At 40.3% G+C, this 57,671-nt stretch carries 63 protein-coding genes (2 of these 63 running past the window's edge); 30 read left to right on the top strand and 33 right to left on the bottom strand.

Annotated elements, in window-relative coordinates; translation table 11 throughout:
* The 3 genes in view from ACC612_RS02635 to ACC612_RS02625 are tightly spaced (at most 20 nt apart) and all read left to right on the top strand, a layout consistent with a single transcriptional unit that may run on beyond the window.
* Window positions 1-459: the 3' portion of a hypothetical protein gene (locus ACC612_RS02635; protein ID WP_371852917.1), read on the top strand. It extends 51 nt beyond the left edge of the window; 459 of the gene's 510 nt are visible here — the last part of the coding sequence; the start codon falls outside the window, past its left edge; its stop codon occupies window positions 457-459.
* A gap of 20 nt (window positions 460-479) precedes the next feature.
* On the top strand, window positions 480-1,094 hold the full coding sequence (hxlB, locus tag ACC612_RS02630; RefSeq protein WP_371852916.1) for a 6-phospho-3-hexuloisomerase: 615 nt from the start codon (window positions 480-482) through the stop codon (window positions 1,092-1,094).
* A 13-nt stretch (window positions 1,095-1,107) separates the two neighbouring features.
* Window positions 1,108-2,223: a pyridoxal phosphate-dependent aminotransferase gene (locus ACC612_RS02625; protein ID WP_371852915.1), complete on the top strand. Its 1,116-nt coding sequence runs from the start codon at window positions 1,108-1,110 to the stop codon at window positions 2,221-2,223.
* A 1-nt stretch (window position 2,224) separates the two neighbouring features.
* Here ACC612_RS02625 and ACC612_RS02620 read toward each other — a convergent pair whose 3' ends face one another.
* Window positions 2,225-3,202, bottom strand: coding sequence for an NOG1 family protein (locus ACC612_RS02620; RefSeq protein WP_371852946.1), 978 nt, complete (start codon window positions 3,200-3,202; stop codon window positions 2,225-2,227).
* A 145-nt stretch (window positions 3,203-3,347) separates the two neighbouring features.
* Between ACC612_RS02620 and ACC612_RS02615 the strand changes: the two genes are divergently transcribed.
* Window positions 3,348-4,226, top strand: coding sequence for a CBS domain-containing protein (locus tag ACC612_RS02615; RefSeq protein WP_371852914.1), 879 nt, complete (start codon window positions 3,348-3,350; stop codon window positions 4,224-4,226).
* 26 nt (window positions 4,227-4,252) lie between these two features.
* Here the strand turns inward: ACC612_RS02615 and hisE are convergent, their stop codons facing one another.
* From hisE to ACC612_RS02595, 4 genes are all read right to left on the bottom strand, one after another.
* Window positions 4,253-4,552, bottom strand: a complete 300-nt coding sequence (hisE, locus tag ACC612_RS02610) for a phosphoribosyl-ATP diphosphatase (protein WP_371852913.1) — start codon at window positions 4,550-4,552, stop codon at window positions 4,253-4,255.
* A 196-nt stretch (window positions 4,553-4,748) separates the two neighbouring features.
* Window positions 4,749-6,035, bottom strand: coding sequence for a 3-isopropylmalate dehydratase large subunit (locus tag ACC612_RS02605; protein ID WP_371852912.1), 1,287 nt, complete (start codon window positions 6,033-6,035; stop codon window positions 4,749-4,751).
* Window positions 6,036-6,085: 50 nt separating this feature from the next.
* The gene (locus ACC612_RS02600; RefSeq protein ID WP_371852911.1) at window positions 6,086-6,808 is read right to left on the bottom strand and encodes a YkgJ family cysteine cluster protein; all 723 of its coding nucleotides are present in this window, start codon (window positions 6,806-6,808) and stop codon (window positions 6,086-6,088) included.
* A gap of 471 nt (window positions 6,809-7,279) precedes the next feature.
* Complete coding sequence (locus ACC612_RS02595) at window positions 7,280-8,722, bottom strand: DHH family phosphoesterase (RefSeq protein ID WP_371852910.1); 1,443 nt, start codon at window positions 8,720-8,722, stop codon at window positions 7,280-7,282.
* A 145-nt stretch (window positions 8,723-8,867) separates the two neighbouring features.
* Here ACC612_RS02595 and ACC612_RS02590 point away from each other — a divergent pair, with 145 nt between their 5' ends.
* The 7 genes from ACC612_RS02590 (at window position 8,868) to ACC612_RS02560 (ending at window position 13,846) form a co-directional block, all read left to right on the top strand.
* Window positions 8,868-10,340 (top strand): NAD(P)H-hydrate dehydratase, encoded by a 1,473-nt coding sequence (locus ACC612_RS02590; RefSeq protein WP_371852908.1) that lies wholly within the window; start codon window positions 8,868-8,870, stop codon window positions 10,338-10,340.
* A gap of 5 nt (window positions 10,341-10,345) precedes the next feature.
* Entirely contained in the window at window positions 10,346-10,531 is a 186-nt protein-coding gene (locus tag ACC612_RS02585) for a hypothetical protein (protein WP_371852907.1), read from the top strand.
* Window positions 10,532-10,547: 16 nt separating this feature from the next.
* Window positions 10,548-11,027 carry a cyclic pyranopterin monophosphate synthase MoaC gene (gene moaC, locus ACC612_RS02580; RefSeq protein ID WP_371852906.1) on the top strand — a complete coding sequence of 160 codons (480 nt, stop codon included), beginning with the start codon at window positions 10,548-10,550 and terminating at the stop codon, window positions 11,025-11,027.
* Between the two features lie 70 nt (window positions 11,028-11,097).
* Window positions 11,098-11,946 (top strand): ribose-phosphate diphosphokinase, encoded by an 849-nt coding sequence (locus ACC612_RS02575; protein WP_371852905.1) that lies wholly within the window; start codon window positions 11,098-11,100, stop codon window positions 11,944-11,946.
* 26 nt (window positions 11,947-11,972) lie between these two features.
* Window positions 11,973-12,365 (top strand): hypothetical protein, encoded by a 393-nt coding sequence (locus ACC612_RS02570; protein WP_371852904.1) that lies wholly within the window; start codon window positions 11,973-11,975, stop codon window positions 12,363-12,365.
* A gap of 67 nt (window positions 12,366-12,432) precedes the next feature.
* Window positions 12,433-13,074 carry an endonuclease III domain-containing protein gene (locus tag ACC612_RS02565; protein ID WP_371852903.1) on the top strand — a complete coding sequence of 214 codons (642 nt, stop codon included), beginning with the start codon at window positions 12,433-12,435 and terminating at the stop codon, window positions 13,072-13,074.
* Window positions 13,067-13,846 carry a TPD domain-containing protein gene (locus ACC612_RS02560; RefSeq protein ID WP_371852902.1) on the top strand — a complete coding sequence of 260 codons (780 nt, stop codon included), beginning with the start codon at window positions 13,067-13,069 and terminating at the stop codon, window positions 13,844-13,846. The genes ACC612_RS02565 and ACC612_RS02560 overlap by 8 nt, the downstream gene beginning before the upstream one ends.
* On the opposite strand, the gene ACC612_RS02555 is transcribed toward ACC612_RS02560, so the two are convergent.
* Window positions 13,812-14,069, bottom strand: a complete 258-nt coding sequence (locus tag ACC612_RS02555; RefSeq protein WP_371852901.1) for a hypothetical protein — start codon at window positions 14,067-14,069, stop codon at window positions 13,812-13,814. The genes ACC612_RS02560 and ACC612_RS02555 overlap by 35 nt on opposite strands.
* A gap of 118 nt (window positions 14,070-14,187) precedes the next feature.
* On the bottom strand, window positions 14,188-15,222 hold the full coding sequence (mtaA, locus tag ACC612_RS02550; RefSeq protein ID WP_371852900.1) for a methylcobamide:CoM methyltransferase MtaA: 1,035 nt from the start codon (window positions 15,220-15,222) through the stop codon (window positions 14,188-14,190).
* Between the two features lie 195 nt (window positions 15,223-15,417).
* Between mtaA and lysS the strand changes: the two genes are divergently transcribed.
* On the top strand, window positions 15,418-17,010 hold the full coding sequence (gene lysS / locus ACC612_RS02545; protein WP_371852899.1) for a lysine--tRNA ligase: 1,593 nt from the start codon (window positions 15,418-15,420) through the stop codon (window positions 17,008-17,010).
* Between the two features lie 2 nt (window positions 17,011-17,012).
* A complete protein-coding gene (locus ACC612_RS02540; protein ID WP_371852898.1) occupies window positions 17,013-17,666 on the top strand; it encodes a class I SAM-dependent methyltransferase in 654 nt (217 codons plus the stop codon).
* Here the strand turns inward: ACC612_RS02540 and ACC612_RS02535 are convergent.
* The 5 genes from ACC612_RS02535 to ACC612_RS02515 form a co-directional block, all read right to left on the bottom strand.
* Entirely contained in the window at window positions 17,640-17,885 is a 246-nt protein-coding gene (locus tag ACC612_RS02535) for a pro-sigmaK processing inhibitor BofA family protein (RefSeq protein ID WP_371852897.1), read from the bottom strand. The genes ACC612_RS02540 and ACC612_RS02535 overlap by 27 nt on opposite strands.
* 32 nt (window positions 17,886-17,917) lie before the next feature.
* On the bottom strand, window positions 17,918-18,352 hold the full coding sequence (locus ACC612_RS02530) for a nucleoside 2-deoxyribosyltransferase (RefSeq protein ID WP_371852896.1): 435 nt from the start codon (window positions 18,350-18,352) through the stop codon (window positions 17,918-17,920).
* Window positions 18,349-20,796 (bottom strand): DUF3656 domain-containing protein, encoded by a 2,448-nt coding sequence (locus ACC612_RS02525; protein ID WP_371852895.1) that lies wholly within the window; start codon window positions 20,794-20,796, stop codon window positions 18,349-18,351. Before ACC612_RS02525 ends, ACC612_RS02530 begins: the two co-directional genes overlap by 4 nt.
* A 91-nt stretch (window positions 20,797-20,887) precedes the next feature.
* The gene (locus tag ACC612_RS02520) at window positions 20,888-21,184 is read right to left on the bottom strand and encodes a hypothetical protein (protein WP_371852894.1); all 297 of its coding nucleotides are present in this window, start codon (window positions 21,182-21,184) and stop codon (window positions 20,888-20,890) included.
* On the bottom strand, window positions 21,181-22,149 hold the full coding sequence (locus ACC612_RS02515) for a PGF-CTERM sorting domain-containing protein (RefSeq protein ID WP_371852893.1): 969 nt from the start codon (window positions 22,147-22,149) through the stop codon (window positions 21,181-21,183). Before ACC612_RS02515 ends, ACC612_RS02520 begins: the two co-directional genes overlap by 4 nt.
* A gap of 269 nt (window positions 22,150-22,418) precedes the next feature.
* Here ACC612_RS02515 and ACC612_RS02510 point away from each other — a divergent pair, with 269 nt between their 5' ends.
* Entirely contained in the window at window positions 22,419-23,315 is an 897-nt protein-coding gene (locus ACC612_RS02510; protein WP_371852892.1) for a cation diffusion facilitator family transporter, read from the top strand.
* 17 nt (window positions 23,316-23,332) lie between these two features.
* Here the strand turns inward: ACC612_RS02510 and ACC612_RS02505 are convergent, their stop codons facing one another.
* The 11 genes from ACC612_RS02505 to ACC612_RS02455 form a co-directional block, all read right to left on the bottom strand.
* The gene (locus ACC612_RS02505) at window positions 23,333-23,620 is read right to left on the bottom strand and encodes a MazG nucleotide pyrophosphohydrolase domain-containing protein (protein ID WP_371852891.1); all 288 of its coding nucleotides are present in this window, start codon (window positions 23,618-23,620) and stop codon (window positions 23,333-23,335) included.
* A gap of 16 nt (window positions 23,621-23,636) precedes the next feature.
* On the bottom strand, window positions 23,637-24,458 hold the full coding sequence (gene hisF / locus ACC612_RS02500; protein WP_371852890.1) for an imidazole glycerol phosphate synthase subunit HisF: 822 nt from the start codon (window positions 24,456-24,458) through the stop codon (window positions 23,637-23,639).
* A gap of 44 nt (window positions 24,459-24,502) precedes the next feature.
* Window positions 24,503-25,216: a DUF1614 domain-containing protein gene (locus ACC612_RS02495; RefSeq protein WP_371852889.1), complete on the bottom strand. Its 714-nt coding sequence runs from the start codon at window positions 25,214-25,216 to the stop codon at window positions 24,503-24,505.
* A gap of 47 nt (window positions 25,217-25,263) precedes the next feature.
* Window positions 25,264-25,719 carry a bifunctional nuclease family protein gene (locus ACC612_RS02490; RefSeq protein ID WP_371852888.1) on the bottom strand — a complete coding sequence of 152 codons (456 nt, stop codon included), beginning with the start codon at window positions 25,717-25,719 and terminating at the stop codon, window positions 25,264-25,266.
* A 48-nt stretch (window positions 25,720-25,767) separates the two neighbouring features.
* Window positions 25,768-26,424: a protein-L-isoaspartate O-methyltransferase gene (locus ACC612_RS02485; protein WP_371852887.1), complete on the bottom strand. Its 657-nt coding sequence runs from the start codon at window positions 26,422-26,424 to the stop codon at window positions 25,768-25,770.
* The gene (locus ACC612_RS02480; protein WP_371852886.1) at window positions 26,391-27,041 is read right to left on the bottom strand and encodes an HVO_0476 family zinc finger protein; all 651 of its coding nucleotides are present in this window, start codon (window positions 27,039-27,041) and stop codon (window positions 26,391-26,393) included. Before ACC612_RS02480 ends, ACC612_RS02485 begins: the two co-directional genes overlap by 34 nt.
* A 144-nt stretch (window positions 27,042-27,185) precedes the next feature.
* Window positions 27,186-28,055 carry an agmatinase gene (speB, locus tag ACC612_RS02475; RefSeq protein ID WP_371852885.1) on the bottom strand — a complete coding sequence of 290 codons (870 nt, stop codon included), beginning with the start codon at window positions 28,053-28,055 and terminating at the stop codon, window positions 27,186-27,188.
* 47 nt (window positions 28,056-28,102) lie between these two features.
* Window positions 28,103-28,486, bottom strand: coding sequence for a translation initiation factor IF-5A (locus ACC612_RS02470; RefSeq protein WP_371852884.1), 384 nt, complete (start codon window positions 28,484-28,486; stop codon window positions 28,103-28,105).
* A gap of 182 nt (window positions 28,487-28,668) precedes the next feature.
* Window positions 28,669-30,372 (bottom strand): aldehyde ferredoxin oxidoreductase family protein, encoded by a 1,704-nt coding sequence (locus ACC612_RS02465; RefSeq protein ID WP_371852883.1) that lies wholly within the window; start codon window positions 30,370-30,372, stop codon window positions 28,669-28,671.
* A 12-nt stretch (window positions 30,373-30,384) separates the two neighbouring features.
* A complete protein-coding gene (locus ACC612_RS02460; protein WP_371852882.1) occupies window positions 30,385-30,747 on the bottom strand; it encodes a methylated-DNA--[protein]-cysteine S-methyltransferase in 363 nt (120 codons plus the stop codon).
* Window positions 30,734-31,423 carry a matrixin family metalloprotease gene (locus ACC612_RS02455; protein WP_371852881.1) on the bottom strand — a complete coding sequence of 230 codons (690 nt, stop codon included), beginning with the start codon at window positions 31,421-31,423 and terminating at the stop codon, window positions 30,734-30,736. Before ACC612_RS02455 ends, ACC612_RS02460 begins: the two co-directional genes overlap by 14 nt.
* Before the next feature lie 138 nt (window positions 31,424-31,561).
* Between ACC612_RS02455 and ACC612_RS02450 the strand changes: the two genes are divergently transcribed.
* The 9 genes from ACC612_RS02450 to ACC612_RS02410 all read left to right on the top strand — a co-directional run bounded on the left by ACC612_RS02450 (window position 31,562) and on the right by ACC612_RS02410 (window position 39,952).
* Window positions 31,562-32,407 carry an HAD family hydrolase gene (locus tag ACC612_RS02450; RefSeq protein WP_371852880.1) on the top strand — a complete coding sequence of 282 codons (846 nt, stop codon included), beginning with the start codon at window positions 31,562-31,564 and terminating at the stop codon, window positions 32,405-32,407.
* A gap of 203 nt (window positions 32,408-32,610) precedes the next feature.
* Entirely contained in the window at window positions 32,611-34,227 is a 1,617-nt protein-coding gene (gene atwA, locus ACC612_RS02445) for a methyl coenzyme M reductase system, component A2 (protein WP_371852879.1), read from the top strand.
* A gap of 33 nt (window positions 34,228-34,260) precedes the next feature.
* Entirely contained in the window at window positions 34,261-35,799 is a 1,539-nt protein-coding gene (locus ACC612_RS02440) for a methanogenesis marker 3 protein (protein WP_371852945.1), read from the top strand.
* A 5-nt stretch (window positions 35,800-35,804) separates the two neighbouring features.
* Window positions 35,805-36,236, top strand: coding sequence for a methanogenesis marker 6 protein (locus ACC612_RS02435; protein WP_371852878.1), 432 nt, complete (start codon window positions 35,805-35,807; stop codon window positions 36,234-36,236).
* 9 nt (window positions 36,237-36,245) lie between these two features.
* Complete coding sequence (locus tag ACC612_RS02430) at window positions 36,246-36,698, top strand: methanogenesis marker 5 protein (protein WP_371852877.1); 453 nt, start codon at window positions 36,246-36,248, stop codon at window positions 36,696-36,698.
* The gene (locus ACC612_RS02425) at window positions 36,695-37,936 is read left to right on the top strand and encodes a methanogenesis marker 15 protein (protein ID WP_371852876.1); all 1,242 of its coding nucleotides are present in this window, start codon (window positions 36,695-36,697) and stop codon (window positions 37,934-37,936) included. Before ACC612_RS02430 ends, ACC612_RS02425 begins: the two co-directional genes overlap by 4 nt.
* 5 nt (window positions 37,937-37,941) lie before the next feature.
* The gene (locus ACC612_RS02420) at window positions 37,942-38,556 is read left to right on the top strand and encodes a methanogenesis marker 17 protein (protein WP_371852875.1); all 615 of its coding nucleotides are present in this window, start codon (window positions 37,942-37,944) and stop codon (window positions 38,554-38,556) included.
* A complete protein-coding gene (locus ACC612_RS02415) occupies window positions 38,540-39,475 on the top strand; it encodes a methanogenesis marker 7 protein (RefSeq protein ID WP_371852874.1) in 936 nt (311 codons plus the stop codon). The genes ACC612_RS02420 and ACC612_RS02415 overlap by 17 nt, the downstream gene beginning before the upstream one ends.
* Before the next feature lie 15 nt (window positions 39,476-39,490).
* A complete protein-coding gene (locus ACC612_RS02410; protein WP_371852873.1) occupies window positions 39,491-39,952 on the top strand; it encodes a carboxymuconolactone decarboxylase family protein in 462 nt (153 codons plus the stop codon).
* A 17-nt stretch (window positions 39,953-39,969) separates the two neighbouring features.
* On the opposite strand, the gene ACC612_RS02405 is transcribed toward ACC612_RS02410, so the two are convergent.
* The 5 genes from ACC612_RS02405 to ACC612_RS02385 all read right to left on the bottom strand — a co-directional run bounded on the left by ACC612_RS02405 (window position 39,970) and on the right by ACC612_RS02385 (window position 44,199).
* Window positions 39,970-40,887: a presenilin family intramembrane aspartyl protease PSH gene (locus ACC612_RS02405; protein WP_371852872.1), complete on the bottom strand. Its 918-nt coding sequence runs from the start codon at window positions 40,885-40,887 to the stop codon at window positions 39,970-39,972.
* A 112-nt stretch (window positions 40,888-40,999) separates the two neighbouring features.
* Window positions 41,000-41,302, bottom strand: coding sequence for a YunC family protein (locus ACC612_RS02400; RefSeq protein ID WP_371852871.1), 303 nt, complete (start codon window positions 41,300-41,302; stop codon window positions 41,000-41,002).
* A gap of 24 nt (window positions 41,303-41,326) precedes the next feature.
* The gene (locus ACC612_RS02395) at window positions 41,327-42,088 is read right to left on the bottom strand and encodes a hypothetical protein (protein WP_371852870.1); all 762 of its coding nucleotides are present in this window, start codon (window positions 42,086-42,088) and stop codon (window positions 41,327-41,329) included.
* Window positions 42,089-42,099: 11 nt separating this feature from the next.
* The gene (gene map / locus ACC612_RS02390) at window positions 42,100-42,990 is read right to left on the bottom strand and encodes a type II methionyl aminopeptidase (RefSeq protein ID WP_371852869.1); all 891 of its coding nucleotides are present in this window, start codon (window positions 42,988-42,990) and stop codon (window positions 42,100-42,102) included.
* 33 nt (window positions 42,991-43,023) lie between these two features.
* Window positions 43,024-44,199, bottom strand: coding sequence for a M24 family metallopeptidase (locus ACC612_RS02385; RefSeq protein WP_371852868.1), 1,176 nt, complete (start codon window positions 44,197-44,199; stop codon window positions 43,024-43,026).
* Window positions 44,200-44,360: 161 nt separating this feature from the next.
* On the opposite strand from ACC612_RS02385, the gene ACC612_RS02380 reads away from it, so the two are divergent.
* Entirely contained in the window at window positions 44,361-44,750 is a 390-nt protein-coding gene (locus ACC612_RS02380; protein ID WP_371852867.1) for a DUF5658 family protein, read from the top strand.
* Here ACC612_RS02380 and ACC612_RS02375 read toward each other — a convergent pair.
* A complete protein-coding gene (locus tag ACC612_RS02375; protein WP_371852866.1) occupies window positions 44,730-45,497 on the bottom strand; it encodes a hypothetical protein in 768 nt (255 codons plus the stop codon). The two genes, ACC612_RS02380 and ACC612_RS02375, sit on opposite strands and share 21 nt — an antisense overlap.
* Before the next feature lie 359 nt (window positions 45,498-45,856).
* On the opposite strand from ACC612_RS02375, the gene ACC612_RS02370 reads away from it, so the two are divergent.
* The 3 genes from ACC612_RS02370 to fen all read left to right on the top strand — a co-directional run bounded on the left by ACC612_RS02370 (window position 45,857) and on the right by fen (window position 47,649).
* Window positions 45,857-46,183 carry a hypothetical protein gene (locus tag ACC612_RS02370; protein ID WP_371852865.1) on the top strand — a complete coding sequence of 109 codons (327 nt, stop codon included), beginning with the start codon at window positions 45,857-45,859 and terminating at the stop codon, window positions 46,181-46,183.
* Between the two features lie 122 nt (window positions 46,184-46,305).
* Entirely contained in the window at window positions 46,306-46,617 is a 312-nt protein-coding gene (locus tag ACC612_RS02365; RefSeq protein ID WP_371852864.1) for a hypothetical protein, read from the top strand.
* A 15-nt stretch (window positions 46,618-46,632) separates the two neighbouring features.
* Entirely contained in the window at window positions 46,633-47,649 is a 1,017-nt protein-coding gene (fen, locus tag ACC612_RS02360) for a flap endonuclease-1 (protein WP_371852863.1), read from the top strand.
* A 2-nt stretch (window positions 47,650-47,651) separates the two neighbouring features.
* Here the strand turns inward: fen and gpmI are convergent, their stop codons facing one another.
* Entirely contained in the window at window positions 47,652-49,193 is a 1,542-nt protein-coding gene (gene gpmI / locus ACC612_RS02355) for a 2,3-bisphosphoglycerate-independent phosphoglycerate mutase (protein WP_371852862.1), read from the bottom strand.
* Window positions 49,194-49,620: 427 nt separating this feature from the next.
* Between gpmI and ACC612_RS02350 the strand changes: the two genes are divergently transcribed.
* Window positions 49,621-50,535: a UbiA family prenyltransferase gene (locus tag ACC612_RS02350; RefSeq protein ID WP_371852861.1), complete on the top strand. Its 915-nt coding sequence runs from the start codon at window positions 49,621-49,623 to the stop codon at window positions 50,533-50,535.
* A gap of 8 nt (window positions 50,536-50,543) precedes the next feature.
* On the opposite strand, the gene ACC612_RS02345 is transcribed toward ACC612_RS02350, so the two are convergent.
* From ACC612_RS02345 to ACC612_RS02335, 3 genes are all read right to left on the bottom strand, one after another.
* Window positions 50,544-51,326, bottom strand: a complete 783-nt coding sequence (locus ACC612_RS02345) for a helix-turn-helix transcriptional regulator (RefSeq protein WP_371852860.1) — start codon at window positions 51,324-51,326, stop codon at window positions 50,544-50,546.
* Window positions 51,327-51,501: 175 nt separating this feature from the next.
* Window positions 51,502-53,118: a bifunctional phosphoribosylaminoimidazolecarboxamide formyltransferase/IMP cyclohydrolase gene (purH, locus tag ACC612_RS02340; protein WP_371852859.1), complete on the bottom strand. Its 1,617-nt coding sequence runs from the start codon at window positions 53,116-53,118 to the stop codon at window positions 51,502-51,504.
* An 81-nt stretch (window positions 53,119-53,199) separates the two neighbouring features.
* Window positions 53,200-55,101 (bottom strand): phosphoadenosine phosphosulfate reductase family protein, encoded by a 1,902-nt coding sequence (locus ACC612_RS02335; RefSeq protein WP_371852858.1) that lies wholly within the window; start codon window positions 55,099-55,101, stop codon window positions 53,200-53,202.
* Between the two features lie 135 nt (window positions 55,102-55,236).
* On the opposite strand from ACC612_RS02335, the gene ACC612_RS02330 reads away from it, so the two are divergent.
* Together ACC612_RS02330 and ACC612_RS02325 are read left to right on the top strand one after the other, a co-directional pair.
* Window positions 55,237-56,277, top strand: coding sequence for a THUMP domain-containing protein (locus tag ACC612_RS02330; protein WP_371852857.1), 1,041 nt, complete (start codon window positions 55,237-55,239; stop codon window positions 56,275-56,277).
* A 210-nt stretch (window positions 56,278-56,487) separates the two neighbouring features.
* A protein-coding gene (locus ACC612_RS02325) for a tetratricopeptide repeat protein (RefSeq protein ID WP_371852856.1) crosses the window boundary here: on the top strand, window positions 56,488-57,671 show its 5' portion. It continues 331 nt past the right edge of the window; 1,184 of the gene's 1,515 nt are visible here — the first part of the coding sequence; the start codon lies at window positions 56,488-56,490; its stop codon lies off the right edge, out of view.

Raw genomic sequence — 57,671 nt, 5'->3', positions numbered from 1 at the left:
TCTACCATAGAAATGGGAAGAGATGATGTTAATGTGGTGTGCAGTTATGGGAAAATTTCGATATGGTTTGGCCGGACCGTTCCGGCCACAGTTATATGGAAAGTCCTCATTTGTGTATCAAATGTTGATACGTTAGCTGTTCATGAAAAAGAGATAATTTGCAATTTTGAGGACATTACTACTTATGAAAGCTATGGATATGTGTTAATTTCTTATGCCAAATTTGAAAGTGGATACAGGGCAACTTTTAATATTCCGTTTGTTAGTAACAAAGCTCTAATATACCTAGCAGATTCCATATTTAAGGAACTTAAAGAAACAAACGTGCTTATTGACGTATATTGGACGGGCGATTATTCTGATATCATGAAACTGTATCAGGAAATGAATACTATCGATGAATGGAAACTGAAAAATATAACCTATAAGGATGAGAGCAGGAGTACATCAAATTTCTAAGCGCAAGGGCAAGTGAGAAAATGATACAGAAGAAATTAGAAGTTACTGAGTGCAAGTATTTGATTTCATCAATGGAACTTATGGCAAACCACCTTCAGAAAGTAGTTAACGAGCTTGATAGAAAAAGCATCAAGCAAATGCTCGAACATATCATAAATGCGAGAGCAATATTTGTTATGGGTGCCGGAAGATCAGGCCTTGTTGGAAGGGCTTTTGCAATGAGACTTATGCATCTAGGATTTACAGCTTATGTAGTAGGAGAATCTACAACTCCTGCTGTAACTAAAGAAGATGTTGTCATTGCAATATCTGGTTCCGGCCAGACACGATCAATAGCTAATCTGGCAAAGATCACAAAAGAAATTGGCGCTAAACTTATTACTATCACTTCTAATGATGAGTCAACACTGGGATTAATATCCGATACAGTAGTGAAAATAGCAGGAAGAACAAAAGAAGATGCTGGTGGATATGCTGAAAGACACCTCAGAGGAGAATATACATATCTAACTCCGCTTGGAACATCTTTTGAAACATCTGCTACTGTTCTCCTCGACGGAGTAATAGCAGAGCTAATTTACATCACTGGTGCCTCCGAAGAAGACCTAAAGTCAAGACACAATAAACTGGAATGAAGGAAGGAAAATCATGCCTGGATCGAAGTTTGCAGACAGGGTCCTTAATATGAATATTTCCGGGATCCGGAAGATGTTTGAAGCTGCGGGCTCAGATGCCATTAATCTCGGACTGGGACAGCCCGACTTTGATACACCTCAACATATTAAGCAGGCTGCTATTGATGCAATCAATGGGGGATTCACTGCGTATACAGCTGGTCCGGGCATCGTAGAACTCCGCGAGCAATTGAGCAGAAAATTTAAAGAAGAGAATTCTTTTGATGTTGACCCTTCAGAAATAATCGTTACTTCTGGGGCATCAGAAGCTCTTGAGCTTGCTATAGCTTCCCTTGTTAATCCTGGAGATGAAGTAATGATAGCAAATCCGGGATTTGTATCATATAACGCTCTGGTAAATATGATGGGAGGAAAAGTGGCAGGTGTCCCCCTGAATGAAGAACTTACTATTAGTCCGGAATCTGTAATGGAAAGGATTAATCCAAAAACAAAGGCAATGATAATTAATTCTCCCGCAAATCCTACTGGTGCTGTCCAGAGTAAAAAAGATATAAGAGCCTTTGCAGAAATAGCAGATGACAATGACATCACTATAATTTCTGATGAAGTATATGAGCATTTCATCTACGAAGGCGAACACATCAGCCCTGCTCAGTTTACAGATAATGTTATCACAATTAATGCTGTGTCTAAGACATATGCTATGACTGGATGGAGAATAGGATACGTAGCTGCCAAGAATGAATACATTGAACAGATGCTGAAAGTTCATCAGTATGTACAGGCATGTGCCAATTCAATTGCCCAAAAAGCAGCTTGTGCAGCTATATCCGGACCTCAGGATTCAGTATCCTTTATGAGAGAGGAATTCCTGAAGCGTAGGAATGTACTGATATCAGGACTCAGATCAATGGGACTTAAATGTGTTGTCCCAAAAGGAGCATTTTATGCATTCCCTGAAGTGGAAGATTGCAACACTATGGCTTCTAAGCTCATAGCCAATGGAGTAGTAGTGGTACCAGGAACGGCTTTTGGAGAAAATGGAGATGAACATATTAGAATATCTTACGCTTCATCCATGCCAAATATTCTTAAAGCGCTGGAAATTATGGAAAAAGTGCTTACATGAATTAAAGCACTGATTCATCAACTTTTTTTTCATTTATCATCATCACAAGAGATGCTATTACTTCTTCTATGCCTTCGCCGGTAGCTGTAGACATTGACATCTCTGTAAAGTCAAGGTTCTGAAAATGAGGAAGATCCGATTTGTTGGAAACAACAAGTATTGGTAGATCGAACTGAGTCCTAACTTCTTGTAACAAATTTTCTTGTTCCTCAATTGTATAACCACAATTTTCGCTTGCATCAATGAGGAAAAGCACCACTGCATCCAAGTGTTTCAAAGCAGTAATCGCTTGCAGCTCAATATCATTTCTCTTAGACATCGGCCTATCAAGAAGACCTGGAGTATCAATAACCTGATACCTTACATTACCTATTGAAAAATGCCCAATAGAAATACCTTTAGTTGTAAAGGGATAAGGCGCAACTTCTGGAGTTGCCTTAGTTGCGGCCGTTACAAAACTTGACTTGCCTGTGTTTGGGTAACCTGCCACAACAATTGTTGGCTCGTCGTGAACAGCAGGCAGTTTGCGCAAAATATTACGAGCCTCGTTTAAGAGTAAAAGATCTTTATTTATAGAATCCATCAGTGAACCCATACGGCCAAAACATTGTTTACGCAAGTTTTCCGGGGTTGGACTGCCACGCATCCGGCCTACATATTCCCTTGCAAGATCATGTATTTTTTCACTTGTCCAGGCTACTCTGGATAAAGAGGTACGTATTTTATCCACACCTACAAGTATATCTGCTAGTTCATAGTAAAAACCAGACAACTCATCAAAATTTGGAAATTTTTTGCTGATATTAGCCAGATTATCTGATAATATATTAGCTGATGTTAGCAACATAGATTCTTGGGATTCAAGGAAACTAGCCCTGCCGCTTGATTTTTTACCCGTTGCTGCCCTTACACCTCTTCTAAAAGCTTTATCTATTAGCTCATCAGAAGTATGTATAGTAGGAATTTTCTCAAATATCATTGTTTCTTTACCTGTATGACGTTCAAGGTCTATGACGTATATAATTGTTCTGTAAAATAGAGTATTTACCAATAAGAAATACTCAATTATATATATAGGGGTGAATTACTATAATTTAGTTTTATTACACACGAATGGTGATCAAATGGAGCTTACACCTATCCAAAAAGATATACTTATTGCTTTGATTAATCTACAAAGAGAGAAAGGTCGTGCCGTCAAAGGAGAAGAAATTGCTGAAATCATTAATAGAAACCCTGGTACAGTCCGAAATCAAATGCAATCCTTAAAGGTACTTCAACTTGTAGAAGGAGTTCCCGGTCCCAAAGGTGGATATAAGGCAACCGGAGAAGCTTATGAGGCTTTGAACATCACAGCAATGGATAATGAAGCCTTGGTACCCATATACAGGAATGGCGAAATTGTGGAAGGGGCAACAGTAGCAGAGATTAGTTTTACCACCGTGCGTCATCCTGATCTGTGCCACGGAATGATAAAAGTACTTGGCAATATAAGAAGCTTTGAACAGGGAGACCTTGTGCAGATGGGTCCCACTCCCGTCAATAGGCTTGTAGTACGTGGAGAGATAGTTGGCAGGGACGACACGGGGAATACATTAGTATTCTGTATCAACGAAATGATATCTTTGCCCAAAAAGCCTGTGAGATACTATTCAAACAGAAATGTATTCACAATTAATCTTAATAACACCATAAAAGAAGCTGCAACCTTACTTTCACAAAACAACATATATGGTGCTCCTGTAGAAGAGAATGGCAATATTGTAGGAACTCTAACCTTAAAAGATATAGGTCGCGTCCTCTCAAAAGGAGACATGGATACAAAAGTGAAGGATGTAATGAAAACTGATCTAATAACAATCGATTCTGAAGCGTCTTTGATAGATGCTGTTAAGATATTCGATGCCAACCCCATCATTGCATTTATTATAGTAACATATGATGGAGTTGCAAAGAGCATACTTTCAAAAACAGATGTGTTGCATGAACTTGCAGTGTACTGAAAATCAAACAAAATGAGAAGAAATGATTATTTTCTTCTCTTTTTCATTTCTTCCGCAATATCTTCAAGAGAGATATCAAGTGCGGCAAACATAACTAATAAATGAAAGAACAGGTCTGAAGATTCAGATACAATGTGATCTTTTTGTTTGTCTTTCGCTGCAAGGATTGTTTCAACAGACTCCTCTCCCACCTTTTCAAGTATTTTGTTGATTCCCTTTCGATGGTTGAGCAATGAACACACATAAGATCCTTCCACGGGATTTAATTTACGATCACAGATAACATTATACACTTCATTAAAAACAGATAGATCAGCATCTGACATAGTTTACCTCACCTTATGAATGGCAAGCACATGAACCGAATAAGTCTTTGTTCAAAGAATAGCCCTTTTTAACGAAAACAAAATTAATGTGAAGACGTTGGAGTTAATCCATCCAATATGACGGGTATTGGTAGAACCAACGTCTTAGCCAAATTATCACTGAAGAAATGTATTTATTTCTTTTGGTCTCCGGCCCTTAAATTTTCCTCGGATCTGTGATTTCACCAGTCAAAGCTGAGGCAGCAGCGGTTGCAGGGGAGCTAAGATACACAAAAGATGCAGGACTTCCTTCTCTGCCTTTAAAGTTACGGTTAGATGTTGCAAGCCCCACCTCACCATCACCAAGCAATCCAAAAGAACCGCCCATACATGGACCACAGCATGGTGACTCTACTATGGCACCTGCTTCCATGAACTGTTCTACATAGCCAGCTTTCAGAACTTTCAGATATTCTGCCCTTGATGCAGGGATAATAAGCAGCCTGACACCTTTGGCAACGGGCTCGTCACCCATAATCTTTGCTACAATTTCAATGTCTTCGAACCTGCCGTTAGTACATGAACCTACGAAGATCTGATCAAGTTTTGTGCCTTCGACTTCTGTAACGGGCTTCACATTATCCACATTGTGAGGACAGGCTACCTGTGGCTCAAGGTCAGAAACATTATACCTTTTTATTTCAGTGTAATTTGCGCCTACATCTGGTTTCCAATATGCATCAAATTCATAATCAGGAATACGTTCCTTAAGGTAAGCTGCCGTAATCTCATCTGCTTCAATTATGCCAGCTTTACCTCCCATTTCTATAGCCATATTGGAGATAGTCATTCTCTCAGAAATAGACATGTTATGGATAGTTGAACCTGCATATTCTGCTGCCTGATAACGTGCCCCTTCTACACCTACATCACCTATAAGGTGCAGTATAAGGTCCTTGGAATACACCATCTTTGGCAACTTGCCTTCGACTTCAAACCTGATGGTCTCCGGCACCTTGAACCATAGCTTACCAGTAGCAAATACTGCAGCCATATCTGTAGAGCCAATACCAGTGGAGAAGGCACCTATAGCACCATATGCGCAGGTGTGAGAATCAGAACCAACTACCAAATCACCGGGTCTTACATGTCCTTTCTCAGGCATAATCTGATGGCAAATACCCTCGTATACATCATAGTTAAGGATCCCTTGCTCCTTTGCAAACTTGCGCAACTTTATGTGATTTGCTGCTGCATTAATAGAATCTGCGGGCACTTGATGATCAAAAATTATCACGATCTTGCTAGGATCCCACACTTTTTTCTCTTGCTTGCTTGCCATGATCTCATAAAAACCATCAATTGCAAGCGGACCGGTAATATCATGCGTCATTGCACGATCAATATCTGCAAGTACGAATTCTCCTGCTTTCACGGCCTTGCCAGATGCTTTGGAGAAGATCTTCTCGGCAATAGTCATTGGATAGTTGATGTTCTCAGACATGGTAACCAACATTCTAATTTTATATAGATAAAGTAAATTATAACAGGAATTCACATAGGTTCACATCTTCGATGAGTCCCTTCACTGTCATGAACTATATAGAATACATGCCCCTTTTTGAATCTTTCCAGAGAATAGACAATATTTGAGTATATTGGCTCAAAATGCTCATAGCACTGATATACTAGGATGCGCTCTTCAAGTTCATGTAAATACCTGTCAAGTACCGACTTGGCAAGTATAAGGCTATCCTCATGTGATATAGGTAATCCCAAGCCCTCACACTCAGAGGTACAAAGCTCGCATTCCTCCAGATAGAAAGGATACGTCCTGCATAAGGCAGGTCGCAGTTTGTAAATAGCGCATTTATAGGGCTGATTTGTACTTTCAAGAAAAGAACAATCTCCATTTTTCTTGCGCCTTAACATCCAGCCAAAACTGTGCACATTTCCATCTTTGTCAGTATAGGGGATTAGACTGGATGATTCAGAAATGCCATTTAGAGCATTTTCGACTTCAAGAGGAATAAAGGGTAACAAAAATTCTGATGAAGAGAGATGCGTGTTTTCAGATATAGTCAAAATATCTTGTTGCAAGAGCATCACACGATTGTCAGTGCAACAGCCTCTGCAACAACTTCCACATTGAGTACACGAAAATCCCATATTTCTTATCTTTGAAGCTATGGATTCAACTTTCAGACTGGAAGCCCGATGAAGTTCCTTCCTGACATCCTGGACTAGAAGGTCTTTGTATTTATCGGAAAATATCATTTCATTTTGACTATGCGAGATCGGTAATAAAGATATCGGCAGCACTTATTCTAAAAAGTAAATATAATATAGTATATAAAATAACGTATACTATACGATATAGAGTACAAATAGTAAACATATGAGAGATGGATATAAATGCATTTACTTAGAAGAGAGCACCATAGGACTGATGAAAATAAAATTATACCTAAAAAAAGAGTAACAAACATAACATTTCATACATGTATGAAACAGGCACCTTTGCCACATCATACAAATTCATACATCGGCATACCAGCTAAAGAAAAATGAATTTTGTATGATGATGTATGAAAATGTAAGAAACATACCAAGATGCTCATTTATTCACGAAGATGACAACCAAGCTATAACTCAGATAAGCACGCTTGCATAAAAACAGCTAAGCATAGAAACAATAATAGAGCACATACCGAAAATGAAGAAAGGAAAGAGGTCGTATTCAGCAAACTACTTCTTACTTGACTCTTCCACACCTACTGCATTAAGGAATCTTTTAACAACCGATTCATTCACAAGCTTGAGCAAAGTTTGCCTATCCTTTGCAACACTGAAAACGCCCAGAGGAATCTGTGCAGCTGCAGCATTAGCATGACCGCCACCAGAACCTTCACCAAAAGCCTTTTTCATGACATCCCCAAGATTAACACGTATGTCGTTGCTCCTGCCAGAAATGAAAATTGTGTCCTCTGACACTCCAAAGACCAGCGTGGTAGATATTCCCTCAAGATTTAACAGATAATCTGCTGCCTGGGGCAATGTATCCCTATCCCTGATACTTCCCACATTTGAGATCAAATAGCCACTATAGATCTGCCTGTTGAGAATAGCTTCACCCAACACGTCCAGAGTTTCCGTGGACATAGAAGGGCGCTCAAGCTGATCAAGTATGTCATGTTCAGAAAGGGGATACAAGAAAGATGCTGCTGAAAGATCCGATGGGTCCGTATTCCTTTTAAAGTCCAAAGTATCAGTACGAATGCCATAAAGCAAAGCTGTTGCAAGCTTCTGATTAATATCTATATTCAATTCCTGGAGATATTTGGTAAGGATGGTTGCAGAAGCACCTACATTCGGACGTATATCAATAAACTCCGCATCAATATGCGCATCTCCGATCGGGTGATGGTCAAAAACAGCACCTACATGAGCACCAGGCGGTAATTTATTATTGGAACCTGGAACTGCACAATCAACAAGAGCAACCTTATCATAACGTGAAACATCATGATCTTCCATTTTTAACAGATCGATACCCAACAAGTTAACAAAGGCCTTGTTTTCCTGATGGCCGATCTCCCCACTATAAAGAATATCTGAAGTCACATCAAAACTTTTAGCAATCTCCTGCAGAGCAAGAGCACCTGAAATGGAGTCAGGATCAGGATTGTTGTGGACAACTATTGCCATAGTTTTTCCTCTAAGACCATTAAACCACTGAACAAGCTTGTTCCCTCTTAACATAGATTCGGCTCTTTCAAGAGATCTTGCAAGGGACTTTGCCACAACTTTTGGAGGAATTATCACAAGATCTGCCCCGAGAGCTTCCATTTCCTGCATATTGATCGCATCTGAAGCCCTAGCCACACAATAAATATCAGGAGAAACTTTCTTTCTGATATTTGCCAGTGCAGATTTATTAGCCAAAGGATCAGAACTGAGGATCATTATAGCTGCAAGATTCTTTGTGTTGATCTTCTCTAGAACACTTGGATCTCCAATGTCACCTACTATGGCATCATAAGCTTCTTCCCTAAGGGTTTCCACCTTTTGAGGGTCCTTATCTACTACAAATAATTCCTTATCACGTTCCTTGAGCTCTTTCACAAGAGCAAAACCTAAACTACCACTGCCTAGGACTAAATAGAGTGGTTTTATTTTGGACTTGTCCATGGCATTAATCTCTTTGGTACTGGCGTTAATAGGACGACCTCCGTTTAAATCTCATCACAGCTAAACCATGATATTCTGTTAAATAATTGGATTCGAGAAATATCAATGAATAAATAGAATGCAAACAATGGATTAATAGGTAACTATGGATTCCATCACCTGGGAAGAAATGAAGGTTATTGATGCAAACTGTGCTCAGCTTGGACTTTTACCTATCCAGCTTATGGAAAACGCGGGTTCTTCAATTTCAAAGATTATAAGAGATCGCTTTTCGGGAGGGAGAATCCTCTTAATTGCGGGAAGAGGGAATAATGGAGGCGATGCTTTTGTAGCTGCACGCCACCTTTGCGAACACCCACAGTTCCAAGTCGATGTGATACTTTTAGGAAATGTAAGTTCCATCCGTACTGAAGAAGCAAAAAGGAACTTCCTGCTACTTCAATATTGCAAGATCAATAGTATAAAGCAAGTAACAGATTCTGGAGATGCGGTACTATCCGAAATGATCAGTAATGCTGATATTATAGTTGATGGCATACTTGGAACCGGGATAACCGGAAAAATTAGAGAACCTGAGGCTTCGGCAATAGACCTAATAAATATGTCCGGAAAGTACATAATAGCCATTGACCTACCTTCAGGAAATCAGGATAAAAAGACAAAACAAAGCAAATGCATTAAAGCAGACCTGACAATTACTTTCCATAAAATGAAAGAAGAACTTAGCACTTCTTCAGTATCCGATTATCTGGGAGAGGTAAGAGTTGAAGGCATAGGCGTTTGTTCTCATGCTGAAATTTTTACTGGCATAGGTAACCTTAAGAGCCTCAATCTTAGAACTCCTGATTCTCACAAAGGACAAGCTGGCAGAATACTCATTATCGGAGGAGGAGCTTATTCAGGAGCTCCCGCACTAGCAGCCCTTGCAACCCTTAGAACGGGGGCCGATATAGTAACAGTCGCAGCCCCATCAACTGTGGCCGATACCATTGCATCATTCTCTCCTAACCTTATTGTGCGCTGCCTATCGGAAAATAGATTATGTAGTGAAGATATACCCCTGATAACAAAACTTGTCGATGCACATGATGTTGTTGTTATGGGGATGGGGCTTGGGAATGATGAAGAGGTAGTTGAAACCGTAAGCAGAATAATCCCTCTTTGCAATAAACTGGTGCTTGATGCAGATGCATTGCCTGGGCTAGAAGAGGCTGAAAAGAAGTGTTCTGAAATAGTGATCACACCACATGCCAGAGAATTTGCCCGGATAAGGAAAAAGGAAACTTCGATTGATATAGAGAGGAGAATAGAGGAAGTGAGAACATATTCCAGGGAAAATAACCTGGTTACTCTTCTCAAAGGAAAGGTAGATGTCATTTCTGATGGGAGTAAAGTTATGCTTAACGCAACAGGTAATTCAGGAATGAGTGTTGGGGGCACCGGGGATGTGCTTGCAGGCATCACTGGCGCACTTTTAGCCACAAATCCACCAATGAAAGCCGCAGCTTGTGCGGCGTATATTAATGGAGCTGCAGGAGATCTTGCATTCAACGACAAAGGATATGGATTACTGGCTACGGATGTAATCAGTAAGATAACTGATGTAATGAGGGAGTGATCATCTTGACTAAAGAAGACAATAGAACGATCAGCGTTGATATTGAGAGGAAAAAAGTTAGAGTAATAATTAGCCACGCAAAAGATGAGGAAATAATCAAATTGACCATTGATGAAGCAAAGGACCTCATAGGGAAACTGGAAAACGCTATTGAAGACTACCAGCAAAGGCAAAACCTGCGTATAGATTGAGTTGATGGTGGTCCCATTGGAAAAAAAATTAACTCACCTGAAGGATGACAGAGCTGTAATGGTGGATGTAAGTGAGAAGGAAATCGTCGACAGACGTGCGATAGCATCTGGTGAGATATTACTTTCTGATTCAACTATTGAAAGGATTAAAAACGGTACTGTCGAAAAAGGAAATGTTTTGTCCACTGCCAGAACAGCCGCCATACTTGGAGTAAAAAGAACGCCGGAACTAGTACCAATGTGCCATCAGATACCCATTACAGGCGTAGACGTAAATTTTACATTTGAGAAGAATTCACTTGTTGCCAATGTAGAAGTCAGATCTCTTGGAAGAACAGGAGTGGAGATGGAAGCTCTTACTGGCGTATCTGTTGCACTGCTTACAGTATGGGACATGGTGAAATCTATAGAGAAGGATGACACAGGCAATTATCCCCACACATCCATACGGAACATAAGAGTGCTCGAAAAGGTAAAGGGAACCAAAACTAATTAACATAAGACATAGTAGAGTAGGAAAATCAGACTACAGAATACACAATGAACAATCTTACGAGGTACTCAAATTGAAAATAATAGGAGGTCCGTCATCACAGGCACTTGCTACCCGTGTGGCAAGGGAGATGAATATTGAACCAACTCTTTGCGAGTTCAACCGTTTTCCTGATGGGGAAGTTTATACGCGCATTATGGAAGAACCAATGGATGAAGTTACTATCATACAGAGCACTGCGACTGACTCTGACCTCATGGCACTGCTCCAGATGATAGATGCTTGTGAAGATGCACAGGTAGTAAACGTGGTTATCCCCTATATGGGATATGCGCGTCAGGATAGAAAATTCAAAAGTGGAGAGCCTATCAGTGCAAGGGCTGTAGCTCGAGCTATAACTGCAGACAGGGTATTTACCGTAAATATCCATAAACCAAGCATCTTGGATTACTTTAGTGCTGATGCTTTTGACCTGGATGCATCAGATATCCTTGGGAAATATATAGGCTCCCTTGATCTGAAAGACCCGTTGATAGTAGCACCTGACATAGGTGCAGTCAATCTTGCAGAAAACACTGCGAAGGGAGTTGGTATCCAGTTTGACCATCTTGAAAAGACAAGACTCTCTGGAGATACCGTTACTATCAAGACAAAAAACATGGACGTGCATGGAAGAGATGTTGTCCTAGTGGATGATATGATAGCAACCGGTGGCACAATGGCAGAATCCATAAAACTCCTCAAGAGTCAGGGAGCAAGAGATGTTTATCTTGCATGTGTACATCCTGTATTGGCAAAAAATGCAGTATTGCGTCTTTTTAATGCAGGCGTCTGTGACATTATAGCAACAGACACTCTTGAGAAAGCACAGAGTTCGGTGAGCGTTGCACCCCTCATTGCTGCTTCCATAAAAAATATATAAACAAAAGATTCCTATTGGTGATAGTTGTGGGACTTCCTGCAAAGTGCCCTTTGGATGAGAAATCAAGTTGCAAAGGAAAACAATGCCATCTATTTCACGTAGATTGGCGCACTGGAGAAGCAAATTGTATAATAGGATATGGAAGTTCCCGCAAAACAACAAGTTCTAGCAGAGTAATCCTGGATACGTATATAGAAAATACGAGGATCAAATTAGGAAAGGATATCTGCAATCCAGATACTACTGAAAAAGAAACAGAAACTGATTTTCAAAAAAACAAATCGGATGTGGAGTTCTATGAACGCTTCGAGAAGATAACAGTGAGTAACAAAAACACAACCGTTATCGAGTCACAATCGTCTCTGAAAGAAGCAGAAAAAAGCACAACCCACAACAAATTGAAGAAGGATAGAGCATAGAACAAGATGCCACACGTTTTTAGATTATTAAATTTTTGGAGATGATGAGCCCCTGTTACCTGCAGAAGTGGAAAAAAAGGACTTAGAAGAAATATTCACAATATTTCTGGAAGAATTTGGACCACAGGATTGGTGGCCTGCTCAAACACGCTTTGAAATGATAGTTGGTGCTTTTCTGATACAACAGACAAAATGGTGCAACGTTGAAAAGGCAATAGAAAATCTAAAACTGGCGGGAATGCTTGATCCACATTGCCTTTCAAAAGCAGATATTGAGTCATTAGAAGAAATGATAAAATGCTGCGGATTTTATAGACAGAAAGCCAGCAGGCTAAAAAGTGCAGCTCAGTTTTTGATTGAAAACGATATGGATAAACTTTTCGATTTGCCAGTGGAACAGTTACGTAATAAGTTACTAACCCTTAATGGCGTTGGCAATGAAACTGCAGATAGTATAATATTATATGCTGCTGAAAAACCTAAATTTGTGATTGATACATATACTACACGCATTATGGGCTGTATAGGACTGAAAGGTAATTATATGCAGCTGCAAAAAATATTTGAGACTACGCTGCCAGAGGATGTAGAATTATTCAAAGAGTATCATGCGCTTGTAGTCGAATATGGAAAATCATACTGCAGCAAAAAACACTGCAATGAATGCATTCTGATAAGCAGCCACAGGAAAGGGACAGTACATGGATAAAAGCAGATATGAAGAGATATATCATTCCCTGTGGGATATAACTGATGTTGGGCCTGTAGCGAAGAGGTTTGAGATACATCCAGGCATCGCTTACACCATACTGTCTCAGAAAACGGTAACTAGAGTGAAATTAAATTTTAGCAACTTGAAGAAAAGTGGACCTGAACAGCTAAAACAATGGAATAACGGAAAAACTATAGTTGAAATGGCTGTAACTTACAGAATGCCTGCCACATTGATAGCATCCCTGATTTTGAAAGAGCTGAATATACCTAAAAAGATCGCATTCAATTCTCCAGAAAGACTTCAAAGCAGACGTTTAAGTAAAGAAATCATAGAGGCACTTGAAATTGACCATTTCTTTTCTCCTCGCGCGCATAGTCTACAACTGGAAAAAGGAAAACTTGGAGAGGAAATAATCTCATTTTGGCTAAAGGCTCATAAAATAGATTTCCTGACCGAAGAGCAATTAAGAGAACAGAGCATGACTAAAACTCCGGATTTCTTGCTGCCTGAACCTATTACAGTGGATGGAAACGAAGTATCGTGGATAGAAAGTAAAGCGATGTTTGGTGATGAACAGGAACACAAATATTATATGAAAAAACAGTTCAGCCATTACGAGCAAATGTACGGTCATGGATTAGTGATCTATTGGTATGGGTTCCTGAATACCTTAGAAAGTAATGGACATGAAATAAAAGAGTATCAGTTCTTTGATCAATGCGAGAATAAAATTAAAGAGTTGATGAACTTTGGAGTTCACCTGTAAAAATTAGCACAGCCTGAGTAGCATTAGCATCTACTTCTTCATCTTCCGGGTTTTCACCCTCATCATAAAGAACCGGAGCAGATGCAATCGCGCCATGAGTCCCCAGCATTTCGATAAGAGAAGCAAGTTCTTTGCCTGCAGGGTCCCGCATCCGATACAACATAAATATGTCTTTCATGACTGAAAGGCTGTTCCTTTCTCCTTCGGGCGTGATACGAGTCATTGAAGAGAATGAGAATATACTACTAATTAACTCTTTCGATTCGTATCGATGCGAACATTTCACCTTATGCGAATTTAAGAACGGAGAACAGAAACATAAACTATGAAAAATAATCTGCTTATTGGATCTTTCCTTGATAGTATTCATCTCTTGCAGAAACAAATGCCTGTAAGTTGTCCAAAGAGGTGTGAGGCTCTATACCACAGCCTGGCGCAAGTATGTCTACTCCGTCTTCTATGCATTGCTTAGCTTCTTTTTTTATCTCGTTGGGTGACTGAGAAAGAAAAGTCATTGTGGGTGAAACATTGCCGATCAGGCATGCCCTGTCACCTATTATGTGCTTTGCATATCTAGCATTTACCTTTTCTTCAATGCTAAGCCCATTGAAGCCCGATACAGCCATCTGATCAAGTATTTCTGTGGCGTCTCCGCAGATATGCAACACTGACATTCCCTGTAATCTGGAAGTAAGCTTCCTGTACTGCGGAAGCACCATGGATTCAAACATTGGGACAGGAAAGAGATCAGGACCTGCTTCAGAATCAGATACGTTTACAGCATCCACTCCATGCTCAAAGAGATCATTTGAATACTCGATGCATACTTCTGTGCCGATTTCCATGAGTTCCTGCAAAGCATCGGGATGTTGGATACACCACATGAGGTAGTTATGTGCACCCGACAGATAAAAAGCAACTGCTGCCGGCCCGATCATACCAGCAATCAGAGGTACATCTTCTCCAACCTTCGTCCTTACGATCTCTGCTGCTTTTAGAACAGTGGATATTCTCTCACTTTCACAAAGGTTCTCTGGAATTTTTATGTTTTTTACATCCTTTACATCGACGCATGGGAAACTCAGCTGATACGGGTGAGTGTCAATGTTTCCCTCATCTATCTTACACCCCAAGGTTTGTGCAATTACAGTTGTACAAAAAGGAACCCTTACACCCTCCAGACCAGCCAGCCTATGACCAGCAATCGCCAGAGTAGCCATCTTGTCCGGATCATAGTGGGCCTGTGGCCATTTTGCTCCGGTGAGTTCCATCATTTGAATGGTTGCTGTCTGTGTAACTGAGCACACCGGTACTTTGTCTACATCCTTTCCTTTAAGGGCTCGGACAAAGCGTTCTTTAAGAGAAAGTGATTGCATGTTTATTACCCCAGGTTGTATAGAGTTTATGTCATAGAGGAATAAAAACCAACCAGTTAGATTAATATACACTAGATTTTAATAAAAATTAGATAAATGTGAAAACTCGTACTTACACATATTGTCACACCACAGCCCTAAAATAATAGTATATAATTTGATAAAGCATCATTATTATGAATTTGGTGAATTAATATGGCAGATATTACGCATTGGGCAGATGTCATGGCAGAGGAAATAATCGGGAGCGGAAAAAAGCACCTGGTTGCAACTGGCATCACTCCCTCAGGACACATACACATCGGGAACATGAGAGAAGTAGTTACAGCAGATGCAACATACCGCGCTCTGCTGGACCAGGGAGCAAATGCAGAGATAATATATGTTGCTGACACATACGACCCTCTGAGGAAAGTATATCCTTTCCTGGATGAAAGTTTTGCACCACATGTAGGAAAACCCATTTCAGAAATACCATGCCCATGCGGTGAATGTGCCAGTTATGCAGAGCATTTCCTCAAGCCTTTCTACACAGCTCTGGACCGCTTAGGCATCCATCCAAAAATATACCGTGCTGATGAGATGTACAAACAAGGAATGTATGTAGAGAGCATTAAGAAAGCACTTATTAATAGAGATAAGATAGCACATATTCTCCAGAAACATTCCGGAAAGGAGGTCACAGCAGACTGGAGTCCCTTTAATCCTATCTGTAAGAAATGTGCTCGGCTTACAACCACTAAAGTAACTGGCTTTGACATCAATGCAGAGACTGTGGATTACGTCTGCTCTTGTGGAGACTCTGGAACAGTGTCAATGCGAGGAGGAGGAAAACTCACTTGGCGTGTGGACTGGCCCGCCCGCTGGGGCGTGTTGGGTGTAACTGTTGAGCCTTTTGGAAAAGACCATGCTTCCAAAGGTGGATCCTACGATACAGGTAAAGCCATAAGTGAAGAGATATACGGATATAAAGCACCATATCCGGTAGTATATGAATGGATCATGCTGGGTACAAAAGGAGCAATGTCCTCCTCAAGCGGCGTAGTGGTATCAATATCTGAGATGTTGGAAGTGCTTCCACCAGAAATCCTTAGGTATCTCATAATAAGAACAAAACCAGAGAAACATATTCGCTTCGATCCATCCCTGCCTCTGCTGAATCTGGTAGATGAATTTGAAAAACTAAGCGCTGACACCGAAGAATCCAGCTATAACAGGAGACTTAAAGAACTATCACATGCCGCTGGCATCTGTCATACAGACATTCCATTCAGACACATGATCACTATTTATCAGGTGGCTCATGGGGATCTTGATAGAGTGATGAAGATAGTGGAAAGATCCGGGTACAGCACAAAGAATGAGAAATGTATCTTGGAGCTTGCAGAAAACGTTGGTAAATGGCTTGAGATGTATGCCCCCGACATGGTAAAGTTCAGCGTGAAAGAAGAGATCCCTGTACAGGCTGCAACACTGAACGATTTGCAGAGAGCTTTCCTTAAAGCATTGTCCGAGGAGATTGATGCTGCAAAGGAGCTAAGCGGAGAAGATTATCATAATTTGGTCTATTCTTCTAAAGAGAAAGGGTCCTCACTTAACACCAGGATGACCAAATTAATGGGAGTTTCCCCTGAGGAACTTGAAGTGAAGCCTACCGACATGTTCAAGGCCATTTATCTGGCAGTTTTGGGACAACAATCAGGTCCCAAAGCCGGATGGTTCCTTTCATCAATGGAAAAGGACTTCCTTGCAAAGAGATTCAGTGAAGCTGCAAGCTACAGACCATAGAATTGATCGAAAAAGAACATATTTTTGCATGGGAAAAGGAGTACAGACATCTACAATGGGGATGTGCTGGCTCTATATCCCACATAACAGAAAGACTTCCTAAAAGAAGCAGAATACTTGATGCTGGATGCGGATGTGGGAGACACCTCTTTCCACTTTCTTCCAACTATAGCACAACAGGTATAGACATTTCATTTGCAGCTTTAACTAGAGCAAGGGACTATCTGAAAAAACAGGGCCTGAAAGCCGATTATGCTACTGCAAGTCTTACCCATTTGCCTTTTAAGGAGGGAAATTTTGATGCTGTAATCTGCTTGGGAGTATTACAGCACCTGACCGAGCCGGGAAGAAAAGCTGCAGTCTCAGAAATAAGAAGAGTCTTGAAACATAAGGGACTGGTATTTTTTGAGGTCTTTGGTTTTCAGGACATGAGGTTTGGAGGAGAAGAGATAGAAGAACGCACTTTTGTGCGCCAGCATGGGATACTCTACCATTATTTTACTTCTGAGGAAATAAGAGCACTTTTTAATGGATTTGAATTCCTTGAACTTAAGGACAACATAATAGAAAAGAACTACAAGGGAAAGAAGCAAATACGGCACATGATAAGTGCCGTGATGCGTGTATCATCAGAAGAAGATACCCACATAGTGTAACAGGATCACAAGAATTGCCCCCACAACACCTGCAATCGCACAGGTAAGAATTACAACCCATGAATATGCTATATTCAGCCCTAGCACTGTGTTAGCAATTACAAGCACCAATAGGCCCATGATAGTATTGACAGCCATGTTTTTTACAGTTTTTAAGACGTGATAAAGCAGATACGCAATTACTATTGCTGCCAGAACAATTATTATTTCTGTTTCCATATTTATCAAGTGAATATTAATCTGACAAGTATTTAACCATTATCCACATATTTCTGACCCACATGCTGAAAAAAGCTTGCTAATATAATTTTAAGGTCTTCCATAGCAGAATACTGTTGTACAATTACTCTTGGATTTCCTTGAATCATAGCTGACACATTTGATCCCTCCTTGTAGAGGCATAACACTGGCATATTCCTTTGAAGAGCACTGCAGATCTCATAGCCAACACCTATGGAAGGAATAGTAACCTCTGCAATAAGGCATTCACTGTGTTCTAATAAGCTCATATCCCTTGCAAATATCTCCTGCTCTGTCATCAACGATTCTATATTTTCAAGTTCTGAATCAGCTACGTGCTCGCTAAGGACTTCATGACCCAGTGAAGCAATGAGTGTGCAAAGATATTGGTAAACGGACAACAATTCCCTCCCACCCCGGATAGAACCTGAAAAGAACACCTTCATAGCACACCTCTGAAATAATGGCCTTTAGTATATTTCTCTGATATATCCTTGCAAGTAAGGCCAGAAACCGATTCCTGAGAAATAAATTCCTCAATTCTTTGTTTATATGCGGCCACAACTACTCTCACTTTCTGTGCATCCATATGCCTTGCATCTATTCTCAATCTACGGACACCTGCATTTAAAAAGCTGGGAATTTCATCCAGCAGACATAATTCTCTGGAATTAAAAATGTGGGTTCTGCAATGTTCATCCATCAATAATGGAAATTCAAAGCCTTTTTCATCAACTATTGAAAAATCATTTGCTTTGCAAGGCATAGAACAAGCTTCACCTTTACCTCCAAGCAAACTTCCCACAATGCAATTTTCCATAACCATAAGTTGCGGGTTTCCATGAATTACACATTCAACATTCCCATAACTGCTCAAAAATGACACCTGTTCCAAGGTAAGCTCCGCAGATAAGGTAACCGCTTCAGAACCTGAATTCTGGAAAAATGAGACTGATCTATGATTGAAAATGTTGAGATGATGATCAACAATAAAATTGCAACCCACCTGTTGTACTGACCTGAGAACACCAAGGTTGGAAACAAGTACTCCATGAAAACCTACTTCCAATGCTTCCCGGATAAGCAATTGCAGTTCATTGATATCATTATCCCACACAATAGATGGTGTTGAGAGATAGATCATGCAGCCTTTTCCAAATGCAATGTCTCTTGCTTTCCCCAATTCAGTTTTGGTATGGACACGATAGTTTTCATCCCCATAATAAATAACATCTGCACCCTCGCTAGCTGCAGATGTCAAGCTATCCAGATTGCTCACACTGACAGTCAGCATAGGTTTCCCTGTTTTTATATTGTGCTGGGAAGGAAGTGAAAAAATAAAATGATCGAGTTTGCGTTTCCATTTCCTGGTTCTGATATCCCCTAGTTCCTGAACAGCAATATTGCGTATATTATTCAATTCCTTGATAGGAATGAAAATATCCTGACTCGAAGTGATCTCCACTGAAACAGGATGGAAAACAGTATTTCCAAGCTTTGTTAGCTGCTTTTCCATATCATCTCTGGTTGTAGGATTTTTGAGGGATGGCTGCACAACGTATTCAGAAACTATACTTGTTATGTTGCCATCGCTATCCTGTATTTCCAGTTCCAGCTGTTTACCTGTTATAGCCGTAAGATTAAGCCGCAATGGAACTTTGCGCACAGGTGTTTGAGAGGTGAAAGATCGTTCCATAGACTTTAGAAGTGAGACATCAGAAGTCCTGTATACTTGCATTCCTGCAGATACAGGATTGGAAAGAGGGATGTCGACTATCATATCTTTATCAGCAGAAGTGATTGGTCTGCCTTTGTAGAGCATTTTGGTCACGCTCTCGCCTGTATCCCCTCCTGAAAAACCTATTCCATCGCCAACATTAAGAGGACCTGACAATTTAAGGCTTACATAACCACCTCTCGATTGCCCCTTCACAGTGCCTACCAGAACCCCCCGATTATATGGTACACCGTGATCCATCAACTTGATGCGTGGTTTTCCTGAGAGATACGCATGCGTAAAACCTCTGTTAAAAAGCTGTTCAAGCGTCCTTAACTCTTCCTCAGGCACAAAATAAGCTGTTGGGCCTGCAGCATAACGGTCAAGAAGCCGCCTATAAATACCCACTACACCTGCCACATATTCGGGGCGTTTCATCCTTCCTTCTATTTTAAGGGATGAAACACCAGCTTCAATAAGAAGAGGAAGAATTTGAGATGTGTTCAAATCCTTTGGACTTAACAGGAAATTATCTTGAAGTTTTACTTCTTTTCCATTCTTCTTAAGAATATATTGTTTACGGCAAGGCTGAGCACAGTAGCCCCTATTGCCGCTTCTGCCCCCGATCAGGCTGCTAAACAGACATTGTCCGGAATAACAGATACATAGAGCACCATGAATAAACACCTCAAGCTCTGCTTGCGTGTTTTTGCGGATGGAATGAATAGCTTCAAGTGATAGTTCTCTTGCAAGGACGATCCTTTTTACACCCAGACCTTCAAGTAAACGTACACTATTACTGTTATGGACTGTCATCTGTGTACTTGCATGTACAGGAAGTCTGGGCAAGAACTCGCGTAAAAAGGAAATTAAGCCTACATCCTGCACTATTACAGCATCGGCACCGTATGCTGCAATATTCTGCAAAGTTTCGGCTGCCTCAGTAAACTCAGCATCTTTTATCAGAGTGTTCACTGTAATGTAGACCTTCACTCCTCTGAGATGAGCATAGTCTATAGCCTGTTCCAGTTCATCAAGAGAAAAATTAGAAGCGTATGCTCTGGCACTGAGCTTCTTAACTCCCAGGTATACTGCATCTGCACCATTTTCCACAGCAGCCTTAAGAGAGAGCATATCACCGGCAGGGGCCAGAAGTTCAGGAATATAGGACATGAAGGTTTGTGATGATGTCACAATATATAAATGATGGCCAGAAGGCTTTGAAGTTTCCGGCCAGTGTTCGGGAATATATATCCAAAGAAGTCTATGCCTTCTTTTTCAGCAGGTGGAATTTGAGCACATATAAACAGAAAACTACTACTACAAGGTTAAACACAGCCTTGATGATAGGAATATATTCCGATTCAAACCATGTGTAGATTATTTGATCTACCGAGCCTACGAACTGGAGTACTGAAATTGCAAGAAGAAGACCCACCAGTATGAATAAACCAGCTCTAAAATAGTCCTCCATTGTTGGTTCTTTTCTCTCTTTCGTCTTTACTGGCGCAGGAGATTGCACCTGCCCCATACTTCCGGTTTCTTTTAATTCCCCACTCATACGCATCTCCTCCTGAAGATGATAAATGCTGCAATCAGAGATATTATAGCAAGGCCTGAACCAAATCCTGGTGTTCCCATTTCTGGTTCTTCATAAGGTGTTTCACCCGAAGGTGCTTCTGTTGGAGTTTCCTCTACTACAAAATCACTTGTTACGATATCCTTGGACTCAACTGTCTTGTTCTTATCAATAACCTTTTGTGGATTCAACTGGACGTAATCTTCTCCACGCTTCACAAGGACATTGTCCTTCCAGACAAGAACCTCTACAACATAATTGTAGTTATCAGGCACTGTAAGGTTTACACTTCTGACAACTGTTTCTTCCGGACCTATTAGGCCAGTGGTGGTCCAGACCTTGTCTGCTATAAGACGTGCATCCATTTCGCGGGCTTTCACCAGCATCTTGTAGTCTTGACTCACATTAGAACCTGAATTTGTGAGATAAACATCAGATTCTATCACAACGTTGTTGCCTACGACCTTCCTAACCAGGAAATCTATACTATCTATACCTATACCTATTTCCTGCACGTCAGTCTTCAATCTTTCAAGCCCACTCAAATATATCTCTGCCGTGGATTTTGTTTTATTTCCATCAGACAGCACAAATTCCACCCTGTATGTGCCTTCTCTGGGCAATCTGATAGATTGAGAAACTGAAGATGTCTCACCTTCTTTTATGGGTCCTACCTCTATAACTTTCCTTGACTTCAAAAAGTCCGTATTACTATCAAATACCTTCAGTTGCAGTGAAGTATCATTTTTCTGAACCCCGCTTGTATGAAGAATATAAGTTGTTACGTTGATATCTACAAAAGAACTTGTCACTTTGTCTGCGGACAATTCAGTATCCGTTATTATAATATTGGACTCTTTTTCAAAATTCTTGATACATCCACTTGATAAGCTTACTAATGTCAGCAAGAAAATGACTATTAAATATATCCTGGCATTGTTGACCATAATGCACCCCCCTTTACATATAAATAATTCTGTGTTCTATCTATTTAAATTGTTCGAGGATGTAAAAAAGTAGATTAGTGATCAGATTAAAGGTCATTAGTCGAAGTTGAAAAGATAGGTGTTCAAAACATATTTTTAAATGATTAATAAAGTAAGGATACAAAAAAGATTGAAGGGTATCAAAAAAGAAGAAGGTTGTCAAAAAATATGCAAAGAGTTAAATAGAGAGACAATAAATCTCTATTTAGGTCAATGGAGCATCTATCCATATGAACACAGAGAATGAAAGAAGTGGAACTGCAGTAAAAGTAACCACAAATGGGATGATAGTAAACATTATCCTCACACTTTTCAAGTTCATTGCCGGTATATTAGGCAACAGTGCGGCAATGATCGCAGATGCTATCCATTCATTTTCGGATTTTATTACAGATATAGTAGTAATAGTAGGAATAAAAGTTGCAGGAAAACCCGCAGACAATAACCACCATTATGGACATGGCAAAATTGAGACTTTGTGTGCTGCTTTTGTGGGTATTGTACTTTTTATAATTGGAGTAGAGATCTTTTTAGGTGGCCTGAGTAAGATCCTTTTGGTAATAAATGGAGGAAAGCTCGAACAACCGGGGATGATAGCTTTAATTGCTGCAGTGTTTTCCATCCTTACAAAAGAATGGTTGTACAGATATACCTTAAATTATGCAAACAATCTAAAAAGTGATGCAATGGTGGCAAATGCATGGCATCACCGATCAGATGCATTCTCATCTGTGGGAACAATGCTGGGGATCGGAGGAGCAATAGTCCTTGGAGGTAAGTGGGCAGTGCTGGATCCGATTGCAGCAGTAATACTAAGTTTTTTCATATTTAAGGTTGCATTTGACATCACATATAAGAATACAAATGAGCTTACTGAGGCAGCTCCCGCAAAAGATGTCATTGAAGACATACAGCATATTATTGCATCAACTGATGGTGTTAAAGACTTCCACAAACTTAAAACAAGAAGAGTTGGCAATAATATTGCTACTGATGTGCATATACAGGTGGATATGAACCTTACTCTTGTTGAAGCCCACGATATATGTACAGAAGTAGAGAACCGCTTCCGTGAAAAGTATGGTAACGACAGCATTCTCTACATTCATTGCGAACCCTATACATGATATGGTCTACAGGCTGATCAATCTGTACAAATACAGGGATTTTTGCCACATGTTGGACACACGAGAGGATACTTCTGAAGGAAAGCTGCTTCTATATCAATATTATAAAGGTTTGCTAAGGCGCCTACCCAGGCAAAACAGTCTGCAAGCTCTTCCCTTATGTTCTCTGTATCATTCCTGCGCACAGCTTCTGACAATTCGCCAACTTCTTCCACAAGCCACAGCATAGTGGCAGCAGCACCTCGCCTGCGGTCATTATGAGCGTACAGGTCATACATAAGTTTCTGGAATTCCCTGATCTCCATTAGAATATCTCCCTAATTAAAGTCTGACAGGTATTTGCCTCTCTCTGAGATACTCTTTTACATCCTGCACTGTATATTCCCCAAAATGGAAGATACTTGCAGCTAATGCAGCATCAGCTTTTCCTTTTGTGAAACCTTCGTAGATGTGTTGTGGATTACCGACACCACCTGAAGCTATCACAGGGATATCAAGCTCCTCAGAGAGTTTTCTTGTGACAGGAATATCAAAACCATCATAGGTTCCATCCTTATCCATACTGGTAAGCAGTATTTCACCTGAACCAAGTTCCTCTACTTTTTTTGCCCACTGTACTGCATCGATACCTGTGGGCTTTCTGCCCCCATAGATAACAACTTCATACCATGCAGGAGTACCATCCTCAAGCTCAAGTACTACTTTATCCGGGTTGTTCTTAACATCAGTATTCCGCTTGCAATCAATGGCAGTGACAATGCACTGGGAACCAAATATTTCTGATGACTGCCTGATAAGCTCCGGATTTTTTACTGCTGCAGTATTTATGGATACTTTATCAGCCCCTGCTCTGAGGATCTGCCGTATGTCTTCAATGGAATTAATGCCACCGCCCACAGTAAGAGGAATAAAAACCTCATCTGCAGTCCTTTCTATTACATTGATCATAGTGCCTCTACCCTCATGGGAAGCTGTGATGTCCAGAAATACCAGTTCATCTGCACCCTGTTCATTATAGCGCTTTGCAAGTTCCACGGGGTCGCCTGCTTTTCTCAGGTCCACGAACTCAATACCCTTCACTACAGTGCCTCCGGCTTCATCAAGAGTCACATCAAGACAGGGAATTATCCTTTTAGTGAGCATGATGCATAATCAAGGGAAACTCGTATTAATAGATTATGAATCAATCACACCACCAGGAGCACAGCTATGATACCTGCAAGGAATACACCATCAAAAGTTCCTGCTCCACCTATACTAACCACTGGAGCACCAATCTTAGATATGCCTCGCAGGTTGAGCAAGTCTGCTCCAATTAAAGTACCTAAGGTTCCACCGGTATATGCAATAATGAAGATGAAATCAGGATTTACAGAAAATTTAGATATTATAAGGATGGAACTCAGCGCGGCAACAATTGGAGGCACTAATGCTGGAGTCACTATGCCTACTCCTTTTACAGGGCGGGCAACCATTTTGGTAACTAGGGACACGATAATGATCCCATAGATACAATAGATGATAACCTCGGGATATATATAGAAGAGATAAGCCGAAGCAAGAGTCGGTATCACCGCCCCCCCTACATTCACAGCTAATGTAGTCTTTCTTATAAAACTTTCCTTTAATGGTATGCGATAACTTATACCAAATACTCTGACAAAGTTTCTGTTGGGGAGTGGTTCCTCGGTTTCCAGTGTTGTCAGAGGGACATTAATATTGCTGCCAATCAGACAGAGAAAAAGGAGAATAAAGGCATATTCCCAACCAAAATTAAACAATTTTACAAACGCGGAGCTGACCAATCCTAAAAAGAGAAAAGACACGCTAATAGACAGTAAAAGGAACAGCACAAAGGTAAAAAGTATTGTAAAAGGATTGTAGAATATTCTGTGCCTCATAGAAGAACATTAACTGAACAGTATATATGTTTTTTGAATTAATGGCATCAGTACAAAGAAAGTGAACGTGCTCCTTTGAGAAGATCCTTGCTAACAGAATCACTTATGATCAATTCTTCAGAGATCATGATCGGCGCTTTTTTCCGTAGTGCTATAGCTATACAATCGCTTGGACGCGCATCAAATTCCATACGTTTTTCACCATCATTGAGTACAAGGCGAGCATAGTACACATTATCGATTTTATCATCAATGAATACGCTAGCGACCTCAACTTCCATACGTTCGAGAATGGAGACCAGAAGATCGTGAGCCATAGGACGTGGAAGAGTCTCATTACGTATGACCGTATCAATTGACACAGCTTCAGCCTGGCCTATATGAATAGGCATCACCAAACCATCATCATCTTCCAGCAATACTGCAGGCGATGTACCACCCAACATGTTTACGAGGAAAATACCTTTCACAAAAACTTCTTTTACGCCTTCCTCATTCCCCATAATCAAAACACATTCCCTATTTTATTATGAGTAACGCCCACTAATGCCTTAAGGCTTTGAGCCGAAATGAAAACCATACTTTCCAATAAGAGGAACAAAAACTACTCCTCCCCAGTCTTTACTGACCACAGTACCATCACCTTTCTTAGTGATAAGGTAAAGGGACTGAAACGTTTCGCCAACAGGAATGACCATTTTCCCCCCGGCTTTAAGCTGCTGCACCAAAGGCTCAGGAACAGAGGGTGCTGATGCTGTAACACATATCCTGTCATAAGGCGCGTACTCAGGCAATCCTATAGACCCATCTGAAAGAAAAACCTTCACGTTATGATATCCAGCCGTTTTAAGATTACTTTCCGATGATTTTACAAGTTCAGGTATTCTTTCAGTAGAATAAACTGTACCTGAACTGCCAATGAGTTCAGCCAAAACTGCCGCATTATACCCAGAGCCAGTACCCACTTCCAGAACTTTATGACCTGTCTGCAAGTCAAGCAAGTTGCACATGATAGCGACCATGTGAGGTGCCGATATGGTTTGCCCGTATCCAATACTGAGCGGCGTGTCCACATAAGCACTTGACATGTATGCAGCAGGAACAAAAAGATGCCTGGGTACATTAAGCATTGATCGGATGACTTTTTCACTTAAACCATGGACCTTCAGATGAGCTACCAGCTCTTCTCTCTCCTTCGCGAACTCCATGATGTACCACTTCCCCATGCTCTTCTATGGACAGGGTTTGCGAAGATGCGTGTTATATTCTTTGCTTCTATGACAATACCTTCACGGGATTTGAAACTGCCATCTCTTACCTTAATTTTTATGATCTTAAATTCATCAGAGCCAGCTTTTTCATTAGAGCCAATGGTGAATTGATAACCACCTGGAACCTGCTTTATAACTGACCTGGTGGTAGTTCCCTCATGAATTGCTATCTTTACACATACTTCGTCTATGGCCCTACCCCAAAGAGAATTTATATCTGCAACTTTGGCCACTTCAGGCCTTTTTTGACCCGACTCTATGGCTGTAATTACTACCGGATATACCTCATCGGATGATTCATCATCAATAAACATCTCATCGCCAACGCGAATAATATCATCAGCTTGCAGGGAGGTATGCAGTGGGAAAGAAGCTTCTCCCCTGCTCACGATAACTTTGACATCAATTATCTTAGGAGTTTCTATTACAGTGGGGTGAACTGAGCCGCATTCTAAACATTTCACCACAGGATTAACACCTGATTTTAGGATTTCATGCAACACCTGATGACGTGGTGAGCAGGAAGGACATACAACTTCAACTTCTTCGTTCATAATCCATTACTTTATGACAGGAAAGAGTAAATATTTAACCCCTAGAACAGAGTTCATCGCCACACATCGAATAGATGGAAATAAAGATACATAGACAATAGTTAAAAAAGATATACAATTATTATTGACAATATTTGCTAAAAATCATCTATTAGCTGCAGCATGTGCTGCGATGAATTCGCGAAGTAATTTAGTACCCAGAAGGGCAGTTTGTCCTCCATCGTACTCTGGAGAGATCTCCACAACATCAAAACCAATCGACATTGGAGCAAGAGAACGGATGATATCTCTAACTTCTATATCAGTAAGACCGAAGGGCTCAGGAGTTCCAAGACCTGGAGCAAATGATGGATCCAGAGCATCCATATCCAGTGACAGATATATCTTGTCACAGTCAAGGTGGTTGAGTGCTTCAGCAAGAACTGCTTTTACACCTTTTTCCCTTAAAGTATCCGGAGTATAATAGCATATACCATTGTCTTTTGCAAACTCCCATTCTTCCCTTGGGCCGCTGCGCACACCAATGGTCACATACTTGTCAGTTATATCATTTAGTATATGTCTGGAAACACAGGCATGGTTGAATTTTACACCGCCATATTCCTCACGCAGATCAAAATGGGCATCCATAACTACAAAACCAATATCCTCTTTGGCATGCTTAGCACATGCCTTTACACATGGATAAGAAAGAGAGTGTTCTCCACCCATCATAATAGGAAGCTTTCCATCTTTGACAATAGGTTCCACTGCAAAAAAAAGTTCTTCAAGAGTTAGGTTAAGGTCTGAGTATGGCTCGAAGTTACCTGCATCATGGATCAACAGATCCTCGAAATCAATGTCAAAGTATGCATTATAGGTCTCGAAATTAGCAGATGCCTTGCGCATAGCATCAGGAGCCCACCTGCTGCCTGCACGAAAAGATGACGTACCATCAAAGGGCACACCAAAGATAACATACCTGGCAGATGAATAATCTGACAGAGAATCCATCATACAAAGATCGTGGAACATTGACCTAAAATAGTAAAAATTATTTTATGGAATATATGAGGTAGGAATTACCTCATATCGATTCTCATCTTGCCCATAGCCATAAGATAAGTTATTTCTTCCCCTTCCTTCACTCTTTCCTTGTATTCTTCAACTATAGGGAGCTCGAAAGTTGAGTAATCAGCCATGTCCATAAGCTGAGCGACATCGCCTGCTATGGCAATAACCTGAGCGCTCTTCCTTTCAACCAAGGGGACATATATCTTATCAGATACAGGCCCTACAATGGACCTTTTCTGATTATCAAAAATTCCAATGGCATCGATCCTTGCTTTCGCTGAACCATGCTTACCTGGCTTAGATTTAGAAATACTCTTAATTACACAGGGCTCTTCATCTATTAGAACGTATTTACCCTCTTTAAGTTCTTTAACCTCTACTTGCTGTTTCATTTATGAATTCTCCGGAACGATCTATTAAATCGGTTTATTAAATAAGCGATCAAACGTTGAATATGACGGGTAATAATTTACCATTCCATATATCAAGTTATCTATATAAGAAGCATTTACATAATATAATAGAAAGAATCCTATATAAAAGATTCAGTGTGGCAGATGATTAAATAATTGCTTTAAGTCGTTATCCCAAGTTGCTTGAGCTTGTCCGTATGAGGAACACCAAAATCATCCCATCCTCTTAGCCGATAGTAATCGATAATAGATCTTTTGAATTCAGCTTCAGGAATACCATCACTTGAAAACATCCTTTGAGGCAAAGTATCATCATTGCATGTAAAACCAGCTTGAAGGTTGAACAATCGCTCAAGGTTCCATATCCTTTCGCCTACGTTCAATAAGTCCTGAGAAGAATATGATATGCCGGTTACAGCACTCAGCAAGGTAGCTATGTCATTCTCACTCAAAGCAAAACTTGCAAATGGACACATGACAGCAGAATCTAAAACTGCTGCAAAGTCCTGGTACAGCTTAACAAAGCTAGGTTTACCATTCAATACAAGCCTGTCAAGCATAATCGGTTTGCCCAGTACCTCCGGAGCTATCATAAATGCACTTTGATAGCATGCACCTCTGTTAGAAGTAGCATATGCCAGAGCAAGTCCTAAAATGCCTCTTGGGTCGTAGCCGGGAATTTCCAAACCTTTTGAAGTCATACTTAGATCTTTTTTACCCTGATCGCTCAGAACTGATAAAGAACCATTACCTAGTAAACTGCTACCTTGAGAGATTTCAGAAACTTTTTGCACGAGCATTGAAGGATCTGGCACCTGCCCTGAGTTTTCAAGATAAGATGCGATAGTAGCTCCACATGAAATTGGATCTACACCATCAAGATAACAAAGATCGTTGGCTTTGACAATAGATTCAAGGTCACTATTGCCCACAGCCGGACCAAAAGCCCATAAAGCATCATAATCGGGCAAAGGACTGCCATTTTCCAGAACTCTCCTGCATCCCAGAGGACAAGCATCACATGGTGTTTTTGTAGATTCATAGGTTTGTGATAATTTTTCTGCCGAAATGCTGCCAGCATCTTGGAACTTCTCTCTGAAATTCATTGCTGGAAGAATATCTAAATGGTCCAAGACATTTACCATTACAGAAGTACCATAAACAGACAAACCTTTGGAAGTAACAGGATTTGACTGCAGTAGCCGCTGAGAATTAAATACTGCCTTATCAAGATATTCTGGTTCTGCTATAAGAGTATCATTTGTACCCTTTACAACTACAGCCTTCAGGTTCTTGGAACCTGCAACTGCCCCATGACCACCCCTACCACTGGAATAAAGATTATCGTTCACAAAGTTTGCGACGCGTACTTTCTTTTCACCTGCTCTCCCGATACATGCCACATTACCTTTTTCTTTTAATACAGATGTAGTCTCCCTTGTGTCTTTTCCCCATAGATGATCGGCATCTACAATATCCACATCTTCATCGTAGATGGATAAATATACAGGAATTTCGGACCTTCCAGTAATGACCAAAGCATCTATTCCTGCAGATTTCATCGACTTTGCAAAGTGTCCACCGGCATTGGAATCGAATATTGTGTAAGTAAGAGGAGATTTTGTGATAATGGAATAATGCCCGGACATGGGAACTGTTGTTCCCGTTAACGGACCTGTAGCAAAAACCAGAATATTGTCAGATGAGAATGGATCCACAGTTGGATTTGCAAGTTCAGACATTAGTTTTATACCTAATCCCCTGCCACCCAGATACTCCCTTGCTTGCTTTGCACCCGTCCTTGACTCCGTGATCGAGTGAGAACTAAGATCAACAATAATTGTTCTTCCAGTCCATCCAAACATTCTTCTTCACCTTCATATTTTAACGCCTTCAAGTATCAGGAGTTTACGCTTCACTGACAAGCTTTCAGAATCCTTGCTTCCGCAGAAACCGCCCATTCCATTGCTTGATATAACCCTGTGGCATGGAATAATGATAGGATATGGATTTTTTGAAAGGGCACTCCCTACAGCCCTGGAAGCTCCTTTTCTGCCTATAACTGCAGCCAGTTCTCCATAGGTCATTGTATGACCATAAGGTATCTTCCTTGTCTGTTCAAGCACATTCCTCTCAAAATCTGTGAAACTTGAAAGATCTACCTTACACCAAGAAAAATCTACATGCTCACCTTTAAGGTATTTTAACATTTCCTGGCACAATCTCTCAAGATCTTCCATTTTTATCCCCAAAAAGTTTGTTTTCAAGAGACCGTCTTTTTCCACGATATCGTAACCAGTTAATGCCAGAGAAGGATATTATAAATAAGCAGGCAATGACAGCAAAATAAATAAAAGGCCTTGTCTTCTCCACAAGTATTGGATTGACATTGTCTTTTTGATCATATGTTGGATACATAATATCGCGTCTATCTGTACTGTGACCAAGACCCAGAGCATGCCCCAGTTCGTGCTTTGCCACTTCACGCATATTGGCATCGCCATATTGCCTCCATGCATAACCCTGGTAATCACCCACCTCTAGTACTATATCCACTCGTACATACTTACCATTTACTTCATAAGGCCTTGTAAAACCTGCAACTCCATTTCCAGCCCCTGTGTTCTTTTCCAAGTTCTCGACCCACATTAAGTAGATATCAGCCTCACTCTCAGTATCTACCAGCTTAAATTCTGGATCGTATCCCAAATGGCCATTGCCACCATTTTCCCAGTATTCCATAGCTAATTTCACTTGTTCACTATATGTAGGACTATAATGTTCAGGAACATTGACCTCATCAATATAAACTGTCACTGGGGAATGATCCCATGGCATAGAAACAAGAACAGGGTAGTCAGTATCTTCCAGAGCATATACACCCTGAATCCCTGCTGAAATAAATAAACAGATCATTAATAACTGCCATATGCAGAAGTGACGTGTTTGAGACATTAGACACCATGTAAACATGCTTCCCACGATACAAATAGTTAATTGACCCATAAACAAGAACAGAATAACAATAAATACTATGAAGAATAACCCCGCCTTATGAAAAAGAATCTAGCAGTGGTTTTCGATAGCGCAGGAACACTGCTTCGTATGTACCGTGTAGCAAAAGAAACAGCAACTGGCAACTTTCTTGAAGATATTGAAAGTACTATGCTGGTCGCAGAGAAAGCAGGAAGAGCTCTTGTAGTGATGCATGCAGAACCACATATGTTGAAAAATGCAGACCCTGGAACAGAGATCGGAAAATTCATCGCTGACAATGACCTAAAAATAGATATCAGTTGCTCGAGCGGACCAGTGAGTCCACTGGAAGCTATGAAAATAATCAATAAAGAAAAAGTTGCAGTAAAAGATGTGACAGACGTGCTCTCTGTAGCATATCAACATTGTCCCGAGAGATATTATATGGCTGCAGCCCTGATAGTAGACAAGGAAACACAACTCATTCCTTATGTGCTTAGTACTGCAGGAAAATTATACTCAAACACAAGTAAAACTTTTGAACTATTGCAATGTAGAGGAATTGACACATATATAGCTTCCGGAGATACTATGCGCTCGCTGAAAGGAATAGCTGAAAAGCTCCGAATCCCAATTAAAAATGTCTTTGATATTGCAACTACTGAAGACAAAGCAAAAATAGTACTTGACCTCAAAAGAAAATATAATAGAGTACTTATGGTAGGGGACGGAATGAACGACATCAGGGCTCTACAAGTTGCAGATATAGGGATCGTTACAGTTCAGCAAGGCGATAAAAGACCACAGAAATTACTAGAAACTGCTGACCTGGTTATAAATGATATAATTGAGGTAATAGATATTGTGGACTCCTTAAATACCGCAGATCACATGAAAGAACATGGGACAGCTTTTTATTGTTAACAGTGAAAACAATATGCGTTACGTTTATGTATAATTTTACATAATGCTGATGATACTCTACAAAAAGGGAATTTAAGAAACAATCGCAAATGCCTGGCAGAAGTTGTTAGTAGTTTTGTACATACCACACAATACCATTAAGTAATTTGACTGGTAAACAAGATTCAAATAATTCCAGCCGGCACATAAACGGAGGAACATAAATGACAGCGCTCATCGAGGTCAAAAACCTTAATCTGGACTTTGACGGTGTTCAAGTTCTGAAGGACATAAATCTTACTATAAATGAAGGAGAAGTCATCGGCATATTGGGAAGAAGCGGAGCAGGCAAAACTGTATTGATGCACGTTCTTCGTGGTGTCGAGGAATATGAAAGTATTAGCGGACAAGTAATATACCATTTAGCACGCTGTGAAAAATGTGGTCATATAGAACCCCCAAGCAGGATTGGACAAGAATGCACATCATGTGCCGGAGAAAAACTAGTACCCTTTGAAGCTGATTTTATAGAGACGTCCATACACGATCAAAAGAGAAGGGAAATCACTAAAAGAATAGCTATAATGCTCCAACGTACGTTTGCATTGTATGGTGATGAAAAAGTCATCACCAATGTTGTAAATTCCCTTACAGAGATTGGGCACCAAGATGAAGACGTGACATCAAAAGCTATGGAGCTGCTGGAAAAAGTACAGCTTTCACATAGGATGATGCATATAGCACGTGACCTGAGTGGTGGAGAAAAACAAAGAGTAGTATTGGCCCGCCAGTTAGTAAGAAACCCCATGCTATTGCTTGCTGATGAACCTACAGGTACACTGGATCCACGGACTGCAAAGGTAGTGCACAATGTCATTGAGCGGGCAGTTAAGGATTACAATATGACGATGGTCATAACCTCTCACTGGTCCGAAGTAGTAGAGGATATTGCAGACAGAGCAATTATCCTTGAGGACGGAGCTATAGTTGCTGAAGGCAACCCATGCGATATGGCAAAACAATTCACAGGAATGGCTTGTGCAATTGAAAAGAAAACAGATATTGCTCTTGGAAACCCCATAATAAAGGTTCAAAATCTCAGAAAGAAGTATATATCTGTCACAAGAGGAGTCGTCAATGCGGTAAGCGATATTTCTTTTGAAGTAAAGGAAAGCGAGATATTTGGTCTTGCCGGAGTCAGCGGCGCCGGAAAAACCACTACTTCCGAAATACTCATGGGAATAGTTCAGCCTACAAGTGGCGAAGTGATGACACGAGTAGGGGAAGAATGGATAGATATGAAAAAGCCAGGTCCTGAATGCAGAGGGCGGGCAGTTCAGTATATGGGCATATTGCACCAGGAATATAGCCTCTACATACACCGCAATGTTATAGATAACCTTACGGAGTCAATTGGAATAGATCTTCCCTATGAACTTGCTGTAAGGAAAGCCATCATTACTTTGAAAACTACAGGATTTACAGAGGAAAAGGCAAGATCTATCTTAGCCAAAATGCCTGATGAGCTTAGTGAGGGAGAGAGGCATAGAGTGGCACTTGCTCAGATATTAATGAAAGAGCCGAATATAATAGTAATGGACGAGCCCACTGGTACTATGGATCCCATTACTAAGAAAGATGTCACGAATTCCATTCTTAAGGCACGTGAGGAACTAGGTAATACATTCATAATCGTGTCACATGACATGGACTTCCTTGAGGATATATGTGATAGAGTGGCACTCATGAGAAATGGCGAGATAGTTGATATTGGAGAGCCAAAGAAAGTAATATCCCAACTTACAGAAGCTGAGCGCACAGAAGCTGAATCTGTTAAATAAAAGAGAATAGAAGAGGTGTTAGACGTGGATGGCATGATAACTGTAGAGGTAAATTATGTAAAATTAGAATTACCTGAGAGAGCTACCCTCAGGGATGCCATTCTGGCATCTAATGCCCCTTATAAAGAGGGTAATTCAATAGGGATTCTTAAGAAATCCGATACCAAGCAAGAAGAAAATGTGACAGAGTATCAGATAATTACAACTGCCGGAGAGTTTACGATAGAGCTCTTTGCAACAGATTCTCCATCAAAAAAACGATGGATAGAGAAATCCAATGAATATAGAGATATACCTCTCAGATGGTCCAGCAGAGATGCAGTTGCATTCGGCCCCTTTTTAAGCGACATTGCTCCTAAAAGAGAGGCAGGAACTTATAAAGAATATGAAGTGCTTTTTGCTGCGGGCGGTGGAGATCCCCGCAACACACACATAATAATATCTAAGGATAGACACTCCGCTGAATATGGGGATCCCCAAGAAGGAGCTTTTGGAAAGGTCGTTAGTGGAAAAAGAGTGTTGGACAATCTGGGAAAGAAAGACAGCATAATTGAGATTAAGCCTGTAATATCATGGAAACAAACAGGCGAGCACCTTCTTACTACTGACCTTGCAACACCCCTGGAAAATGAAGAAAAAGTATTCACATATCTGGATGTGGTAATGTCTCCTGAATCTCCCCTCGGAGCAGAGCATTTTTTTGCACTGATAAGAAATGGAAGTTTCAAAGTGGATATGGTTTCAAGCTCGTTTATATCAGACCATATACTCCATGGAGAGCTGCCTGCATATGAAAACTATGAACCACGAACAAGAGGGACTGTATTCCTGCGTACAGTAGGATATGGGGCAGGAAAGGCATTTATCTCTACCGATGATAGAACAGCCAGCATTCTGCATTCTGTGATAGGACATGTAGACCAGGGCATGGAACTGGTGAAAATGGCGGAAACCGGGCACAAGCTCCTGGTACGGACCACACCGCCACAAATAATGTTGCATGGCAAGAGTTTCCCGGAAGCTGAAGAAGAGATGGCCCTATATGGTGTAAAGCTCATTCGTGAAGGAGACACAAATGATGAAGCACTGATAGTAGCCCAGGATCCCGATGCTACCATTGAGATACTGCAAGAAGGTACTGTAAGAGCTACAGGCGTTGATGATTCAAAAATAGTGAGTATTGAGTTGTATGATGATGATGCACCCATAACATTGGACTTCTTCAGGCATGCTATCGGGCTGCAGTTCAGACCCGTTGGAGTGTTGCCTTTGATAATGATGTATGAGAACACCTACATATTCAAAGCTGAAAAACCTGCTGAGAAATATAAGGAAATCCTGCCGGAAAACACGCCAAAGACAAAAGTTGCAGCTGGAGAGATAGGTGTAACTAATCAGGCAGCTAAAAGGGCAGGAATGGTAGGTGTCAAGACAAAAGAAGATGATCTTTTCGGACCCACTGGAGAGAAGTTCATAAGCACAAATATCATCGGACGCATCCTTGATATGGAAAAACTCCAGCATTTCAAGGAAGGAGATAAGATCTATGTTATTGAACGCAACCGGGAGTGAAAAGCATGGATAATGGGAAAGATGAGATTACCAAAATAGTGGTCATAAGTTCTGACAGCGTTCTTCCCATAGACGCAGCGATGAAAGTTTATGAGTCCGAAACTGCCATAACGATCAAAGAGACATGCTTTGGAACAATGGTCACAGGCCCTAGAATTGCTGTGGATCGGGTTGTTAATGAACTTAGGTCTATGGATAGGAATCATATCTTCGTGAAAGAGCGTGGATTTCATCCGGGAGATGAAAGAAGATGCAGGGCCGTAAGAGGCGGTGGGCCCAGACCAGGCTTTCACTATCTGAGGGAAGAAGTACAGATGCTACCTATGATAGGAAAAGCACTTGACGCTTATGATAAGCAGGTTCCACTTCCGGAGATACATCATGCTGAAAAAATAGAATTAAAGAAGCTGAAGGACATCATTGAATCTAATATATGAGGGAATATAATGGTAAAAGTTATCATCTATCCTACTAACAGCCTGATACTTTCTGATCTTGTAGAGCGTTTTGGTCACAAACCCCTTGCAATGATGGAAAAGATAAAAGAGAAAGTAAATACAGTCGGAGTAGATTCACCACCCCTTAATATAACAGCTGAAGAACCAAAAATGGGTTTGAAGTATGCAGCTGTGGAAGTACCTGCAGGAGTAAGAGGGAGGATGGCCATAGTCGGTCCCATGATAGATGAAGCAGAAGCTGCTATTATAGTGAATGAAGCATCCATGGCCTTTGGATGTATGGGATGTGCCAGGACTAACGAGCTAACCAAATACCTGATACGTAAAAAAGAGATTTCGATCCTCGAAGTGGAATATCCCAGAAGTGAGGAGGAAGGACAAGAATTTGTCTATAAGATAGCCGAGTTTCTGAAATCCTTACCAGTGGAGGATAAAGAATGAGCAAAGATAAGCAGGTAAAAGTAGCACTGGTATCATGCGGCTCTGAATATGCAGGCGTCCAGGGAGAACTGGAGAAAGTAGCTTCCAGCGTCAATGCAAAACTAATTTTTCCTGAGATAGATATAGCTTCTCTTGATACGATCGGAAGGGAGTTTGGAATAGAGGCCGCAAGTCCAGACCTTCGCCTAATGATGGCAAGAGCCCAGGCAGTTGTAGAAGGTCTTACCGACGTGGATGGTGTGTTCATTACATCATGTTTCAGATGTGCCGAAGCTGCTATTGTAAGGAACGAAGTAAGAAGATACATAAACAAACATTCGAATGTCCCTGTTATCAGTTATTCATTCACGGAAAGGACAACTGCAGCTACTCTTATGACAAGGATGGAGGCACTTACCACTATAGCAAGAAGAAAACACCTTCTGGCTCGTGAACATCAAACTGGACTTACTGCAGGTATTGATTCCGGCTCAACTACTACAAAAGCTGTAATAATGCGGGATGACAAAATCATTGGTCAGGGATGGGTACCTACAATCAAGGTTATTGACAGTGCTACAGAGGCTTTCAACCAGGCATTGGCACAAGCGGGAGTAAAGGCTGAGGAGATACAAGCCCTGGGAACAACCGGCTATGGCAGATTTTTAGTAGGAGAGCATTTTAAAGCACAACTTATCCAGGAAGAGATCACGGTCAACTCTAAGGGTGCCGTATACCTTGCAAACAAACAAAAGGGCTCGGCAACTGTTATTGACATTGGAGGAATGGATAATAAGGCGATTTCTGTGGAGGACGGCATACCCGGCATGTTTACAATGGGAGGTATCTGTGCAGGTGCTTCGGGACGTTTCCTGGATATGACTGCAAAGAGGCTTGGTGTCGATATCACAGAACTTGGAGCACTGGCTGTCAAAGGTATGCAGGAAAAAGTTGAGATGAACAGTTACTGTATTGTCTTTGGTATCCAGTCACTTGTAAACTCGCTGGCAAAGGGATCAAGACCAGAGGATGTTGCTGCTGCAGCATGTCATAGTGTGGTGGAACAGATATTTGAGCAGCAATTGCAGGAAGTTGATGTAAAGGAACCACTAATCCTTGTGGGTGGATCTTCACTGATAGAAGGAGTTCCAAAGGCTTTGAGCAAGCTGCTAAAAATAGATGTCCTGGTACCAGCAAACTCCCACCTTATAGGTGCAGTAGGGAGTGCGTTGCTAGCATCTGGATTTGTGGAGGAATAATACTTATGGAGCCTCTGGAGACCTTCAAGGTAGAAACAAAAATACCTGAAGAGGGCGAAGCTTACAAGTCCATTCTTTCAGATGTAATGTCTGAACTTGCACTTGGAAATTCAATAGGTAGAATCTATGTGGTAATAACGCCTGAAGACTCTCTTTTCCAGATGGCAATTATTTTAAGGGGTAGCCCTCCACTGGTAAAAACATCGGATTTTGCAGATGTTAACATTGGAGCTGTGACCAGGAGTGAGATACAGATAATCCTGCGTGACGAGAAGTATTTGCCTGACCTATTGGAAAAGCTCTGGGCAAAATATGGGCGTGGCAAAGTTATCCAGCAGGATCGGAAGACCATCAATGTAAGCGTGGAAAATATGGACAATGAGATCGGGGACATAAAAGAAATGATCATATTTGATCCAAAGCGCACTCTGCTGTCCAGACTTGTAGAAATGGCCATCAGAGGAACACCAGAAGGATTCAGAGTACGCTATCATTCCCTTAATGGTAATGAATTTGTTTTTGTAGCATCTGAGGATGCAATGAAACCTGAATGGGTGCAGCAGGGACACGAGATGCTAGAAAAAATGAAAGGAGGAGAAGCTCTTGGCAGCAGTGCTTGAACCTTACATATATGAAGGCGGCATATACAAACACACGCTTCTTTTGGAACTATTGGAAGATTTGGGAGGATATCTTATCCAGAAAACTCCGGCTGCCACTGAAGTAACACTTGTAATGCTTGTACCCAGAGATGATGTACATCTTATAGAACAGCTTGCTAAGGAGTTACTTGGAAAAATCTCCAGAGCTCCCTTGACGGGAACTGAAATAGCTGTGGTCTCACCTACACTGGCATCTCATCACCTGCCACATTCCGCCTGTGATATAGCTGAATTTCTGCGGCGTAGTGGGGCAAATACCACAATGATAGGCCTTGCCAGAGGAATGGGGCGAAGAGTTGCACTTTCTGCAGATTATGAGAGGAGACTCATAAATGAGCATGACATTGCCTTGTTCTCTTTTGGAACCTTTCGAGACTGTATTATAAACAAGAAACCAAAACTCTTTGAAGGCATAAAGATACCCATCATTGCCACAGGAGGACCGGATCTTAAGACTGAAGAAGTGCCGGGAGCCGACATGTACATAGGTAACATAGGCAGGGTCTCTCACAGATTACGACACAGTGATGAACTCGAAGGGCTTGATACCATGAGTGAGAAAGTCGGGTTGATCGTGGAAAAGATGAGAGAAGATATTGCCAGAGATCCCCTCGCTGTCATGCCTGCCAGAGTAATGAAAGAGGTTCAGGAACAAATACCTGAAATCGAAGCTGTTTACACCCCTGCACCACTTACACTACAACTCGATGGACTGCGTATTAAGCTTCCTTATGCGGATTTCCATAAAAAAGTAGAGAATCTGGAACTTCAAGATAATATACACCTTGTAGACGTTGCAACCATTACACCTTCAAAAATGAAAAATTACATACTTGTGAAGGTTAAAAGGAAATCTGAAGTCGGAATAGAAATATAACATGTGAGGTACAACGTGGAGCTAGAAAAAATAAGAGAGATGCTTGATGGAGAGCCTGAAGAAGTTGTAGAGAAGCTTTTGGAAGATATAAAAAAGCAGTATGGTGAAGTACCTTATATAACAAACTTTATTAAAGATATGCCGGAGCTTTTTATATCTAGAGCAATATACACAAACAGCATTATGCGCGAGTTCAAGCGCATGGACCCAAAGACAGTAGAACTTATAAGCATTGCTGTGGCTTCTGCACTCAAATGTGGACATTGCCTGAAAACCCATATCAGGGCGGCCAAAAGGCTTGGAGTTAGCAGAGAAGAAATATTTGATACGATCCTTATCAGCAGTACTGTGGCAAATGCATCAATACTTGCAGAAGGTACACGTGCTATAGATTCTGAATTCGCATCTACGGATAACGGAAAAGATCCTTCTTGCATGTTCTGTAATTTTACTTCTGAACTGCCAGAACAGCGCTGATAATTTCTTCTAAAAATTTAATAGAAGGGTATGCCTGAAATTAATACCCCGACTGCATACCCTAATATAACACCTGTATTAAGGAAAGGAAGACCAGCCTGAGGTTTTCCTTTCATTACAAATACCATAAGAGCTGAGTATCCTACAAGCGTACCGATCATAGCGCCTATGGAAGGATATGAAATACCGAAGAACTGCAGAGGAGAATATTTTGCAAGGAAAACATTTGCAGAGACTACCAGAATAGTGGGCATTACCGCATCTCCCAAACCCATGAAAAATGCCTCTCTCTCTTCACCTTCCTCTTTCTTGAAACTGTCCTTGATAAAAGAATAGCTCAGTTTCTTTGGGATAATGAAAAGGATAGGTAATCTAAGATCCATAACACCTTCAGCAAGATCTATCATATGCTTTGTTTTGTATACAGAAATCGCATCATAGATAGCAAGCAGAGATAGAAGAACCAGTACAGGCACTATAGAAAGGGAAATACCGAATATTGCACTCGCTCCAGCTCCAACAATAAGACCTACAGTGTTTATTACATACCATTCCGGAAACTTGTAGAGCAGAATCGTCAAACCTATCGAAAGGGAGAGAGAAACAGCATTGATCATACCGCTTGAATCTATTACTGAAGATAATAAAGCTATGAAAACATAATAGATAGTAGAAGCTACTGCCAGTAGTATTACAAGCTGTATGACCCATTGTAGATTCTTTTTCAATGCAATGAGCAAGAAAAAAGTGAATACAAGGATGATCACAATATAATACAAGCTATTGGCTGTTGAGTCCGGGTTCTCAAAAGCCTGCATACCTTCTGCATCCATAGGTTGTGCCAGTATCAAAGCCAGGAACTGGACAGCTAATATGATGCCAGCCATTGCTAAAATTGGAGCATAATTTTTCAAAAAGCTTTTTTCCGAACTCAAAGAGATATCTCCTGATTTATAATTATATAATAGTGAGTAAATAATAGGTCCGCAGTATTTAACTTTACCTAGATTTAAGCCATAAATTTAGTGTATAGAAAATGGAATTGTTTCAGAACATTAACTCTAAGGCATCTCTAGCCTTCATGCCTACAGTAATACCGAGTTCTTTGGCTTTTGGAGTGACAGATCTCACTTCAGCAAAGAGAACATCTTCAAAGTTATTTACTCCTGAGACCCGTACAGCCACATCACCCAGCTTCTCAGCTGTGGCCATGTCCAGATAACCACACATCACAAAGCCCAGATCAGCTTTTACTACAAGCAAGGAAGCATGCTGCAATTCAAAGTTCAAGCCTATTGCAATGCCCCTCTTTAATTTTATTTGTTCGATGATCATGTGTGACCTTGCCAATATCAAATAGTCCGTATCATAATATTAATCAATGTCAGTATTATTCATCCCCAAATAGGGAAGTATCCTTTCTGCAAGAGATGAGTTTTTCTCTTTATCATCTATTGGAATAGTACTTTCACCAGAGATATTTTCAGGGACTCCCGCAACTGGAGGAACTATGCCTTCAATTTCATCCAGGTGGAAATAAACGGTTGCTCTATCTGTTGAACCAAAAACACCCCGGATTTTAATGAATCCCTGATCAGTACTAATAGATACATTATCTATCCCTTCAGTAGAATTTACAGATACTCCTTTTGGCATATTGATAACTAGAGAAGTGCCTTTCTCACCAGTAAAACTGATACTACTGTCGCTTGGCCCTGATAACGGATTTACCAAACGATAATTAGTCATGTAGAGATTTCTAATTTCTTCCACCTGTGTTACCGATCCTAATAATTCAGATGACATCGAAGAGTTCACATCAGTTAATACTACAGATTGGGAAGATCCATTTATGATCACATCCATATTTTCATGGATAGAGTTTTCTAAAGTGGATCTGGTCTTTACATCTGCCTTAAGGATTTCCCAGGCGCTGATGAAGTGATCCTGATTGCCTAAAGACATATCAATGTAGTCTTTGTAGATGAGGGCATTACCTTCGGTATACGTTTCCGTATACTTCCACTGAACAGTGTCATACCCTACAGTAATATTGTTTTCCCAGGTGAATGCTGCATTCACTGGGATCACCATGAATAAAAGCAACACTGAAAGTGCCAAAAGTAAAGACCTCAAATTATCACCCTTTAAAGAGTTGTCACCTTGCAACCATCATCAGTAACTATCAGCGTATGTTCTGCCTGAGAGACCATACCACCTGCAACTTCTTTCAATACCGGATAAGAAGTAATTACACCTGATTTAGCAAGCTGCATCAGAGCGAAGTCCAGCTTTTCGGTCTTAAGCCATCTTTTAGCAAACGGAAGCATTTGATAAGGTTCTATTTCCTTCAATAGATTACGTGCAGCCGGCAAACGTACTGGTTTGTTTCCTATAACACTGAAAATCTCCGACCATGAACCATCTACTATTTTTCCTGCTCCGTCTGTAGCAAAGGGTTCAATAGCTATTACATCTCCTGCCTGTAGCACAGAACCATGATCAATATGACGGTTAGGTATGCTGGGATGAGTGTGAGCAATATATCTGGCAACCCCATGACCTGTGAGATTTATAATTGGTCTAAAGCCTAGATTTACAATGGTATCCTCAATCACACCGCCTATTTGTGCAGTATTTACACCACTTTTCACAATGTCTATAGCGGCATAAAGGGCAGCTTCGGAAGCTTTGACTAGATCCCCATGCTTCCCTGTGAGATCCACTGTGATGGCAGAATCAGCAATATAACCATCAACGTGCACTCCAATGTCAAGCTTCACCACATCTTCTCCAAAAACCGTCTCATCACCTGCCATTGGCGTAGCATGGGCAGCTTCATCATTACGTGAAATATTGCACGGGAAAGCTGAACCATCTGCTCCCAGCTCAATAGCCCTGTTCTCCACAAATTCAGCAACCTCAAGCAAGCTTGAACCTACTTGGATCTTATCCTTTGCTTCACTCCTTACCCTGGACAAAATCTCACCTGCCTTGAGATATTTCTCCAGAACTTCCTCCTGCATTTTACCCATCATAAAACACCTACTGACTAATGCCTTAATAAAAACTTATACTACAAATCTCTTTTCAAGCAATGTAAGGTTCTCACAACCATTTTCTGTTACTAACAGCAGATCTTCTATACGAATACCACCCTGACCTGGATAGTACAAACCAGGTTCAATGGTGATGACATTCCCTTTCTCAAGAGGGATTGCCTGAGAACCCACATAGGGAGCTTCGTGAATATCAAGACCAACACCGTGACCTGTGGAATGAATGAAACCTACTTTCGAACCATCACGAAGTGTTTTGAAACCATGCGATTCAAGTACTTCACATACACGATTGTGGATATCACTACAGAGTACACCTGGTTTTACCATCTCAATAGCTGCCTTTTGAGCTGCTAGAACTGCATCATACATTTTCTGAAGCTCAGGAGACGCTTCCCCTTTTAGGACTGTACGGCTCATATCAGCAAAGTACCGATATTTTTTGCTGCGAGGGAATATATCGATGACTATTGGTTCATTGGCAGTAAGCGGGCCTTCTCCTTCCCAATGGGGGTTCGAAGCTTTTTTACCACATGCTACAATTGTACCAACGGCTTCACATCCTGCTTCCAGCAATGCAAGGTCTATTTCTCTACGTACATCCTCTGCAGTGAGCTCAAAACCCCTGGATAGCAGTTTACCATCAATGATCTCCGACTTATGAATAAGATTAATAGCCGCAGCCATGGCTTTTTCACATGAGGTCTGAGCATACCTTATGTGCTCTATTTCATCTTCTCTTTTAACAGACCTTAATTTTTTGAAAGGGCTTTCCATATCAACAATAGTAAAGCCTTCCTCTTTCAGAGTCTGAGCTGTATGATAAGGAAAATCACGAGGGACTCCAATTTTTCGGACACCTTCTTTTTGTAATATCTCAGCAATACAATCTACATAAGCCTGATATGAATCGCCCCGTTGTTTTAGCTTCTCCCTGTAGTTGTAATCTTGCAACGTACGTACATCACTAACCCTTGATTCAAGCTCAGCACGCCCTTTTTCCATTTCTGAAACTAATAATATCTCTTTTTTACCCGAGGTTTGTATGTAAGTGTACTTATCCGAGACAAAGAAATTTGTGGCGTAGAAAAAATCAGCATTTTCTGCATTACCCACAATCATAAAGCCATCTGCTTTGTGCTTAGCCAGCAAATCCGATATATCCATGATCTCCATCCTCTCTGCCATACTATGAACATTGTTGTTAATAGTACAAAACAATTATCTTATCTTTTCAATGACCTGAATGCATGATGCTAAGAATAAAAATAGCACCTGAGAGCTCATGTGCATAAGACAATAATTTGTATACATTTTGAATATATACTGGTCCATGGAAATATGGAATCATGGTACTGAAAAACGGTGTAGTGGCAAAACTAAATCCATTTGTACATTTCATTGAGGACATTAAATACATAATTGTATTCTATGTATTAGGAGATTTTATTACTACATACCATGCGCTTGATTATGGACTTGAGGAGAATCCCTTCCTTGCTACCCTTATGAATGAGTTTGGAATATGGTCAATGCTAATGATGAAGATTTTATTCATAGGGATCATTTATTGGTATTATATCACTTTAATGAATGAAGAAACATCATGGAAGAGTCATTTATGGTTTGCATCCAAAAGTACGGTCAGCATTGTAGGGATATTTCTCGTGGTAAACAACCTGCTCGTAATATTTTCTAAATGCAGCTTAATACAGCTTTTAGGAATCGCCCCATATTAATTCACTTGGACGCTTTCTTGTAGAAACAAGCATGCCAAGTATCTTTTCCTTAGACTCCCCCGTAAGAAGAAAAACGGCTGAAGATCTATTAAGTTCTTCTTTGAGTTCAGGGAATGGAACTTGCATATTCAGCCATTCCACTCTATGATAATGCCGGGTGTATGTTTCTGTATTGTCATATTCATATCCGCCCATTACCCTTCCAATAGCAAAAAGACTTTTTTCAGGAAGAGGCATTATCACAATATCACCTGTAAGAATGCTAATTGAAAACCTGGCCATATCAGAAGACCATGTTTCCAGTTTGGACTCTGCAATTGAACAGAGTTTATCACGGATAGCTGTTTTTAATTGTTCAATTATTTCAAATTCATCAAACTTATCCATGACTTTGTGAAAGCCAGTCAATTCCCGGTTCATCCCTTCAAGCATTGTTTTTAGTCTAGAAATCTTTTCAGCTCTCAGAGGAGAGCCAGAAAAGTAGTTAAAGTCATCCAGGCTGCTCTCCAGCTCAATGATTAGATTATTGGTAAAATCATCATATTTTTGATCAAGCAACTTATAACGATCTTGCAGAATAGTTGAATTAGCTGAAGATTTAAGTTCTTCTTCAAACTCATCGAGTATATGTAGTTCCAAGTCAAAAGATATAACATTCTTTTTGAGGCATTCCCTTGCCTGGCTGCCGGCATATCCGGTCTTTACGACCCAGACGTTAATAATATCCTTAATACTCAGATGAGACACCCCCTATAGCAATAGATTAGAAAGGGGTCACTTAAATAACATTCCATTGGCTATATGCTTAAAAATAGATTATGCATCTTGAAAAATTGTGATCCATTGGCAGCACCACTCTAGAAATGGCACCTTATATAAAGTAGTAAATATAGAGTTGTAAAGAACACATTGAAAAATATAAACAACTATAAATATAAACATGCTGTGATACTATGCAGAAAGAATATACATAAAAAGACGTAAAAGAAGAAAACAACGGACTGAATACGATTGAAAAGACTTTTCTACAAAGTCAATCAATTGGGTTTATATCCTTAAAGAGAAGTAAGCAATAAAGTAATCTAAATTCTATCCTATGAGGGTCGATGATGGAGACAAGAGACATTGTTTTTTCCATAGTTATGGTAGTATCATCTTTCGTACTCACGTACGAGTGGCTTGGAAGATTTAGTTATGACCCTGCGAACTCACTAATAATACTCGCAGCAATAGTCATGGTAGGTGCTTTAGCAGCTATGATTCTATCAGTAGACATACGCATGCGAAAAATGGAAAACATGTTAGATGTAAAAGAAAGGTCCCTGCGGATCAACGTACAGAGCATCGAGAGTAACATGGACAGAAAGATGGACGAGGTAATCAACAGAGTAGATGAAGCTCTGGAAACTCTCAACAGCAAACGGTACAGGTGAAATAAAAGAAAATATAATTACCAAGATAGAACAATTAGTTCCCATGTGATCCGAAAATGATATAAACGAGTGCTCACTATCATAGGTGGTTTAGAAGTCTAATTCTACAAAGAGGTGCGTATATGCGCATTCATCTGGAACCGATTGGCATAATCAAAAAAGCTGGAAAATATTCCGAGATAATGATTTATTCTGATTTCGAGCAAGTAGTGAAGAACGTAATATCGAAAATTGGCACAGAGATCAGCGGACAGAAATTGCTTATTGTACATAAGAACAGAAGTTCTGACGGAGATGGACATCAAGTCCAGATAACAAAAGCAGACCTTATAGAAAGAGTAGGGAATATATTAAAAATTGGGAGCATCGACGCATCTGAGGATTCGGTCATCGATGTAAGACTTGATACGGGCGAAACAACTAAGAATATCTGAGAACTATCCTTATTCATGGGAACAGATATTGGAGAGCTTCTGAAAAAACGGCAAGTTGAGATATCTGAGTTATCCCATAAAGTTGTAGCAATAGACGCATACAACACACTTTACCAGTTTCTGAGTATAATAAGGCAGAGAGACGGAACTCCGCTAAAGGACTCAAAGGGGAATGTCACTTCTCATTTATCTGGCATCCTTTATCGAATGACCAGCCTTATGGAAGAAGGAATTAAACCAGTATTTGTTTTTGATGGCAAACCATCGTATCTCAAAGACCGGACCATAGAAAAGAGAATGGTCGATAGAGAAAATGCAAAGATAAAATGGGAAGAGGCGAAAGAAAAAGGATTAGCAGAAGAAGCATATATGTATGCTCAGGCTTCTTCGAAGGTTACCCGCGAGATAGCTGATGATTCCAGAAGACTTCTTTTGGCTATGGGAATTCCCTGGGTGGATGCCCCTTCGGAAGGAGAGGCGCAGGCTGCCCACATGGTGGCAACAGGAAATGCAAATTATGTTGCTTCACAAGATTATGATTCATTACTTTTTGGGGCTCCTGCAGTTGTAAGAAACCTGACAATCACAGGCAAACGAAAACTGCCAAAGAAAAATATATTTGTGGATGTAAAACCTGAAGTAATGGTACTTGAAGATAACCTTACAGAACTTGGAATTGATCGATCACAACTACTAGATATTGCATTATGCGTAGGTACTGATTACAACCCTGGACTTGAGAAGATCGGGCCAAAAAAAGCGTTTAAACTTGTAAAAGAGCACGGAAGCATCGAAAAGGTGTTAGAGTTAGTTGGCCAGAATATAGAAAACATCCAAGAGATAAAAGAAATTTTTTTAAACCCTCCTGTAATAGACAATTACAGCCTCAAATGGAAAAAACCTGATAGTGAAGCAATAATTGAATTCCTTTGCCAAGAGCATGATTTTTCAAAAGAAAGAGTAATAAAGGCCTGTGAAAGACTGGAAACGATCAGTGGCCCAGGACAACGAACCCTGGACCAATGGTTCTAATATCACTTTATAAGAAGCGACTTCCCAGTCATTTCTATTGGTTTTGGAATATTTAGTATCTCAAGCATTGTCGGAGCAATGTCCGACAACTTGCCTTTGTGAAGCTTCACACCGTTCTCTTCGGAGACATAGATACAACGTACCGGATTAGAAGTATGGGCCGTATGTGGAGCACCGGAAACTAGGTCTAACATTTTTTCAGCATTGCCATGATCAGCAGTAATAATTACAGAGCTTCCTGCCCCTATTATGGCATCAACTACCTTTCCTACACAAGTATCAACAGTTTGCACCGCTTCTACGGCAGCATCAAAGAGACCCGTATGGCCCACCATGTCCATGTTGGCATAGTTGACTATTATTACATCATAAGATCCCGATTTGATTTGTTCCACAAGCTTATCAGTAACCTCATAAGCACTCATTTGTGGTTTAAGATCATAGGTAGCTACCTTAGGTGATGGGACAAGCAATCTGTCCTCACCAGCATTCTGCTGCTCGACACCCCCATTGAGGAAAAAAGTAACATGAGCATATTTTTCAGTCTCAGCTATTCTTAATTGTTTCAGACCATGATTGCTGAGAACCTGCCCCAAAGTACTATCTATTAACTCTGTTGGAAAAACAAGGGGAATATCTAGTTTTTCATCATATTCGGACATGCATACATAATAAACATTTGGATGAAGATTTCTTTCAAACCCTTCAAAACACTCGTCTACAAAACAATAAGTAAGCTGGCGTGCTCTATCCGGCCTGAAATTGAAGAAAATTACAGAATCGTTGTCCTTAATAGTAACAAGAGGTTGACCACTTTCATCTAGAATTACTGTGGGCTTGACGAACTCATCATTTTCGCCTCTATCGTATGCATCTTTGATTGCAGAAACAGGATCTTTAGATCTGAGACCTTCACCTAAGACTAACGCATCATAAGCAAGTTTTACCCTATCCCAGCGCTTATCTCTGTCCATAGCATAGTATCTTCCTGAAACAGTAGCAATGACAGCATTCTTTCTTTTAGAATACATTCGCTGAAACTCTTCCATATCGCAAAGAGCCTGCTTGGGGGGCACATCCCTACCATCAAGAAAAGCATGAATATAAACCTTGGATAATCCTTGGTTTTCGGCAACTTTTATAAGACCTTTTAAGTGGGTCATGTGGCTATGTACTCCCCCATACGAAAAAAGACCCATTAAATGCAGGTTAGAACCATTTTTCTTAACATTTTCAATTGCATCAAGAAGTACTGGATTGTTAAAAATCTCACCACTTTCAATAGATCTATTAATTCGTGTCAGATCCTGATAAACAATCCTCCCTGCACCAATGTTGAGATGCCCTACTTCAGAATTGCCCATCTGGCCTGCAGGAAGCCCAACACTTTCCCCTGACGCTTCAAGAAAAGTAGAAGGATATGTTTCCAAAAGAGAATCCAGAACCGGTGTTTTTGCAGCCAGAATAGCATTTCCTCTGAGCTCTGGGTCATAGCCCCACCCATCAAGAATCATAAGCAGTAAAGGTTTTTTAGATTCTACCATGCTTACGTAAATGTCATTAATATATATTAATAAGCTGCCATAGTAAAAAGTTGTACAAAATGAGAAGTATAATAGGACCCATGTTGAAGTACAATTAGATGAACAATGTTTACAAGAAGCAGAAGATACAAGTCAGCTTTTTTTAAAAACAAACAAAACAAGTAAACTTTACTTGAGATGAATGCAACTAATAATTACTAAACCGAGTACTTATATCACTTTTTTTATGCAAAAGCGGACATAGGGTATTAAAGAGAATTTGTACCATATAATAAAGAAGATAAAAATGCCATTTAGAAAGTCAGTGGATATATAAATACAAAGAGTTGAAAATCCCTTAGCAGTAGTCGCAAATTACAAAGTAAACCATACATATATGATTATATTGAGTTACTAATAAGGATACCTAAGTAAAACTAAATTGCGTATGAACGCAAACAACAATCTAAATCACAACTATATTAGCAAGATAATTTTAAGCACAGACCTATATAAAAATCTTTTTCCTACAATAAACCTTCTAAATAGTTCTGTGCTGGTATCGTTATCAGGAGCATTACGCATATACATTGCATCATTACTGCTGCTTGGAACTATGAATATCCTGAACTGTTTAGCTGGAGGGCTTATTGTATATGCAGTATATACTCTTGACCGTGCACTCGAACCAGCTGAAGATGCTATCAACAGATCAGAACTCAAAGGAGCAAACAAAAAGTTAGCTCTATTTGTCTGTTTGATTACATTTATTGTTGGATGTTATATCCTCAATTCAAGTGGTTTACTGCTAATAGCCTTGATGCCGCTTGTAGCTGGATATCTGTACAGCAAAGGACTCAATATAGGGAGAATTAAGCTTAAGTTAAAAGGTGGTTTAGGAGTAAAGAATCTTGTAGTCGGGATCACATGGGGCACTTTCATTGCAAGCATTGCCGGAGTGGGGCTTGAAAGTATTCTGCCAGTGTTATTAGTATTCTTTTATTATGGATCCAAACTCTTCATAAACTCGACTATATATGACTTTAAGGATGTAAAAGGAGACCTCATGGCAGGCATCAAAACATTACCCGTAAGCCTTGGAGAAAAGAATACTCGAAGATTACTGTTAACCCTGCATATTGGATCTCACTTATTGCTGATAAGCGCTATAATAATGCATTTACTAGCATTCGAACCTGTAGTAGTAATCTACAGTTTAATCATAGGATTAATCTATATATTTAGATTAACAAAAAATAGAGAAAATGAAACCCCACTGGGGAAAATAGAGAGACTATTTTTAGTTGATGGGGAAGCAGCATCTATCATATATCTAAGAGCAGCAGTTGCAACTTTGATATAAATAGAGCTTTATATTTTTTTTGCTTGTGCAAAATAATAATCGAATAAATCATTTCCCCATTGAATACCTTTTTTGTCAAAGCAAATGAGGTCTGTGCGAGGGTCGTAATTTCCCGATTTAAAGAACAGAGACATCGAAAAGAAAACATCTGTCACCACAAAAGCTACCTTTGCACCATCAATCAAATATAGATCAGTAAATTTCCCATCGTTAAATGTTTTCAAATCTTCTGCATAGTCAGTTTTGACCACTTCATAAATACTATCTGTAAGTAGAAGAGAAGTAGGAACATCCTTTTCCGCAAGATGCTTGAAAAATTGAGGGTACGTCGAGAAGAAAACAGGAGACACACCTTTGATAGTATGGGATTGTTCAATTGTTTCAAGAAATGATTTATGAGAAGTATAAACATTCTCAAGCTTGTCTATATAAAAATCGCAGTCTTTGAGATCTGCTAACCTGTCTAGAAGGTGATCAGGTATTCCAGATAGATCATGATCATTCCAAAAATCCTCATTTTTCTCAATTAAATCTACCATGTCAACAAATGGCCTAAAAGACTTGGCAATTATCTTGCCAGTAGTCGTCAGTGTATACATCTTAGTAGATGGGTCTTTGTACATAAGATTAGCAGACTCCATCTCCCTTATCCGTGGAGCAATCTCCGGAGAAGATACATCGAACTTCTTACGTATATTAGTGAGAGTTGACGGTTGCTCGAGAAGAAAAAGAAGGAGATCTCTTCTTTTTTCTGAGAAAGTAAGCAAACTCAACAGACCTTTGGATTTCATAGTGATCACTCGTAATTGAACATTGAGATAAATTTTAGGGATATAATATATTCAATGATGTAAAGGTATTCAATAAATATATACTACCAATATAATCAATAAACAATATCAGTTATAAATATATCATATGTGAATATTTTAAATAGTCGGAGTCACCTCTTTAAAAAAAAAGGAATCAATGTAAGAAGTGGCGCATACCGGTGAATACCAAAGAAACTCCCATTTTATTTGCAGTGCTTATGACTTCAGCGTCCCGGATAGAACCTCCAGGAGAGACTACATACATTATACCATTCTCAGCAGCATGAACAATGCTGTCATCAAATGGGAAAAATGCATCTGAAGCCATTACACATTTTGAGAGTACATTCCTACAATATTCATCAAAATCTACTATCGGACTTTCCCTATCATATATTACCTTCAGGTTCTCCCTTGCCTTAGTAGCAGCAAGTTTTCTGATTGAATCTACCCTATTGGGTTGACCTGCACCCATGGCAAGCATCATGTAACAGCCCTTCTGGTACTCATAAGCGAGAGTAATAGAGTTTGATTTTGTGCTCTTACAAGCACTTATACAAAACTCGGAAAGAGAGCGCATAGATTCTGGGAACGGTTTTTCTGTTACACAGTCCCATTTCTCATACAGACCCACATCTCGTGACTGTTTTAACAAACCACCAACTACATATTTATAAGTATGATCAACATCAAATGCATCATTTAACTGAGGAAGTTCAAGCAATCTTAGATTGGAACTCTTTTTCTTGAGATATTCAAGAGCATCATGATCAAAACCTGGGGACAGGATTATTTCAACGAACTTGCCTTCCAGGAACTTTGCTGATTGCAGATCAAATACTTTGTTACTACATACAATGCTTCCATATGCAGAGATAGGATCTCCATCCCATGCCGCACTCAGAGCTTGTAGAAGAGTGTCACCTGTAGCAAGTCCACATGGATTATTATGCTTCACAATTACTACTGCGGGTTTTTCAGCATGAAGATCTTTTATGGTCAGCAATGCGTTATCGGCATCTACGTAATTGTTATAGGATAGTTCCTTTCCATGCAATTGCCTGGCATTGGCAAGAGATGGCCCTTTTACACCTGGTTCCTTGAAGAACTTAGCTTTTTGATGCCAGTTCTCGCCATAACGCAGTTCCATACCGCCAGTAAAGTTAAGGTGTATGACCTCTTCAGAAGCTAATTCCTTGCTCAGATATGTATCAATAGTTGCATCATAACCTGCAGTGTGCCTGAAAGCCTTCACAGCAAGTTGTTTACGCAGTTTGTCTGAAACTACTCCTGTCGACCTGATCTCTTTAAGAACATGACCATAATCGTTCGGATCACACACAACAGTTACAGAGTTGAAGTTTTTAGCTGCAGCGCGCAATAGAGTAGGACCACCAATATCAATATTCTCAATGGCCTCCTCTAGCAAAACCCCTTCTTTTACCACTGTGATCTCAAAAGGATATAGGTTTACAGCTACAAGATCAATAAGCTCGATTCCTGCATCATGTGCCTGCTCTATATGACCTGGGTTGTGCCTGTTGCACAATATAGCACCATGTATCTTGGGATGTAATGTTTTGACCCTGCCATCCATCATCTCAGGAAAACCCGTGACATCAGAAACATCCTTCACTTCTATTCCTGAATCGCGTAAAATCCGTGCAGTGCCACCTGTGGAGATCAATTCCACACCAAGGGCTGCAAGCCCTCGAGCAAACTCTACAATTCCAGCCTTGTCAGAAACGCTTAGCAGTGCCCTTTTTACCAAAAAATCACCGTCAAAGGTTAGCGTATATCATGTATAAATGTTATGGTTGAGAAAAAAGGAGAAAATGGAAATTACTTGAGCTTAACCAAATTTCACTACCGGACAGACCTTTATACATTTTCCGCAGTGCACACACTTATCACCAATTAAAGCGATGCCATTCTTTATCGTGATCACATCATGTGGACATTTACCTATGCAAACACCGCAGCCGCTACAGTGGAGAGCCCTTTGTATAGATAACTCTACAGACTCTATCAGTTGACGGACCTGCTTTTCAGTATCGCTGCGAGCTGTTACTGTACCGGAAGCAAATACCTGGGCACTGTCCTCTCCCTGAAATATAGAAGCAACACCCTCCATGAATGCTACCCTGCCTACGGCTTCAAGCATCCTTGAAGTCTCTATTTTTTCAAGATCTATAGGTTTACCAAAACTGCCTTCTGCAGATACACCTCCCTGCTTACAAGGGCGATAACCAGATGTTACTGTAAACTCCAGTTTGTTATTGACATCAACCTTGGGAACCGTCGGAATGCCTTTTGCCTTTGCAATCTCCTGAAGTCTTGGCGGCAGCTTCTTCCACCTCCACATCCCATGTTCAACCCATTCCTGAGAAAGCCCCGAACTCAGAGCATATCCAATCAGATATTTTTCCAGCTTTGCAGCAAACTCCGGATGTGTTTCTCGCAGGCGATGAAGATCAGCTACAGAACATGAAGGACAAAGCCAGCAGCCGATCCTATCAAATCCTTTCCCGTAAAGAGGATTATAAGGCAGATCATGCATGAAAATATATAACCATACATGCATAGCGGTCCAATCTTGAATAGGAGCTGCACCAACCTGATTTCCAACCCATGGGTTCTTCCAGACCCTTTCACTTTTTGCCCTGGTGTCCGATTCATACTTGCGCTGCCCTATGAATGTCAAACAGCCCTCTTCATAGTTCCCCTCAATAAGCTGAGTAATGGGACCTAATTTGCATACTTTGCAGCACCAGCGCATTTCCACACTTGGAGGACCAAAACTATCCACTGACTCCCAGAAAGCATTGCCTGAACTTATGGACCTAAGAGGTTTGCCGTATAACCTAGAGACTTCCTGAGCATTGAGAACAGTTTCCGGAAACTCAATACCTGTGTCAGCAAAAAGGACATCAAAATCTTCAAGGCACTCGCTTACAAGCTGCAACACTGCAAGACTGTCCTTACCACCCGAATACGAAACGGTCACTGGTTTAGTCATACTTGATGAGACATTATTAATGAACTTATGAGAGCGACCTATGAATTCTTCCATGAACTTTTTGTTGGCTTTGACAACTTCTTTCCAGGTTTGCCCACCCTGCAGTACAGTTAGGTCACGTGGCTCTTCCTTATCCCTTATCTTTACTGCCACACCCTTTGGGCGTTCCCTCATTAATTTGCCATTCATACGAGCCCGACCGGTAGCTACTACCTTGCCACTGGGATTAAGAACAACTACTTCATCCTTCTCCTGAATATCGGGATCTGCATCCAGCACACCTGGAGCCAGGAGGTTAGCACCGCCCAGTATGAACTTTACTGCACCTTCTTCCAGAGTAACCCAGCCTTTCATGACAGACAGAGATTTGTTCTGGAAAAGACGTCTTGCACCTTCCACACGCAGGAGAAGCACCCATTTAAGAGAATCAAGCTCAAACCTGATACTTCCTAACACCTCACCATCTACAATGATCTCATCCATACGATCATCATAAGGAGCTTTGTTAAGTACCACTACCCTTTCGTCAGATATAAGAGGAGCATTGAACTGCTGCAGAGAAACTGCGTTAATAAGTTCTATATCATATTCAAAGGCAGGACGTATATCCCCTGGAGGAGTTACTGTCACTGATTCAGTACGATTACCACATGCACATTCCTTACCCAACACTGGCACATTACATTTTCTGCACCAGTGAAGCAGCATTTCACCAAGATAAAGGGGTTTTGACATTAGGGGATTTCAATATAGTTATAGTAAATAGTTCTTTGCTTTAGAAATTTCAGATTAAGAAAATATCACATAAGAACATAATTAAAAAGTTAATAGCAGCCTTTTAATACCAAAGGGATTCTCTATGCAACTGTTATGCTGTACGCTTTTGAACTTTCTGGGGAGCATGATTCACTCCCAATCATGGAAGCTTATGCTTGCATGGAAATAGCAGGGTTGGATTTCAAGGAACATGAAATATTCGACCAATGCCTTGTTGTGAGGATTAATGGTACTATCGATGAGATCGAACCTCGCTTGCTGCATGTAGCAGAGAGGCTTGCTATGTCACACCATATAATAAGAGTTGCAGCTATGTGTGAGACTTCGGCAAATGACATATTAGAAATGGCAGAAAATGTTGATTATTCAATGCATATTGCACCAGAACAGACATTTGTGGTACGAGCCAAGAAGATCAAGCATTATTGTGACTTTGAAAGAGAGTTCATAGAGGGACATGTTGGAGGCAAGATCTTCAGAAAAGGATTTCGTGCAAACCTTAAGACACCAGATGTCCAATTCAGACTGATCCTAGGAGAGAAATGTATCTTTGGGCCTGTAGTGGCATCTGTAAACAGAAGTGCTTATGAGGAGAGGTTGCCCCATAAAAAACCTTTTTTCTATCCTGGTGTGCTTATGCCCAGAGTAGCTCGGACACTTGTGAACATTTCCAGAGTTAAAGACAATGAAGTGTTATTTGACCCATTCTGTGGTACAGCTGGCATCCTTGTAGAAGGAGAAATCGTAGGGTCCAAAGTAATAGGCATTGAAGTACGTTCCATGATAGCTTCGGGTGCACAGATGAACCTACAGTCCTTTGGAGGATACTACAATATCATTGTAGGTGATGCATGTACCGTTCCCCTTAAAGATGAATCTGTAGATGCTATAGTTACAGATCCTCCTTATGGACGTTCTGCAGCAATCAGAGCTGAATCACTATATCATCTTTATGCCGGTTCCTTTAGAGAAATGTACAGATTACTTCGAAAGGGTAAACTTGCCATAGTAGTCTCTGAAATGGATATAACCGAATTTGCAAAAAATGCAGGGTTCAAGATATTTGATGAATATAGACAGAGAGTACATAGAAGCCTTACAAGGAGGATTACAGTACTATATAAGGAGCAATAGAAAATCTACTCAATTGATAAAACAAGATTTATACATATTTATTTATATACCATTTTTGCTAGTTAATATCGGTAGTACAAAGTTATTGTACATACATAGAGAATAATGAGAGTGTTAGAGACTAGGTTATCAAACTTGTTTCTAAATAGAAAGACTTAATTTCAAAAAACTTCTACCTTTTATCAAGCAATGGCAATAACCGGAGGAAAAATGGTAGTGAATAAAAAATATATCATTCTGAGTCTAGTATTTATTACGGTTTTCTGTGCAGGATGTATTGGAACTGATGAATCAGACAGTTGGAATGAAAAGGGCAAAGACCTTGTTGAAGACGGGAAATACACCGAAGCAATACAGGCATTCAATAAATCCATTGAATTAGATCCTCAAAATGATGAAGCTTGGCTTAACAAAGGTATTGCACTTGCTGAAATTGGAAAAAATGAAGAAGCTATACAAGCATTTGATAAAGCCATCCAACTTAAACCAAACAATGCCGAGTATTTAAGTGAAAAGGGGATTGTACTCCGCAAGATAGGAAGATATGAAGAAGCAATACAGACCTATGACAAAATCATAGAAATAGAGCCCTTGGATGGATTTGCTTGGTATAACAAAGGTATTGCACTTTACTATTTGGGAAAACACGAAGAGGCCATACAAGCATATAATAAATCCACAGAACTCGAGCCACGGTTTGCCACAGCCTGGTACAATAAAGGATATACCTTCTTTAATATGGGCAGATACCAAGAAGCTATTCAGGCATTTGATAGAGCAATAGAAATTAATTCAAAAGACGCAAGAACATGGAATTATAAAGGCTTGTCATACAGTGAACTTGGTAGTTACTACGAAGCATTGACAGCTTTCAACAAAGCCATTGAAATAGATCCGCAATATACCAAAGCTTTGGATAACAAAGCTTATGTCCTAAATCAAATGGAAAGATTTGAGGAAGCGATCCGGGTATGTAACCAAGCTATAAAGATTGATCCAAAGGATGCAAAAGCATGGAGCTACAAAGGATATGCCCTTAATAAAATGGGGAAATCTGAGGAAGCTACCAATGCATTTAATAATGCCACAAAAATTGATCCTCTGGACGCTGAGGCCTGGAATTACAAAGGAAATGGCCTCTACGACATGAAGGAATATGACGAAGCAATACAAAGTTACAATAAAGCTACAGAGATAGACCCTCAGTATGCAGAAGCCTGGAAAAATAAAGCTACAGCTTATTATGGAATGACAGAATATGAAAATGCTGTCATTGCATATGATAAAGCCATTGAATTAGAACCAGAAGATGCTGAAGTATGGGATAGGAAAGGCACTGCACTCCGTAGAATGGGCGAATACGATGAAGCAATAGCAGCATATGATAAGGCTAT

This window comes from Methanomethylovorans sp. (genome assembly GCF_041447285.1).
GTDB lineage: Archaea > Halobacteriota > Methanosarcinia > Methanosarcinales > Methanosarcinaceae > Methanomethylovorans.
This window is presented reverse-complemented; position numbering and strand designations above follow the sequence as displayed.

Excerpts from the sequence above, each read along its gene's own strand:
- ACC612_RS02440 (WP_371852945.1), top strand. The coding sequence starts at position 34,261 with ATGATAACTGTAGAGGTAAATTATGTAAAATTAGAATTACCTGAGAGA.
- fen (WP_371852863.1), top strand. The coding sequence starts at position 46,633 with ATGGGAACAGATATTGGAGAGCTTCTGAAAAAACGGCAAGTTGAGATA.
- hisE (WP_371852913.1), bottom strand. The coding sequence starts at position 4,552 with ATGTCAGATGCTGATCTATCTGTTTTTAATGAAGTGTATAATGTTATC.
- ACC612_RS02335 (WP_371852858.1), bottom strand. The coding sequence starts at position 55,101 with ATGTCAAAACCCCTTTATCTTGGTGAAATGCTGCTTCACTGGTGCAGA.
- ACC612_RS02505 (WP_371852891.1), bottom strand. The coding sequence starts at position 23,620 with ATGGAGATCAGGGAATTCCAGAAACTTATGTATGACCTGTACGCTCAT.
- ACC612_RS02450 (WP_371852880.1), top strand. The coding sequence starts at position 31,562 with ATGAAAAAGAATCTAGCAGTGGTTTTCGATAGCGCAGGAACACTGCTT.
- ACC612_RS02430 (WP_371852877.1), top strand. The coding sequence starts at position 36,246 with ATGGTAAAAGTTATCATCTATCCTACTAACAGCCTGATACTTTCTGAT.
- ACC612_RS02560 (WP_371852902.1), top strand. The coding sequence starts at position 13,067 with ATGGATAAAAGCAGATATGAAGAGATATATCATTCCCTGTGGGATATA.
- ACC612_RS02620 (WP_371852946.1), bottom strand. The coding sequence starts at position 3,202 with ATGATATTTGAGAAAATTCCTACTATACATACTTCTGATGAGCTAATA.
- ACC612_RS02625 (WP_371852915.1), top strand. The coding sequence starts at position 1,108 with ATGCCTGGATCGAAGTTTGCAGACAGGGTCCTTAATATGAATATTTCC.
- ACC612_RS02510 (WP_371852892.1), top strand. The coding sequence starts at position 22,419 with ATGAACACAGAGAATGAAAGAAGTGGAACTGCAGTAAAAGTAACCACA.
- ACC612_RS02480 (WP_371852886.1), bottom strand. The coding sequence starts at position 27,041 with ATGAACGAAGAAGTTGAAGTTGTATGTCCTTCCTGCTCACCACGTCAT.
- map (WP_371852869.1), bottom strand. The coding sequence starts at position 42,990 with ATGATGGGTAAAATGCAGGAGGAAGTTCTGGAGAAATATCTCAAGGCA.
- lysS (WP_371852899.1), top strand. The coding sequence starts at position 15,418 with ATGGCAGATATTACGCATTGGGCAGATGTCATGGCAGAGGAAATAATC.
- ACC612_RS02600 (WP_371852911.1), bottom strand. The coding sequence starts at position 6,808 with ATGATATTTTCCGATAAATACAAAGACCTTCTAGTCCAGGATGTCAGG.
- ACC612_RS02615 (WP_371852914.1), top strand. The coding sequence starts at position 3,348 with ATGGAGCTTACACCTATCCAAAAAGATATACTTATTGCTTTGATTAAT.
- ACC612_RS02425 (WP_371852876.1), top strand. The coding sequence starts at position 36,695 with ATGAGCAAAGATAAGCAGGTAAAAGTAGCACTGGTATCATGCGGCTCT.
- ACC612_RS02485 (WP_371852887.1), bottom strand. The coding sequence starts at position 26,424 with ATGGAGTTCGCGAAGGAGAGAGAAGAGCTGGTAGCTCATCTGAAGGTC.
- atwA (WP_371852879.1), top strand. The coding sequence starts at position 32,611 with ATGACAGCGCTCATCGAGGTCAAAAACCTTAATCTGGACTTTGACGGT.
- ACC612_RS02525 (WP_371852895.1), bottom strand. The coding sequence starts at position 20,796 with ATGTCCTATATTCCTGAACTTCTGGCCCCTGCCGGTGATATGCTCTCT.
- ACC612_RS02595 (WP_371852910.1), bottom strand. The coding sequence starts at position 8,722 with ATGGACAAGTCCAAAATAAAACCACTCTATTTAGTCCTAGGCAGTGGT.
- ACC612_RS02380 (WP_371852867.1), top strand. The coding sequence starts at position 44,361 with ATGGTACTGAAAAACGGTGTAGTGGCAAAACTAAATCCATTTGTACAT.
- ACC612_RS02365 (WP_371852864.1), top strand. The coding sequence starts at position 46,306 with ATGCGCATTCATCTGGAACCGATTGGCATAATCAAAAAAGCTGGAAAA.
- ACC612_RS02370 (WP_371852865.1), top strand. The coding sequence starts at position 45,857 with ATGATGGAGACAAGAGACATTGTTTTTTCCATAGTTATGGTAGTATCA.
- ACC612_RS02470 (WP_371852884.1), bottom strand. The coding sequence starts at position 28,486 with ATGAAACAGCAAGTAGAGGTTAAAGAACTTAAAGAGGGTAAATACGTT.
- speB (WP_371852885.1), bottom strand. The coding sequence starts at position 28,055 with ATGTTCCACGATCTTTGTATGATGGATTCTCTGTCAGATTATTCATCT.
- ACC612_RS02420 (WP_371852875.1), top strand. The coding sequence starts at position 37,942 with ATGGAGCCTCTGGAGACCTTCAAGGTAGAAACAAAAATACCTGAAGAG.
- ACC612_RS02490 (WP_371852888.1), bottom strand. The coding sequence starts at position 25,719 with ATGGGGAATGAGGAAGGCGTAAAAGAAGTTTTTGTGAAAGGTATTTTC.
- ACC612_RS02455 (WP_371852881.1), bottom strand. The coding sequence starts at position 31,423 with ATGATCTGTTTATTTATTTCAGCAGGGATTCAGGGTGTATATGCTCTG.
- ACC612_RS02460 (WP_371852882.1), bottom strand. The coding sequence starts at position 30,747 with ATGGAAGATCTTGAGAGATTGTGCCAGGAAATGTTAAAATACCTTAAA.
- ACC612_RS02495 (WP_371852889.1), bottom strand. The coding sequence starts at position 25,216 with ATGAGGCACAGAATATTCTACAATCCTTTTACAATACTTTTTACCTTT.
- ACC612_RS02605 (WP_371852912.1), bottom strand. The coding sequence starts at position 6,035 with ATGTCTGAGAACATCAACTATCCAATGACTATTGCCGAGAAGATCTTC.
- ACC612_RS02555 (WP_371852901.1), bottom strand. The coding sequence starts at position 14,069 with ATGACTCGTATCACGCCCGAAGGAGAAAGGAACAGCCTTTCAGTCATG.
- ACC612_RS02345 (WP_371852860.1), bottom strand. The coding sequence starts at position 51,326 with ATGAAATCCAAAGGTCTGTTGAGTTTGCTTACTTTCTCAGAAAAAAGA.
- hisF (WP_371852890.1), bottom strand. The coding sequence starts at position 24,458 with ATGCTCACTAAAAGGATAATTCCCTGTCTTGATGTGACTCTTGATGAA.
- ACC612_RS02515 (WP_371852893.1), bottom strand. The coding sequence starts at position 22,149 with ATGGTCAACAATGCCAGGATATATTTAATAGTCATTTTCTTGCTGACA.
- mtaA (WP_371852900.1), bottom strand. The coding sequence starts at position 15,222 with ATGCAATCACTTTCTCTTAAAGAACGCTTTGTCCGAGCCCTTAAAGGA.
- ACC612_RS02535 (WP_371852897.1), bottom strand. The coding sequence starts at position 17,885 with ATGGAAACAGAAATAATAATTGTTCTGGCAGCAATAGTAATTGCGTAT.
- ACC612_RS02385 (WP_371852868.1), bottom strand. The coding sequence starts at position 44,199 with ATGGCAGAGAGGATGGAGATCATGGATATATCGGATTTGCTGGCTAAG.
- ACC612_RS02520 (WP_371852894.1), bottom strand. The coding sequence starts at position 21,184 with ATGAGTGGGGAATTAAAAGAAACCGGAAGTATGGGGCAGGTGCAATCT.
- gpmI (WP_371852862.1), bottom strand. The coding sequence starts at position 49,193 with ATGGTAGAATCTAAAAAACCTTTACTGCTTATGATTCTTGATGGGTGG.
- ACC612_RS02530 (WP_371852896.1), bottom strand. The coding sequence starts at position 18,352 with ATGAAGGTGTTCTTTTCAGGTTCTATCCGGGGTGGGAGGGAATTGTTG.
- ACC612_RS02435 (WP_371852878.1), top strand. The coding sequence starts at position 35,805 with ATGGATAATGGGAAAGATGAGATTACCAAAATAGTGGTCATAAGTTCT.
- ACC612_RS02350 (WP_371852861.1), top strand. The coding sequence starts at position 49,621 with ATGAACGCAAACAACAATCTAAATCACAACTATATTAGCAAGATAATT.
- ACC612_RS02330 (WP_371852857.1), top strand. The coding sequence starts at position 55,237 with ATGCTGTACGCTTTTGAACTTTCTGGGGAGCATGATTCACTCCCAATC.
- ACC612_RS02590 (WP_371852908.1), top strand. The coding sequence starts at position 8,868 with ATGGATTCCATCACCTGGGAAGAAATGAAGGTTATTGATGCAAACTGT.
- ACC612_RS02465 (WP_371852883.1), bottom strand. The coding sequence starts at position 30,372 with ATGTTTGGATGGACTGGAAGAACAATTATTGTTGATCTTAGTTCTCAC.
- hxlB (WP_371852916.1), top strand. The coding sequence starts at position 480 with ATGATACAGAAGAAATTAGAAGTTACTGAGTGCAAGTATTTGATTTCA.